Genomic DNA, 49,795 nt, shown 5'->3' on the forward strand with positions numbered 1-49,795 from the left:
CCCGGGGCATCTGCTTGCGCTCCAGGACCTCCAGCTCACGCTGCGACAGCGGCTCCATGGCTGGCTGTACCGCGCCTGCGGGTGCCGGCGCCCCCCGAGGGCTAGGGCGTCGGGCCGGCCGGGCGCCAGCCGCGGCGGGCACCCCGGGGCAGTACCACGGCGAGCAGCAGCGCCGCCAGCGCGACGGTGCCGGCGAGGCCGGCCACCCAGAGGGCCCGCTGCTGGCTCTCCGAGCGCCGCTCCGCCTGGGCCACCTCCGCCGGGTCGACCTGGTGGGGAGGCAGCCCGGCCGCCTCGGGGCGCCGGGCCGGCGCCGCCGTGTCGGTGACCGCCCGGTACGGGTTGAGCATCCCGGCCCCGTAGGCGCTCCGGTCGGAGCCCGGCACCGGATCGGTGGTGGCGATCAGGCGTTGCGCCACCTGCCGCGCGTTCAGCTTGGGCCAGTACTGCCGGATCAGCGCCACGGTGGCGGTCACGAACGGGGTGGCGAAACTGGTGCCGTTGTCCAGCACGTGCCCACGCTCCGGCACCGCGACCACGACGTTGCCACCGGGGGCGACCAGGTCCACGTAGTCGCCGCGCTGGGAGAAGGGGGAGACCAGCCCGTCCTCGCCGACCGAGCCCACCCCGATCACCCCGTCGTACGACGTCGGGTACGGCTTCGGGTTCTTGTCCGCGTACAGGTTGCCGGCGGCGGCGACGATCACGACGTCCTTCTCCAGGGCGTACTCCACCGCCCGCTTGAGTTCCGGGTTGTCCTGGTAGTACACGACCGAGAGGTTGATCACGTCTGCGCCGTTGTCGACCGCCCAGCGGATCGACTGGGCAAATGTCCCGACGGTTACGCTTTCGCCGTTCTCCTTGCCCTCGATGACCTTCTTCTCGCTCACCCGTACCGGAAGGATCTTGACCTGGGGCGCGAGCCCCCGGAAGGGGGTGCCCTCCCGGGGAGTGGCCGCGATGACGCTGGCCACGCCGGTGCCGTGCCGGGCGCAGTCCCGCTTCCCGTCGGAGTCCGAGCCGAGGAAGTCGCGCCCGCGTAGGACTCGGCCGCGCATCTGCGGGTGCGTGTCGTCGACGCCGGAGTCGATCACCGCCACCGTCACGCCAGCTCCGACGGCCAGCGGTGCCAGCCGCTCCGGGGCGTACCGCTGTTGCGCCCACGGCAGCGTGGTGATGGGCTGGGCGGGTGGGGTGTTGTTGTCACAGCCGGGCAGGGTCCGCTGGGCGACCGGCGGGGCGAGCGGCGCCGCCGTGACCGGACCGGCGGCGATCGGCGGGACCGCCAGCACGGTGATGGCGCCAACCAGCGTGAGTCGTATTGTCCGGCCACGCATCGGTCGCCTCCGAATCGGTTCGGTCCGTCATCGGGCCGGATCATCGGTCCGGCTCCGCCCACCGGATGCTATCGGTGGATCGCCGCGGACGGCATCCACCGCCAGCCAACCATTGTGATCCGGTCCCCACCTTGTAGGTTGTACGCGATGCTTGTGGCCTGTTCGGCGAGAGGGAGGTGGCCGTGACCGAATGGGAGCCAGCCACCGAGACCGAGGCCGCGATGCGGGACGCACTGCGGGCGGGCGACCAGGAACTCTATTTCCGTATTCTCGCCCGCACCGATCTTCTGTTGCCGGTCTCCGCCGAGGCGCTCGCCGGTCGTGCGCCGATGGGCTGGGGCACCTGGACCACCGGTGGCCGGACGCACGTACTCGCATTCACGTCCACCGCCGCACTGCGCGCGTGTCTCGCCGAGAACGCCGGATCGACCCGGCAGGCACCCTATCCCGAACTGGCCACCGGATGGCCCAACCCGGAGTGGTGGCTCGCGGTGAACCCCGGGCTGCCGATCGAGGGTTACCTGCCGGCCTGGTTCGTCTCCCAGCTCTCCCGGGGTGACGTACGGCTGCCCGGCCGCAGCGTGGGCGCCCGGGCACGGCTGGAGCAGGTCGAGCGGGCCGCCCGAGCCCGGGCCACGGCCGCCGTACCGCGTCGCCCGCCGGACGGGCCGAGGGCGGAGCCCGAACCGGCCGGGGGGTTCCGGGCGGTCGATCCGGACGGGCTGCCGCTCCGGCCGATCGACCCGGACGGGCTGCCCTCGCGCTCGCCTGGGGCGTTGCGGGAGTCCGCCGACTCTTTCCGGCCCATGGATGCCGATGCCTTCCGGGCGGCGGACGCCGAGCCGTTCCGGGCGGCGGGTGCTGACGCGTTCCGGGCCACGGACGCCGACTCGTTCCGGGCGATGGATGCCGACGCGTTCCGGTCGATGGATGCCGACGCGTTCCGGTCGACGGACCCGGACTCACCGGGGCCGCCGCTGCGGTCGCCGGGGGCGTCGCGGGAGGCGGCCGAGTCGTTCCGGTCGATGGAGCCGGAGTCACCGGCGCACCCGTTCCGGCCGGCCGAGTCGTCCCGGGAGCCGGCCGAGGCGTCCCGGTCGGTCGAGGCCTCCGACGAGCAGGCCCCGATCGTGCCGCCGACCGGCGAACCGACAGCGTTCCTGTCGTCTCCGGAACCCGCCCCGGCCCCGGCCACGGCGAGCGGGACCCCGGCCACGGTGCCGGTGATCGCGCCGACGCCGGCCCGGAGCGGGCTGGGCGGAGACTTCGGCAGCCAGATCTCGGAGGACACCTCGGCGGGCTGGATGACACCAGCGGGTCCGACCCGACCCACCTCGGCGAACACGGCGAACGGCAGTTCGGCAGCCGTGCAGGGGTCGGCTGGTCCGGCGTCGTCGGTGTCCGCGCCGCCGTCCGGCGGTGCGCCGGGCGGCCCGCCACCGGCCTGGCACGGGTACGCGGGCCAGCAGGTCGACCGACCCGCCGAGCCGGTCGAGACCCGGACGCCGGAGGAGTGGCCCGGCACGCCCGTCGCCCCGTGGATGCCCCCGTCGGAGGTCCCGGCCCCGGAGGTCCCGGCCCCGGAGACCTGGACGCCACCGGTCGCGCGCTCCGAGCCGTCACTGTTCACCCCGGTTCCTCGACGTCCGGCCGGTGACTCGCCGTCCGTGGCCGGTGAGCCGTGGTCCGGCGCGACCGCTGAGGGTCCGACGACGGCCTACGAGCTGGCCGGTTCCGGACGGCCCGGCACCGATCCGGTTCCCGCGAGCCGGGCAGCCGCCGATCCGGAACCCACCGAGGCTCGTCCCACCGAACAGATCCTCACCGGTACGGGTCTCACCCAGTCGTTCTCCGGCCGGTCGTTCGCGACGGAGTCCCTGACGATGGGCTCGCTGCCCACCCAGAGCTTCGGCGCCGGCCCGGCACCCACCGAGCAGTTCACCGCCGGCCCGTCCGCCACCGAGCAGTTCGCCGCCGGTCGATCGGTCCGCGAGCAGTTCGCCGCTGCTCCGTCCGTCAGCGACCAGTTCGCCGGTGGTTCCCAGCCGACCGAGCGGTTTGCGAACGATCCGGCGGTCACCGAGCAGTTCGGCCCCGGGTCGGCCCCGACCGAGCCGATTCCGGCCAGTGCCCGGCCGCCGGCCGCCGGTTGGGGTACGACCGGACCGGTCGCCGCCGAGCCGCCGGCCGGTGCCGATCCGGTGCCCGCCCGCCGGCTGCCGTCGGACTTCGTACCGGCCAACGAGGTCGAGCGGAGCCTGCTCGACGCGGCCGGTGACGGCAGCACCGACACGTTCCTCTCCACGCTGCTGCTCGCCAGGGTGCTGCTGCCGGTGGCGTTCAACTCGGCTCCGGGCGCCCGACCCGGTGACGACGGCTTCGAGTGGCGTACCGAGCTGCTGGACGGGGAGCGTTATGTGGTGGTGTTCACCTCCCCGGAGCGGCTCGGCGACCACCTGCCGGAGACCATCGACACCGTCGAGGTCAAGTTCGCCCAGTTGATCCGGCGGTGGCCGGACGACAACTATTCCTTCGCGGTGAACCCGGGCACGCCGGTCGGCGCCAAACTTCCGGGTGGACAGATCGTCGCGCTGGCGAACTGGGCCGCCGAGGTGGGCCTCGGCGACGACACCGGTGAGCCGGCGCCGCAGGCGCCCGCCGAGGAGGAGGCGCCCCGGCCGACGTACGCGCCGGCTCGGGACGACCCGGGGCGGCCGACGATGATGCAGAAGACCATCGCCCCCAGCCAGCTCTCCTACTATCTCGACCGGGGCTACGACCGGGTGTCGGGCTTCGTGCACCGGGCCTCCGAGGTCGCCCACCTGCGTACCCCGGCGAAGCTCTACGCCGCGCTCGGCCTGCACTACCCCGGTTCACCCTTCGACCGGGACGCCGAGGAGATCTACGTGCTCCGCTGGCCGGCGTACCGGCCCAGCCTCTACCGGATACCGTACGGCGGCCAGAACGAGGCCGCCATGCGGGCGATGGAGGGTTGGGTGATCGAGCGGCCGCCGTTCCGGGGCAACGGGTTCGCGCCGGGCGAGAGCAGTGACGTGGTGGCCGAGTTCAAGGTGGACAGTGTACGGCTGCCGCACGGCGCGCAGCTCCACCGGATCGGGCTCGACGGCACCGAGCGGCTGGTGGCGACGCTGGACTGCGACGTACCCCTCTGGCGCCGGGCCGAGGAGGGCTGATGCGCGACGGTTACGTGGCCCAGTGGCGTGGCCGGGAGTACGAGGCCAGCCCGGCCGGTGACGACGTGCGCCTCTACCAGGCGGAACCGGGCGAGGGCTTCGAGGAGGTCCGGCCCGGGCGGTACGTCCGGGTGGTGGCCGCGGCCGAGGTCGGCGAGCTGGTCTACGTCCGGACCAGGTGCTCGTGGCAGGGCCAGCCGTTCATCGTGCTCGCCCAGCACGACAACTGGCTGCGGGTGGAATACACCGGCGGACGCTGGCCGGTCGCCGAGGCGATGGGGCTGGAGGCGTTCGACTTCGGGGTCTACCAGGGCTGGGCACCGGCGGCCGAGGTCACCGACCTGCGGGAGAACCGCGCCTGACCTGCGCTCGCAGGCGGCCGGCCGGCGCCCCGGGGCCGGTACGGCGGTCACGACTTGGCCCAGCGCAGCACCTCGCCCAGCACCAGGTCGGTTGCCTCGACGTGCGGGAAGTGGCCGACGTTGTCGAGCAGCCGCCACTCGTACGGGGCCACCACGTAGCGGCTGGAGCCCTGGGCGGTACGCGGCAGCGACGCCTGATCCAGCGCGCCGTGCAGTTGCAGGGTCGGGGTGACCAGCGGCTTCTGCATCAGCTTGACGAACCGGTAGCCGTGCAGCCGGAGTACTGACCGGAACGCCCAGCGGTAGCCCTCCATCGCGCAGAACGCGGCCTGCGGAATCCGCATCGCCTGCCGGCAGCGCTCCGCATAGTCGGCGAAGCCGGGACTCCGCACCCAGTGCGGTCCGCCCCAGCGTTGCAGGAAGTAGCCGACCAGCGCCGCGTCGTCCCGGGTCAGCACGTGCTCGTACCGGGGAATCTGGAACTTCAGCGTCGGGGTGGCCGCCGCGAACTGGCCGCGCGGGTCGGCGAAGATGCCGGCGCGCAGCCGCAGCGGATGCGGTGCCGCGAGCACCACCAGCCGGCGGACCAGGCTGGGGTGGAAGGAGGCGGCGGTCCAGCCGATCATGCCGCCGGCGCCCGAGCCGACCAGCATCGCCGAGCGCTCGCCGAGTGCCCGGATCAGTCCGGCCACGTCGGCGGCGAGGGTGTAGCCGTCGTACCCCCGGGGCGGCTTGTCGCTGGCGCCGTAACCGCGCAGGTCGACCGCGACCGCCCGGTAGCCGGCGTCGGCGACCGCCGGCAACATCTCGTGCCAGGCCCACCAGAACTCGGGGAAGCCGTGCAGGAACAGCACCAGCGGCCCGCTGCCGGCCTCGACGACGTGGAACCGGCTGCCGTTGGCGCCTACGAAGCGGTGCGTCCACGGCCCGTCCACCAGTACGCAGGACTCGTCGACGACGGACCTGCGGCCGCCGCCGCGCTCGCTCATGCCGCCTCCCCCGGTGTGCCGGCGGGCCCGGCGACTTCCCACGACTGCACGGTGCCCCGAGAGTCGGGACACAGCCGGCTGCGCTCGCTTCGCCGCTCCTTGCTGACCTGGCCGGTTCGCTCCCTCATGTCCACAGCCTAGGGCCAGCGGCGCGGGACGGATCCGGCACAACCTACGGATCAGGGGATCGTCCGGGAATTTCCCGGGCCGCCCGGGCCGGTCTGGGGTGGTCATGACTAGGGGATCAGGAACGCCGGTGACGTCGACCGGGTGATCCGGTTAGCGTGCTGGGATGACTTCCGGCCGTCGGCTCGACCATTCCGACCTGCCGGTCCCGCTGATCCGGGTGCAGGGCACACCGGCCGAGTGCGGTGCCGGGTACGGTGCCGCGGCCCGGGACCTGATCACCGCGAACCTGGAGTTCTACCTGCGCCGGTTCCGCGAGGAGGGCGGCTGGGACGAGGCGGCGGTGACCGTCGCCGGGCGGGCGTTCCGGGAGGCCACCCGGCGGCACCATCCCCGGGTCGCCGAGTTGCTGGACGGGGTGGCCGAGGGGGCCGGGGCCCGGGTCGAGCAGGTCTACGCGCTGAACGCGCGTACCGAGCTGATCTACGGCCGGCACCCGGACGGCGGGTCCGCCGCCCCGCCGGACGCCGATGCCGGCGGCTGTACCGCGGTCGGGGTGCTCGGCACCCACACCGGCAACGGTCACCTGCTGCTCGGGCAGAACTGGGACTGGCACCCCGACCAGCGTGACGTGATGCTGCTGCTGGCCACCCGGGACGAGCGCGGGCTGACCGTGCTGACCCTGACCGAGGCGGGCATGGTCGCCAAGACCGGGCTGAACTCGGCCGGGGTCGGCGTCTGCGTGAACATGCTCGGCTGTGACCGGGACGGGCTGCCCGGCCCCGGGGTCGAGCCGGGCGTGCCGTACCACGTACTCCTGCGGGCGGCGCTGGAGGCGGACAGCCTGGCCGAGGCGCTGAAGGCCGCCGTCCGGGGCACCCGGAACAGCTCGATCAACCTGCTGCTCGGCCAGGCGGCGGAGGCAGGCGGCGAGCTGATCGACCTGGAATTGGTGCCCGGCGATGCCGGCTGGCTGCACCCGGTGGACGGGTACCTCACGCACGCCAACCATCTGGAGACGGGGCTGCCGGTGCACGACGCGATGAAGGACTGGGGCGGTTCGTCGCTGTTCCGGTCGGCCCGGGCCAGGCGGCTGCTGGCGCCGAAGGCGGCGGTCGGCAAGGTCGGCGAGGGCGACCTCGCGGCGCTCTTCCGCGACCACGCGAGCTTTCCGCACGGCATCTGCCGGCACGTCGACGAACGGATGCCGCTGGCCGAGCGCTCCGAGACGGTCTATTCGGTGCTGCTGGACCTGGACGACCGGCGGTTCGGCATCGCGGCCGGGCCCCCGTGCGAGCACCGGTACGGCTGGCTCGACCTGGCCGCAGGCTGACCGCCGTCCCCGTGGACGCGAGCGGGGGGGGGGGGGCCGCCAGCGGGTGCCGCCCCCCCCCGGGGTCCTGGGGTCCGTGTGGGGTTCCCGCGGGCCCCGGGCCCGGGCGGGGGGCGGCCCCCGCCCCCGCCGCCCCCCCCCCCGACCGTGGTACGTCGGATCAGTTGGTGATCTTGATGATCGCCAGGTCGCTGATCAGGCGGTTCTCCAGCAGTAGCTCGATCTTGGTGCCGGTGCCGGCGACCTTGACCGAGTTCATCGGGTTCTGCGCCGTCCAGTACCGGTTCGGGTCCGAGTCGTTGAAGACCGTCACCGGGTTCAGCTTCGGCACCGTGGTCGCCACCCCGTTGAGGTGGAACGTCTGCGCCGGCTTGGCGAACCGGCTGAACGTGGCGTCGTAGCTGCTGCGCCGGTTGGTGACGTTGCCGACCCCGGGCACCGTGATGGGGCCGGGCCGGACGTCGACCGGCAGGTTCAGGCCGGAGCCCGGGTGAGCGATGGTGTCGTTGTCGCCGTACGCGTAGTTCACGTACCAGATCAGCAGACCCTGGTGGTTGGAGAACCGCTCCACGAAGTCCGGCTTGGTGTTCTGCCAGCCGAAGTTGTAGGGACCGGTCTTCAGGGTCTTGTCGTAGCCGTAGTAGGTCCGGTATTCCGCGATGTAGAAGTGCGGAACCGTCTCCGTGACGTTACCGGTGAACCGGGTGAAACCGCGGGCGGTCCACGCCGGGTCGGCCGTCTCGGCGCCGTCGGTCCAGACCGCCGTACCGTTGACGACCAGCGAGATGTTGTCCAGGAACGGACCCGCGAAGTGCACACCGCCGTCGGTCTGGTAGCGGTAGCGGAACTGCACGGTCTGCCCCGCGTACGCCGACAGGTCGTACGTCAGGTCGATCCACTCGCCGTCGGTCGAACCGTCGACGCCGGTCTCGCCTTCCTCGATCAGCTCGTTGGCCAGCGGCGTCCAGGTCGAACCGTTGTTCGTCGACACCTCCGCGTAGAGGTAGTCGTAGTCCTCCTCGATCTCGTACTGGGCCTTCGCCGTGATGGCGGCGGTGCTGGCCCCGGTGAGGTCGAGGGTCCGGGTCATGGTGTTGTTCAGGTCGTCGGCGCTACCGCCCCACCACTCGTAATCACCCGCGAACGGGGTGTTGTAGTCGGTGCTGACCTCCTGGTCAGGCAGGTTGACCACGATTGCCTGGGCGAGGCCGTCGGTCTTGCCGGCCGCACCGAGGGTGGCGAAGGTAGTGCCGCTGTCCCACTCCACGGTGGAGTGGTTCAGCCAGCCCATGAAGAGCTTCGACCACGGGTCGAAGTAGCCCGGGGTGGAACCGATGTCCTGCTTGCCGTGGTTGAGCCACGAGCCGGAGGCCATGGTGCTCCAGAACCCGACGCCGTTGTCGCCGCCCTGGGTGTCGTACAGGTCGGGCAGGCCGAGGTCGTGGCCGTACTCGTGGGCGAAGACGCCCAGACCGCCGTTCTCAGGCTCCGTGGTGTAGTCGCGGATCCAGAGGCCGGTGTCACCGATCTGTACGCCGCCGGCCTTGTTGTTCTCCGGCCCCGCGCTGCCCTGCAGGTTCGGGAAGGCGGCCCAGCGGTGTGACCAGATCGCGTCCGCGCCCTGGGCGCCGCCGCCGGCCTCCTCGCCCTCACCGGCGTGCACCGCCTGGAAGTGGTCGACGTAGCCGTCGGGCTCGTTGAAGTCGCCGTCACCGTCGAAGTCGTACCGGTCCCAGATGTCGAACTGGGCGAGGTAGGACTTGATCTGCTCGGAGGTCTTGCCGGCAGCGACCTGCGACTCGTACCAGGAGGTGGCGGTGTCCCTGACGAAGTTCCAGTAGCCGTCGGACTCCGGGATGTTGTTGCTGCCGTAGCGGGCCTCGTTGAACGGGACCTTCACCCAGTCGCTGACGTCGCCGCCGACCGTGTAGCGGCCACCCGACTGCTTCAGGTAGAAGTCGGCCATCGACTCCTTGCCCTTGGCGTAGAACAGGTCGAGGAACGACTGCCGGTTGAAGTCCGGCTTCCAGATGGTGCTGTTGTCGTCCGTCGCCCCGCCGTCGTAGACCCGGTCCGGTTCCTTGATCTGGTTGTGCAACGGGCCGTCCGTGCCGCCGGTGCGCGAGTCCTTCTGGTTCCCGAACTCCACCAGGATGGTGAAGATCGGGTCGGACTTCGGGGGTTGCTGGTACTCGACGAACCGGTCGGCCTTGATTTGGATGACCTTCGACCCGTTGCGGGTCTGCAGCTTGGCCTTGCCGGACAGCAGCGCGGCGATGGCCTCCTGGCGAACCTGCTGGTGCTGCTCGGCGAGCGGGTCGGGCAGGTTGTCGGCCCGGTGGGCCGCACCCTGGGGTTCCCGGTCCACCGGGGCTGGCGCCGACGGAGCGGCGTACGCCGGCGCGGAGAGCGCGCTGGCGGCCAACAGCGTGGCCGTGGCACCTGCCAGGCCCGCTGTGACTCGTCTCCTCAAAGGTCCTCCTCCTTTGTGGAAGTGTTACAGGACAGGCCGGCTCTTGGCGGGCACTGTCATCAGACGCGACCATCACCATTGCAGATGGACCGAACGCTGTCACGGGTCGGGGACGGCTCATCGGGGTAGTCAGATCTACGTCTAATCAGGGCGAAAGCATTCCAACGGTCACCTATTTTCGGACATAGGAATGTCACGATTCGGCTACGGCAGGAACCCCGACCGTTCGTGCCACGTCCCCAGGCCGGTAATCGGTAATGGCGCCGGCTCGCGTACCCACCCGTACCCCCCGACCGGTCCGACCACCACCGGCGCGCACGACGATGGGCGGACCCGGAGCGGATCCGCCCATCGTGCGAAGGTGTGCTGGTTCGGCCGTGCGGCGATCGTCGCCGCTGCGGCCGAGAGACCGTCAGTCCTCGTCGGACTTGCCGGAACGCATCCCGGACGCGATCAGGTCCATCACCGAGGAGTCCTGCAACGTGGTGACGTCACCCAGCGAGCGGTTCTCGGCCACGTCGCGCAGCAGCCGGCGCATGATCTTGCCGGACCGGGTCTTCGGCAGCTCCGGCACCAGCATGATCTGCCGGGGCTTGGCGATCGGGCCGAGGGTCTTCGAGACGTGCTCCCGCAGCTCGGCGATGAGCGCCTCGCCCGCGGTGCCCTCGGCGTCGACGGAGCCGCGCGGGATGGTGAAGGCGACGATCGCCTGCCCGGTGGTCGGGTCGGTGGCGCCGACCACCGCCGCCTCGGCGACCGACGGGTGCGAGACCAGCGCCGACTCCACCTCGGTGGTGGAGATGTTGTGCCCGGACACCAGCATCACGTCGTCGACCCGGCCGAGCAGCCACAGGTCGCCGTCGTCGTCCTTCTTCGCCCCGTCACCGGCGAAGTAGAGGTCCTCGAAGCGGGACCAGTACGTGTCGAGGAAGCGCTGGTCGTCGCCCCAGATGGTGCGCAGCATCGACGGCCACGGCTCGCGCAGCACCAGGAAGCCGCCGCCACCGTCCGGCACCGACTGCGCCTGGTCGTCCACCACGTCGGCGCTGATCCCCGGCAGCGGGCGCATCGCGCTGCCGGGCTTGGCCGAGGTCACCCCGGGCAGCGGGGAGATCATGATGGCCCCGGTCTCGGTCTGCCACCAGGTGTCGACGACCGGGCACGCGCCGCGGCCGATGTTCTCCCGGTACCAGATCCATGCCTCGGGGTTGATCGGCTCGCCGACGCTGCCGAGCAGGCGCAGCGAGGAGAGGTCGTACCCCTTCGGGATGTCGTCGCCCCACTTCATCATGGTGCGGATCAGGGTGGGGGCGGTGTAGAGGATCGTCACCTTGTGCTTCTGCACCAGCTCCCAGAAGCGGCCCTTGTGCGGGGTGTCCGGGGTGCCCTCGTACATGAGCTGAGTGGCGCCGTTGGCCAGCGGGCCGTACACGATGTAGGAGTGCCCGGTCACCCAGCCGATGTCGGCGGTGCACCAGTAGACGTCGGTCTCCGGCTTCAGGTCGAAGACGGCGTGGTGGGTGTAGGCGACCTGGGTCAGGTAGCCGCCGGAGGTGTGCAGGATGCCCTTCGGCTTCGCCGTCGTGCCGCTGGTGTAGAGGATGAACAGCGGGTGCTCGGCGTCGAACGCCTCGGCGGTGTGCTCGGTCGAGGCGGTCTCCACCGTCTCGTGCCACCACACGTCCTTGTCGCTCCAGGCCACCTCCTGCCCGGTACGCCGGACCACCAGCACCCGCTCGATCGTCGGGCACTTGCCGACCGCCTCGTCGACGGTCGGCTTCAACGCCGACGGCTTGCCCCGGCGGAACCCGCCGTCGGCTGTGATCACGACCTTGGCGCTGGCGTCCTGGATCCGGTTGGTCAGCGCGTCGGCGGAGAAGCCGCCGAAGACCACGCTGTGGGTGGCGCCGATCCGGGCGCAGGCGAGCATCGCGACCGCCGCCTCCGGGATCATCGGCAGGTAGATCGCCACCCGGTCACCGGCGGTGACCCCGAGGTCGGTCAGCGCGTTCGCCGCCTGGCTGGTCATGGCCAGCAGGTCGGCGTAGGTGATCGTGCGGGTGTCGCCGGGCTCGCCCTCCCAGTGGATGGCCACCCGGTCGCCGTGCCCGGCGGCGACGTGCCGGTCCAGGCAGTTGTAGGCGATGTTGAGTCGGCCGCCGACGAACCACTTCGCGAACGGCGGATTCGACCAGTCGAGGGTCTCGTCCCACTCCTTCGACCAGTCCAGCCGGCCCGCCTGGCGTGCCCAGAACGCCAGCCGGTCCCCGGCAGCCTCGTCGTAGGCGTCCGCGGTGACGTTGGCGGCAGCGGCAAGGCCGGCCGGCGGCGGGAACTGCCGGGTCTCCTGCAACAGGTTTGCCAGAGTCTCGCTCATGGTGGATGGCTCCTCAGGCGTCGCGTCAGTGTCGTTCGGTAGGAGGTTAATCGGGCCTGGTAGCTGGGGCGAGGGGTCCGTACCACTCGCGCGATCAGACGCGCCGAATGGCGGCGTTCCGGCGCTCGCCGGTCACCGTACGTTCCGGCACCGGCGGACCGTCCGGCGGATTCGTCCGGAAGACGCCGGAGCTGTCCGGCTGATTCCGTCTGGAAGACGCCGAGGCGTTGGACGGGCGCAGGTTCCGGCGCTCGGCGCCGGCCTGACCGGGCCGGGAACTACGGTGACAGCATGGCCACCGACCCGCTCGCCCCGCTGCTGGACCTCGCCGACGTCGCGCCCGCGGTCGACCGGGCCCGCGAGCGGGTCGACCAGGCGCTGCGGCACCGCGCGTTGCGCCGGCACGGCGGCCAGGTCGCGGCCGAGGTCAGCCTGCGGTCCGCGGTGGCCAGCTCCGCGCTGGAGGGGTACGCGCACGAGCGCGAGACGGTCCGCGCCGGCACCGTGACCGATCCCGTGCTGCAAGGTGCCCTCCGGGTCGCCGGAGCGCTGCCCGGGCTGGCCGACCTGTGGCCGAAGGCGCCCCGCCAGGTGCTCGCCCGGCTGCACACCCTGGCGGCCCGGGGAACGGTGCCGGAGGAGGCGCTCGGCCGGCCGGTACCGGATCACGGCCCCGCCGCCGGAGCGTCCGTGCTGCCGGCCGCGCTCGGCGCTCGGCTGGACGGGCTGGCCGGGTTGGTCGCCGGGGGGACGTCGGTGTCGCCGGTGGTGCTGGCTGCCGTCGTACACGGGGAGCTGTTGGCGCTGCGGCCCTTCGCCGGCCCGTCCGGGGTGGTCGCCCGGGCCGCCGCCCGGCTCACCCTGCTCGCCACCGGGTTCGACCCGCGCGGCCTGATCGCGGTGGACCTGGGCCACTCGGAACGCGAGCCGGAGTACGTCGGCGCGGCCGGCGCCTTCGCCACCGGTACCCCGGACGGGCTCCGCTCCTGGCTCCGGCACTACGCGACGGCGGTGGAGGTCGGCGCGGAGCGGCTGACCGAGATCGGCGACGAGGTACTGGCGGATCCGGCACCCGCCGACTCCACGCCGAACGGGTCGGCGGCGGGCAGTTCGAGCCCCGGTGGGCGGGGACCGGTCGACCCGGGCCCTGCCTGATTGCGAGCTGTCAGGCGGTGGGGGTGCGGGTCCGGCGGTGCCGGCCGTACCAGGCGATGCCGATGGCGACCCCGACGCCGACTCCGATGGCCGCCGCGGCGACCGGCACGGCGGGACGCTCCCGGAGCCGGCGACCGAGCGGCACCGGGTGCCGGAACTCCAGCACCGGCCAGCCGTTCTCCACGGCGAGCTTGCGCAGCGCCCGGTCCGGGTTGACCGCGCTCGGATGGCCGACACACTCCAGCAGCGGACGGTCGCTGACGGAGTCGGAGTAGGCGTACGAGGCGGTGAGGTCGTAGCCGCGCTCCTTGGCCAGCTCGCCGACCGCGTCGACCTTGCTGGGACCGGCCGCGTAGAACTCCACCTCGCCGCTGTACCGCCCGTCCACCACCGTCATCCGGGTGGCGATCACGTCAGCGACCCCGAGCAGCTCACCGATCGGCCGGACCATCTCCTCGCCGGAGGCGGAGACGAGTACGACGTCCCGGCCGGCCGCCTGGTGCTCCTCGATCAGGGCGGCGGCCTCGGCGTACACGTAGGGGTTGATCAGCTCGTGCAGCGTCTCGGCGACGATCTGTCGGACCTGGTCCACCGGCCAGCCTTTGCACAGCGTCGCCAGATAGTCGCGGGTACGCGCCATCGTCTGCTCGTCGGTGCCGCCCAGCCGGAACATGAGCTGGGCGTACGCGGACTTGACCACGTCGCGGCGTGTGATCAGCCCGTCCCGGTAGAACGGCCGACCGAACGCCAACGCGCTCGACTTGGCGATGACGGTCTTGTCCAGATCGAAGAAAGCGGCGCTTCGGCCCACGGCGCGAAAGTCTAGCCGGATGGTCTATGGTCAGCGGGTGCGCGGGGTCACCTTTGGCACCTGCTGACCGGTTACCCCCTGATCGGCCGATCAGCCCCAGGGTGATCACGGTCACAGCCTGAGGGCGGACTTTCGCAGGGAGTGGAAGTTAACGCCACTCGACGTATACGGGTCGACTCAGGCATGCTTGTAGTTGCGACACACTTTCATATCCTCTGTGCTCGGTAGACCTCGGCGGTCGCACCCCCCGTGACCGCCGAGCGGGTTCGGCTCGACCCCCCCGGAGCCGAACCCCAGACGACCCCCGTCTCCCCCCGACGGGGGTCGTCGCTTTATCCGGTGAAGCGCATTCACACTGGTCACGGCCGTCCGGCTATCTCCGGCGCGCGGTCGGGTCGGGCCGACCTGTCCGGGCTCGACGCGGGTCGGGCCACGCCGTCCGTCGCGCGGTCGCCGACCCAGCGGTATCGGCCGGCGCCGGCCCCGTTGCTACTCAAGTGATCCGGCGCCCCTGCTCAAGTGTCGACCGAGCGGCCGAACGGGCAGCTACCCGAAGTCGGCGGCGGTGATCCCGTCGGCGTGCCCGGGTGGCCACTGCACCAACTCGATCCGGTAACCGTCCGGGTCGGTGAGCCACGAGGTCTGCGGGCCGCCCGGGCCGGCGGGCTGTTCCACGGGGCCGGGCCAGAGGCCGGCTCTGATCAGCGCCTCGACGGTGCCGGCGAGGTCGTCGACCTGGACGACGAGGTGGCTGAACCCGGTACCGACGTCCACCGGCCCGTCGGCCGGCCGGTGCACCAACTCCAGCGTGACGACATTCTCGTGCGGGAACTTGAGGACGGTCAGACTTGCACCGTCCCCGACGTCGACGCGACCGACCAAGGTGTATCCGAGCGCGGTGTAGAAGGCGAGCGACGCGGCGAGGTCCGATACGCGGTACGCCGTGTGGAGGGTCTTCACCAGGCCAACCATACGAGGACGCGGCCGATACGGCTCGGTTCCCGCTGCCGGTCCCGGTCGGCCCCCGTCGTAAGGCTTCCGGAGCCTTCATGGGGCCGGGGTGGCCGGGTAAGGCCGGGGCTATTCGTGGTGCAGGGCCCGGGCCAGCGTCGTCGCGGCCTGGGCGGTGACCGCCTGCGCGGCCTGGGTGGTTGCCAGCGCGTCCAGCATCGCCATGTCGTGGATGATGCCCTGGTAACGCACCTGGGTCACCGGTACGCCGGCCCTGCGCAGCTTTGCCGCGTACGCCTCGCCCTCGTCGCGCAGCACGTCGGCCTCGTTGGTGGTGACCAGGGTGGGCGGCATGCCCCGGAGTTGCTCGGGGCTGGCCCGCAGCGGTGACGCCATCGGATCGGCCCGTTCGGCCCGGTCCGGCAGGTACTGGTTCCAGAACCACATCATCAGCTCTCGACTCAGGTAGTAGCCGGTGCCGAACTCCCGATAGGAGGCGGTGTCGAAGTCGGCGTCGGTCACCGGATAGAGCAGCACCTGCCGGGCGAAGCGGGGACCGTCGCGCCGGGTGGCCAGCATCGCCACCACCGTCGCCAGGTTGCCGCCCACCGAGTCACCCGCGATGGCGATCCGGGTCGGGTCGAGGCCGTAGTCGTCGCCCTGGCTGGTCAACCACTGCGCCACCGCGTAGCACTCCTCGATCGCGGTCGGATACCGCGCCTCTGGCGACCGGCTGTACTCCGGAAAGACGATGGCCGAGTTGGACTGCACCGCGAGTTCGCGGATCAGCCGGTCGTGGGTGAGGGAGTCGCCGAAGACCCAGCCCGCGCCGTGGATGTAGAGCACCGCCGGCAGCATGCCGCCGACTCCGCGCGGCCGCATCATCTCCTGGGCGGCGGAGCGGAGGCGGTCGCCCAGCCCGCCGCCCGCGCCACCGAACCGGCCGGCGCCCCGGGGCTTGACGATCCGCACCGGTACCTGCCCGGTGGGGCCGCCGGGCACCATGATGTCCTCGATGTCGACCTCTGGACGGGGGATGTTGCCCGACTGCATCTCGACCAGCTTCGTCCGTCCCTTTTCCGGAGCGAGCTGGAACGGAAACGGCGGATTCGCCGTCATCCGGATTACCTCCTCCGCGGCTGGTTCCAGCACCACCGAGGTCGTGCTCACGGACTGCGCCATGACGGCTTCCTCCCCGATCTTCACCGCTGCGTCGCGCCGGTAGCGACCCGCACGTCGCGGGTACCCCCGCCGGTCCCGAATATGACCGGCCCCGCGGGGTCTGTCCCGCTCGGTGACCGCCCGCCGCGCCCGGCCCGCCGCATCCGGGGCGAAACCCCATCGGGTACGCACACAGCCGCCCGCGCCCGCTGCCGGGACCGCCGCTGACCGCCCCCGGTGCACATACCAGATCCACCGACCCGACGGGCGTTATCCACAGCCGGTCCAGTTATCCACAGCGCAGCTTTCCGGTGCCTGGAACGGAGGTTCGGGACGCCAGGGTGTGGCGGTAACCGGACCGCCCGTTGGAGCCGGATCCCACCGCTGGAGGACGTGATGCCACCGCGTACCCCGGTCCGTCCCGGACCGCGCCTGCCCCTGGTCGTGACCTCGGACAACGAGCTACTCGACGAACTGCTCCGGCTCGCCGCGGCGGGTGGCGGCGAGGTGGAGGTGGCCGCCGATCCGGCGTCGGCCCGGTCCCGGTGGGCCGCCGCGCCGCTGGTGGTGGTCGGCACCGACCAGGCGCAGGCCTGCCTACGGGCGAGGCTGCCCCGCCGGCCCCGGATGGTTCTGGTGGGCCGTGCCGGGGAAGGGGATGGCGGCTGGGAGGTGGCCGAGTTGCTCGGCGCCGAGCACGTCGCCGTGCTGCCGGCGGCCGAGCCCTGGCTGGTCGACCGGTTCGGCGAGTGTGTCACCGGTCAGGGTGCCGTGGGTGGCCCGGCCCGGATCGTCGCGGTGATCGGCGGGCGCGGCGGGGCCGGCGCGAGCGTACTGGCCGGTGGGCTCGCCATCACGGCGGCCCGGTGCGGCCTGCGCACGCTGCTGGTCGACGCCGATCCGCTCGGCGGCGGCCTCGATCTGGTGCTCGGCTGGGAGCAGTTGGAGGGCCTGCGCTGGCCCGCGCTGACCGAAGCGGACGGTCGGGTCGACGCGCCCGCGCTGGTCCGGGCACTGCCGAGTCGGGGCGACCTGGTGATGCTCTCCTGGGATCGCGGCGACCTGCTGGCGTTGCCGGCCGAGGCGATGGCGGCCACCATGGACGCCGGCCGGCGTGGCCGGGACATCGTCGTCGTCGACCTGCCCCGACAGCTCGACGACGCGGCGGTGATCGCACTACAAGCTGCCGACCAGGCGTTCGTACTCGTTCCCGCCGAATTGCGGGCTACCGCAGCGGCGGCCCGGGTGGCCGCGGTCGCCGGGCTGCACTGCGCCAACCTCTCGGTCATCGTGCGCGGCCCGGCCCCGGGCCGGCTCAAGGCTCGGGAGGTCGCCCGGGTACTTGACCTGCCACTGGTCGGCACGCTGCGACCCGAGCCGGGGCTCTGTCGCAACCTGGAACGCGGCGAGGCCCCGGCGGCTGCCGGGCGCGGTCCGCTGGCGGCGCTCTGCCAGCGCATCATCACCGACCTCACGGGTGCGGCCGGCGTTCCGGCCGAGGCGCGATGACCGCCCGGAAGCGGGTCTCCCGGACCGACCCGGCCCAGGGCCGACGCGCCCACACTGACGCGGTCCAGGGTCGGGCCTCCCACACCGGCGCGCGGCAGGACCGGGTTGCCCGCACTGACGTGGCCCGGAGTCGGGGCACCCGCGCCGAGGCGGCCCGGCAATGAGGCACGATCTGGCCGCCCGGGTCCGGCGCCGGTTCGCCGCCGAGGGGACGACCGTGACCCCGGCCGCCGTCGTCGCGGCGGTACGTGCCGAGCCCGGCGCCGCCGTCCTCGGCGACACCACCGTGCTGCGCATGGCCACCCGGGTGCACCACGACCTGGTCGGTGCCGGCCCGCTGACGCCCCTGCTCACCGACGACCGGGTCACCGACGTACTGGTCAACGGCAGCGAGGTCTGGGTCGACCGGGGCACCGGGCTGTCTCCGGTGTCGGTGCCACTCGGCGGCCCCGACGAGGTACGCCGGCTGGCCCAGCGGCTCGCCGCCGCCTGCGGTCGACGGCTGGACGAGGGCAGCCCGTACGTCGACGCGCGGCTGCCGGACGGTACCCGGCTGCATGCCGTACTGCCGCCGGTGGCGACCAGCGGGCCCTACCTGTCGTTGCGTACCTTCCGCCAGCGTCCGTTCACCCTCGACGACCTGGTACGCCACGGCACCCTGCCCCGCGCCGCCGCCACGTTGCTCGCGGCGGTGGTCGCCGCCCGGCTCGCCTACCTGGTCGTCGGCGGGACCGGGTCGGGCAAGACGACGCTGCTGAACACGCTGCTCGGCCTGGTACCGCCGACCGAACGGATCGTGTTGGTCGAGGACGCTGCCGAGCTGCGGCCCGTGCATCCACACGTTGTCGGCCTCCAGGCCCGCACCTCGAATGTGGAAGGCGCCGGCTCGGTCGGGCTGAGCGACCTCGTGCGCCAAGCCCTGCGGATGCGGCCCGACCGGCTGGTGGTCGGTGAGTGCCGAGGCGCGGAGGTGGTCGACCTGCTCTCCGCCCTGAACACCGGGCACGACGGCGGGGCCGGCACCTTGCATGCCAACGCTCCGGCGGACGTGCCGGCCCGGTTGGAGGCACTGGGGCTGCTCGGCGGGCTGCCCCGGCCGGCCCTGCACGCCCAGGTGGCCGCCGCGCTCCAGGTGCTGCTCCAGGTCCGCCGCGCGTCGACGGGGCGGGTGCTGGAGGCGGTCTGCCTGTTGCTGCCGGCGGGGCCGGAGCGCCTGGTCACCGTCGTACCGGCCTGGCGCCGGGACCGGGGTCTCGGGCCGGCTGCTCCGGCGCTGGCCGCGCTGATCGCCGAGCGGGGAGTGCCGGTACCGCCCCTGCTGGACGCCGCGTCCCGGTCCTGGCCACAACCCTCCCCCGGCCGGCGGGAGATCACCCGGGGTACGCCGTGATCGCCTGGTGGCTGGCGGCCGTCTGCCTGGCCGGCGCGGCGATCCTGGTCGGCTGGCCGGTCAGCCGCGCCCGGGCCCGGCGTCGGGCGGTGATCGGCGGGCGCCATGCCATGGAGAGCACCGCCCACCGGCCCGACCCGAGAGGCTGGCCGGCAGAGGTCGGCTCGGCGAAGTCGCGGAAGTCCTGGTCGACCGCGCTGGATCGGCTGTTGGCCTCTGTGCCGCCTCGGCGGGCCGTGGTCGTCGGTGTCGTGCTGGGCAGCGTCGGCGGGACCCTCGCCGGCGGTCCGGTCGCGGGACTCGCCGTCGCTGCCTACACCGGACTGGCGATACACGGTCTGTTGCGCCGCCGGGCCGGCCGGTCGGCCGAGCGGGCACAGCGCCGCCAACTCGACGCACTCTGCGGCCTCGCTGCCGACCTGCGAGCCGGGCTGCCACCGTCGACCGTCATGTTGGCGGCCGACGGATCGGACCGACTGGCCGGTCTTGCCCGGTCGGCGGTGCGCCTCGCCGAGCAGACCGGGGCGCCCTTGGCCGACCTGCTGGAGCGGATCGAGGCCGACGCGCGGGCGATGGGCCGAGGGCTGGCCGCCGCCGAGGCGCAGGCAGCCGGTGCACGTGCCACCGCCTGGTTGCTGGCGGGACTACCGGCCGGCGGCATCGCCCTGGGCTACGGCATCGGCGTCGACCCGCTGGAGATCCTGTTGCACACCCCGATCGGCGCCGCCTGCGCGGTCGGCGCCATCCTCCTGCAACTCACCGGCCTGGTCTGGGCGAGTCGCCTCAGCGGCGCCGGCCGCGCGGACCGGATCGGCAGCGAGGCCGACCGGGACGACCGGGCTGACGGGGTCGACCGGGCTGACCGGGGCGACGGGGTTGGCGGAAGTGCCGGCGGGGCCGACAGATTGCGCGGCGGGTTCGGCGGGTTCGGCGGGGCCGACAGGTCCGGCGGAATCGGCAGGTTCGGTGGTGGGTTCGGCGGGCTCGCTGGTGAGGGCGGTGGGGTCGACAGGTTCGGTGGCCGAGTCGATGAGGCTGGCCGGCTCGCGTCCGTCGCCACCTCGGGGCGCTGACGACGGTGCGGACCCTTGTCCCGGGAGCTCTGACCGGTCTCGCTCTGCTGCTGACGCTGGTCGGGGTGCCCGCTCGCCGGTCGTCCCGACGGCGGCTCTCCGCGCTCGGTCGACTCCGCCAACGGCCGCGGCCACGTAATCCCGCCGGACTGTCCACTCGGGCAGCCGGGCTGACCGGTCGTCGATCGCGCCACGTCACGACCCACGCGCTCGACGACGTCGGTGAGCGCGCCGACGGACGGTCTGGGCGCGGGTCGGGGCAGAGCCGGCGCGGGTGGGACGAGAGCCGGCCGGGCTGGTCGGGCCGGATCGATCTCGTCCGGCTCGCGGCCGGGTTGGCCGGGCTCGCGGCTGGAGTGTTGCTTGGCGGCTGGCTGGGCGTACTGCTCGGGGTGACGACGGCGGTCGGCCTCGACCGGTTGCTCCGCCGGCTCGAGCCAGCGGCTGTCCGGCGGCGTCGGCTGCGCGAGTCAGCCGACCTGCCGCTCGCCGCCGACCTGCTCGCGGCGGCGCTACGGGCCGGCGCACCGGTCGACCGTGCCGTCTGCGCCGTCGCGGAGGCGCTCGCCGGCCCACTCGGTGAGCGCCTCACCGAGGTCGGCCGGACCCTCCGGCTCGGCGGTACGGCGGAGGAGGCGTGGGCGCGCCTCGGGCCGGTGCCGGGCGCGGAGCGGCTGACGTCGGCGGCGGTCCGCTCCTCGACGAGTGGCGCGGCACTGGCCGGAGCCTTGACCCGACTTGCCGACGACCTGCGGGCCGACCGGGTGACCGGCGCCGAGGCGGCGGCCCGGCGGGCCGGTGTGCTGATCGTGTTGCCGCTCGGCCTGTGTTTCCTGCCCGCCTTCATTCTCGCCGGCCTGGTGCCGGTGATCGTCGCCGTACTCGGCGACGTGCTGTGACCGATTCGAGAAGGGAACTCAATGCTGCGCAAGTTGATTGCCCGGCTCCGCGGCGACGCCGGGATGAACACCGCCGAGTACGCCGTCGGCACCCTCGCCGCCGTCGCCTTCGCCGGGATCCTGCTGAAGGTACTCACCTCCGGCCGGGTGCAGGCCGCACTGGCGAGCGTGATCGACCGGGCCCTGTCGTGAGCCGGCGCTGGCTGGGCGACCGCGACCGGGGCTCGTTCACCGCCGAGTTGGCGGCCGGCCTGCCGGCGCTGCTGTTGTTGCTGCTCGCCGGGCTCACCGCCGTGAACGCGGTGACCACCAAGGGACAGTGCGTGGACGCGGCGCGGGAGGCGGCCCTGGCCGCCTCCCGCGGTGCCCCGGGAGTACCTGCCGGTGCCCGGGCGGCACCACCGGGCGCGGAGGTGTCGGTCTCGGTGGACGGCGACCGGGTGGTGGCCACCGTACGGGCACCGGTGCGCGCGCTCGGTGCGCGGTTGCCCCGGTTGACGGTGAGTGCGATCGCGGTGGCGGCCGTCGAGCCCGGTGCACCCGAGCCGCTGTCATGACGACCGACCGCGCCGCGAGCGCGACCCGGGCGCGTTCCGGACTCGACTGGACCCGGCGGAGGCGGGCTCGGTGCCGCCGATCGGTCCAGGGTCCTGATCGGCAACTCCGCTCGGCCAGACGTTCCGCAGCAGGCTGCCGGCCGGGCTCGAACGGCGGCGGATCCGATCGGGGCAGCGCCACCGTGTGGCTGCTCGCCGTAGGCCTGGTACTGGTGGTGTTCAGCCTTGGCGCGGCGGCGATCGGCGCCGCCCGGGTGGCCGGGCACCAGGCTCGGGTCGCGGCAGACCTCGGCGCGCTCGCTGGCGCGGCCTACGCGCTGGACGGCCCGGATCGAGCCTGTGCCCGGGCGGCGGTCATCGCCGCCGCCAACAGCGCCCGGATCACCGGCTGCACGCTCGACGGGTTCGACCTCCAGGTCACCGCCGAGGTGACGGTCGAACCACTGCCCGGGATGACCAGGGTTGCCCGCGCGACAGCCCGAGCCGGACCAGTCCGGGGCGAGGGAGCCAGCCCGGCTGACACGTCGGCGACAATCCGCCCCGGTGCTGCATGCGTTCGGCCGCCTCGTTCGGCTCGGCTACCTCCGGTCGAGGTTCCACCGTCGAGGCAGGTCCCCAACGCAGGCGACGCAGCTGAAGTCGTCGTCCCGCACCACGTTGCGCAATCCGCAGTCCGGGCAGCGGCGAAAGACCAGGCCGGCGGTGAAGCCGTCCGGGTGCGGCAGTTCGGCCCGGTCGAGCGCGGAGGCCACCGCCGGCCAGGAGTCGAGGTCGGGGCAGTAGCCGGTCGACTGGTTGCTGAGATAACTGACGACCCAATGACCAGACGGAGCATTCCGCCCGCCGGCCCGCTCGTGCGTGAAGGCGACCTCCCCGGCACCGAGTACGTCCTGCCCACCGGCGCAGGCGACGTGCTCACTGCGCCTCGGCGCCAGCCGGAGTACACCGGTCAGGTCCACCACGTAGCTGACCGGTTCGGCCAACCCCGGTACGGCCACCGACGCCACCCAGCGTGCGAAGTCCGCCGGGCAGCTGATATCGGTACTAGCGGCGCCGGGGTGGCCATCCGCCGACGGTAGCCGATCGCGAGGGGCGCGGCTTCGCCCGAATGTGATCGGTGGACATCTATTGACTTAGTTTGGAACCAAAACTAAATTTTCGGTGAGCGATGTCGCGCGCGCCATCTCCAGGCCGCAGTCGAGCCCTCGACTGCTCCGGCTATCCCGGCGTCCGTCCCGTCAGCGCCGGGCCGACAAGGAGGTCATCGTGCTGCGCACCGCACGTCTGACGATCGGCGCGTTCGCGCTCGCCGTCGTGCTGACCGTCACCGCCGCACCCGCGCCCGTCCAGGCTGCCGTCTGGAGTTCCAGCGACCGCTGGGGCACCTGGTCCAGTGGCGGCTACACGCTCTACAACAACATCTGGGGCTCGGGATACGGCCCGCAGACCATCTGGGCCAACTCGCCGAGCAACTGGGGAGTCTGGGCCGACCACCCGAACACCGGTGGGATCAAGGCGTACCCGAACGCGACCCGGTACATCGGTCGCCGGGTCAGCGCCCTGGGCAACGTCACCAGCAGCTTCAACGTGACGGTGCCGACCAGCGGCAGCGGCATCGCCTACACCACGGCGTACGACATCTGGACCACCGACCACGGGCACGAGATCATGCTCTGGATGAACAAGTACGGGCCGGTCGGCCCGCTCGGCAGTTTCCAGGTCAGGGCATCTGTCGGTGGGCACTCCTGGGACATCTACCGCGGTTCGAACGGATCCAACCAGGTCTACTCGTTCATCCGGACCAGCAACACCAACTCCGGCACCGTCGACATCCGGGGCATCGCCACCTGGATCCGCGACCGTGGCTGGTTCGGTGACGTCACGATCGGGGACGTCCAGCTCGGCTACGAGATCACCTCGTCCGCCGGCGGCCGGGACTTCGTTACCAACAGCTTCTCCGTCTCCGGCTGAAGCCAAGTCCGGCAGGCCAAGTCCGGAGGCCAAGTCCGGCTGAGGCCAAGTCCGGCTGAGGGCAAGTCGGGCTGAGGGCAACTCGGGCTGCGCGGAAGGGACCCCTTCGCGGAAGATCCGCGGGACGGGGTCCCTTCTGTGTGTCCCTCGGCGGACGGTGCCGCGCCTCGGCGGACTGCCGGTGGCTGACCGGGTGACCCGCTGCCAACGCCGTCAGCGGATGCTGCCCTCGGTGGCCCGGCGTACCACCCAGCTGTTCAGCACCTGGTGGATGCTGTGCAGCATCTGGTGGATCTGGTCCAGGCGTTCCGCCTGGGCCAGTGCCGCGTACGCCTGCGAGAGAGCGATCTGCTGGTCGACGGTCAGATGTGCCTGGTCGATGGTGTACAGCAGTTCGACGGTCTCGGCGATGGTGTCGGCCACGACGTCCTCCTCAGGCGGATCCGTGGAAGCGCTCCCAGCGTAACTTAACCGGATCCGCATAGATCCATGCATGCGAATACCGACTATCCGCGATCGGCCTGGTGATCAAGCGCGATCAGGTGTCAGCGGGCTCGGCCGGAGCCATCTTGGCCAGGTTGGTCAGCACCACGTCGAGGACCCGGACCGCCTCCGGCTTGGCCAGCGGGTTGTTGCCGTTTCCGCACTTCGGGGACTGCACGCAGGACGGGCAGCCGGCCTCGCAGCCGCACTCGGCGATCGCGTCCCGGGTCGCGGAGAGCCACGCCGACGCCGCCCGGTACGCCCGCTCGGCGAAGCCCGCGCCGCCCGGATGCCCGTCGTAGACGAAGACGGTCGGCGCCTCGGTGTCCGGATGGTTGGCCGTGGAGAGCCCACCGATGTCCCAGCGGTCGCAGGTGGCGACCAGTGGCAGCAGCCCGATCGCTGCGTGCTCGGCCGCGTGCAGTGCGCCGGGTACCTCGGCCGCCTCCACTCCGGCTGCCGCCAGCGACTCCGGCGAGACAGTGAACCAGACCGCGACCGTACGCAGCTCCCGGGCGGGCAGGTCCAGCGGCAGGGTGGCCAGCACCTCGCCGGAGGCGAGCCGGCGGCGCTGGTACGACACCACCTGGCTGGTCACGTCGACCTCGCCGAGGAACATCCCGACCGGGCCGCAGTCGAGGTAGGAGCGGACCGAGACGACGGAGAGCGAGGTGACGTCCCGGGGATGGGTGGACCAGTCCGGCTCCTCGGCGTGCACCAGCGCGCACCCGTCGTCGAGATTGAGGTCGTCCACCACGTACGACACGCCCTGGTGCAGGTAGACGGCGCCGGGGTGGACCTGGAAGTGCGACGACGCCGGGTCGACCGTGCCGAGCAGCCGGCCGGTCGACGACTCGACCACGTCCACCGGGGCGCCGCCGGTGCCGCGCAGGTCCACCTCGGGCCGCCCGGTGTGCCGCCAGTACCACCCGGTCGGGCGCCGCCGGAGCGCGCCGCCGGCCACCAGCGCGTCGACCGCCTCCTTCGCCCCCTCGCCGAAGAGTTCCAGGTCGGCCGGGGTCAGCGGGGACTCCGCCGCCGCGCAGCAGAGCTGTGGCCCCAGCACGTACGGGTTGGCCGGGTCGAGCACGGTCGCCTCGACCGGCCGGCCGAACAACGCCTCCGGATGGTGCACCAGATAGGTGTCCAGCGGGTCGTCCCGGGCCACCAGCACCGCCAGCGCCTCCCCGCCGGAGCGCCCAGCCCGGCCAGCCTGCTGCCAGAGCGAGGCCCGGGTGCCGGGGTAGCCGCAGATCAGCACCGCGTCCAGGCCGACCAGGTCGACGCCGAGTTCCAGCGCGCTGGTCGAGGCGAGCCCGAGTAACTCACCGCCGAGCAGCGCCTGCTCCAGCGAGCGGCGCTCCTCGCGCAGGTAGCCGGACCGGTAGGCGGCGACCCGGGCGCCCAGGCCGGGCACGGCCTCGTCAAGCGAGCGCCGGGCGGTGGTGGCGATCACCTCGGCCCCGCGCCGGGACCGGACGAAGGCCAGCGTCCGGACTCCGGCCGCGACCGTGTCGCCGAGCAGGTCGGCGGTCTCCCGCAACGCGGAGCGGCGTACCGGGGCGGCGTCGAGCCCGGCGCCCGCTGTCACCTCGTCGGCGAGGTGGGCCGGGTCCGGGCCGCCGGTCGGGGGCGGCAGCAGCGGCGGCTCCCAGAGCGCGAAGGTCAACCCGCCGCGCGGCGCGGTGTCCTCGGTGATTGCGGTGACCGGCAGCCCGGTCAGCCGCTCGGCCGCCGCGGCCGGGTCGCCCGAGGTCGCCGACGCCAGCACGAAGACCGGCCCGTCCGGTGCCGGCCCGGGACCGCCGGCCGCGCCCCGCTGCCCCGGCACCGACCTGGGGGTACCCGGATAGCGCGCCGCCTGCCGCCGCAGCCGGCGCAGTACGTGTGCCACGTGCGATCCGAAGACGCCCCGGTAGGTGTGACACTCGTCGACCACCACGAACGCCAGCCGGCGCAGGAAGGCGGACCACCTGGCGTGCCCGGGCAGGATGCCGTGGTGCAGCATGTCCGGGTTGGTCAGCACGAACCGGGAGTGCGCTCGGATCCAGTCCCGCTCGGCGCGCGGGGTGTCGCCGTCGTAACACGCCGGCCGTACCCCGTCGAGGCCCAGCGCGGCGACGGCCCGGAGCTGGTCGGCGGCGAGCGCCTTGGTCGGGGCGAGGTAGAGGACGGTGGCCCGGGGGTCGGCGAGCAGCGTGGCCAGCGCCGGGAGCTGGTACGCGAGCGACTTTCCCGACGCGGTGCCGGTGGCGACCACCACGTGCCGGCCGGCGTACGCGTGCCCGGCCGCCTCGGCCTGGTGCCGCCACGGCGCGACCACGCCCTGCCCGGCGAGGGCCGCGCGCAGCTCCGCCGGCACCCACTCCGGCCAGTCGACCACCGTGCCCGGCCGGGCCGGCACCCGCTCGACATGTGTCACCGGGGTCCCGGTCGTGCCGCCGTGCGCCCGGGCGCGCAGCAGGTCCAGCAGCTCACCCGCGCCGGGGCGACCGGCCGGGCGGGAGTCCCCGACCCCGGTACCGGCCGATACTGTTGCGGGAAACGTCACGCCCTGCACTCTCGCACTCTCGTACGTGCGTCGGAAGGCCGGGTCGCGGTCGGGCCGCCGTCGCTGCACGGTCCGCTGGTCGATGGTTAGATGCCCAGGAGCGTTCCAGGCCGGTCAGAGGAGGACTGATGGATCTGTCGCTGACGACCCGCGCCATCGGTGAGTACACGGTGTTGGAGGTTGGCGGCGAGGTCGACGTCTACACCGCTCCGCGGCTGCGCGAACGTCTGGTCGAGCTGATCGACGGCGGGTCCCGGGCGATCGTGGTGGACCTGGGTCGGGTGGACTTCCTCGACTCGACCGGCCTCGGCGTGCTGGTGGGGGCGCTCAAGCGGCTGCGTCCCGTCGGCGGGACCTTCGGGCTGATCTGCGACAAGGAGCCGCTGCTCAAGATCTTCCGGATCACCGCCCTCGACCAGGTGTTCCCGATCTACCCCACGCTGGACGCCGCCACGTCGGCCGACTCCTCCGGTGCCGATGCCTGATGTCGACGGCCGACGCGTGATGTCGAAGGTCAAACTCTCCTTCACCCCGGCCCCGGTCCACGTCCGCACCGCCCGGTTGGTCGGGGTCGCGGTGGCCCGGCGGGCCGGCGTGCCCGAGGAACTGCTCGACGAGGTACGACTGGCGATCGGTGAGGCCTGCGCCCGGGCGGTCGCCCTGCACCGCCAGTACGGGCTGAGCGATCTCGTGCTGGTCGAGATGTCGGACGGTCCGGCGTACACCGTCCGGGTGATCGACCGGGCGCCGATCGAGGCCGGGTTGGGGTTGGCCGCGCTGCCCCCCGACGAGCTGGCCGACGAGTCGCTGACCGACGAGGCGCTGACGGTGGGTGTCGGGTTTGCCCTGCTCGCGGGCTTTGTCGAGGACCTCCAGGTGCGTCCGGTCGACGAGGGCGTCGGTACCGAGGTCCGGATGGCCTGGCCGCTCGGGCGGTAGCCCGGCTGCTCGCCGGCACCCGCATTATCAGAACCGCGCGGCTAACACAGCGACGAAGATCATCGCGACCGGGCGGGTCCTCTGTGTGACCTCCAACACGACGGCCCGCTAGAGTACCCGGGGTTATCAGCAAGTGTGCTGGTCCCGCTCCTGTGGGTGGGGGAGCTTCGCCGATCGCGGGGGCCGTGGGTCGGCGGAACGCTTGCGAATTTGTCGCTCCACGCGTGGAGACGTCTGGCCGGTTCGTCCGCCGGCCCGGCGCGAGTGTTCGGTACAGGAGGACATAGATGTCCGTATATAGGGCCGCCGATGGTGGCGGGCTGTCCCTCGGCGGCGAGAACCTGTCGTACGTCGTCGTCGCGGCGGTTATCGCCCTGGTGGCGCTCGGCTTCGCGGGTGCGCTGACCAAGGCCGTGCTCTCGACCGGCAGAGGCACCGAGAAGATGCAGGAGATCGCGGGGGCCGTGCAGGAGGGGGCCTCGGCCTACCTGCTCCGGCAGTTCCGCACCCTCGCCATCTTCGTCGTGGCCGCCGTGATCCTGCTCTTCCTGCTGCCGGTGCACGAGACCGAGGGCAGCGAGACGCTGGTGAAGATCGGCCGATCGGGCTTCTTCGTGGTCGGTGCCCTGTTCAGTGCGTTCATCGGTGGCGCCGGCATGGCCCTGGCCACCCGCGCCAACCTGCGGGTCGCGGCCGCCGCCCGGGAACACCAGGGCGGCCGGGAAGCGGCGATGCAGATCGCGTTCCGCACCGGCGGCGTGGTCGGCTTCCTCACCGTCGGCCTCGGCCTGGTCGGTGCGGCGGCGGTCGTCCTGATCTACAAGGGTGACGCGCCGACCGTGCTGGAGGGCTTCGGTTTCGGTGCCGCGCTGCTCGCCATGTTCATGCGGGTCGGCGGCGGAATCTTCACCAAGGCGGCCGACGTCGGCGCCGACCTGGTCGGCAAGGTCGAGCAGGGCATCCCGGAGGACGACCCGCGCAACGCGGCGACCATCGCCGACAACGTGGGCGACAACGTCGGTGACTGCGCCGGCATGGCGGCCGACCTGTTCGAGTCGTACGCGGTGACCCTGGTCGCCGCGCTGATCCTCGGCCGGGCCGCCTTCGGCGAGCACGGGCTGGTCTTCCCGCTGATCGTCTCCACCATCGGCGTGCTGATCGCCATCCTCGGGGTGTTCATCACCCGGCTGCGGGCCGGCGACCGGTCCGGGCTCACCGCGATCAACCGGGCGTTCTACGCCTCCGCGGTGGTCTCGGCGATCCTGGTCGCGGTGATGTCCTTCGTCTACCTGCCGGCCACCTGGGCCGAGATGCTCGGCAACGAGTGGCGCAGCGCGCTCGGCCTCGCCGAGGGGGCGGCGGACCCGATCGACCCGCGGATCCTCGCCATCGGCGCCGTGGTGATCGGCATCGTGCTGGCCGCCGCCATCCAGGCGCTGACCGGCTACTTCACCGAGACCAACCGGCGACCGGTGCAGGACATCGGCAAGTCGTCGCTGACCGGTCCGGCCACCGTGGTGCTGGCCGGGATCAGCGTCGGCCTGGAGTCGGCGGTCTACTCCGCACTGCTCATCGCGGCCGGGGTCTTCGGCGCGTTCCTGCTGGGTGGCGGCTCGCTCACGCTCTCGCTCTTCGCGGTGGCGCTGGCCGGTACCGGTCTGCTCACCACGGTCGGCGTGATCGTCGCGATGGACACCTTCGGGCCGATCTCCGACAACGCGCAGGGCATCGCCGAGATGTCCGGCGACATCGACGAGCAGGGCGCGCGTACGCTCACCGAGCTGGACGCAGTCGGCAACACCACCAAGGCGATCACCAAGGGGATCGCGATCGCCACGGCGGTGCTCGCGGCCACCGCGCTGTTCGGGTCGTACACCGACACGCTGGGCACGGCACTGCGGGACGCGGGTTCCGACCTGTCGATCGACGGGCTGTTCAACGTGGCCAACCCGCGCAACCTGGTCGGCCTGATCATCGGTGCCGCGGTGGTGTTCCTCTTCTCCGGTCTGGCCATCAACGCGGTCTCCCGCTCGGCGGGTGCCGTGGTGATGGAGGTACGCCGGCAGTTCCGCGAGCTGCCCGGGATCATGGATTACAGCCAGCGGCCGGAGTACGGCAAGGTGGTCGACATCTGCACCCGGGACGCGCAGCGCGAGCTGATAACCCCGGGGCTGCTGGCCATCCTGGCGCCGATCGCGGTCGGTTTCGGGCTCGGCCCGGGTGCGCTGGCCGCGTACCTGGCCGGTGCCATCGGAGCCGGCACCCTGATGGCGGTCTTCCTGGCCAACTCGGGCGGTGCCTGGGACAACGCCAAGAAGCTCGTCGAGGACGGCGCGTACGGCGGCAAGGGTTCGGAGTCGCACGCGGCCACGGTGATCGGTGACACGGTCGGTGATCCGTTCAAGGACACCGCCGGGCCGGCGATCAACCCGCTGATCAAGGTGATGAACCTGGTCTCGCTGCTGATCGCCCCGGCAGTGGTGGCCTGGAGCGTCGGCGAGGACAAGAACACCGGGCTGCGGATCGGGGTCGCGGTCGTCGCGGCGCTGATCATCGTCGCGGCGGTGGTGTTCAGCAAGCGCAAGCCGGTGGCCATGTCGGACTCCGACACCGGCGCCGGCAGCGGCAGCTCCGACCAGCAGCCGCAGACCGCCAACGTCTGAGGCGGGACAGTCCGGATCCGGGCCCGTCGCGTACGCGTGACGGGCCCGGATCCGTTCCCCACACCGGCGACGGCGGGCCCTCCCACCGGCCGGCTCGGGGTGGACTGGTGTCCGGCACCGCTGGCCGGCTGGAGGCGGCCCGATGTGCGGCACCGCTGGCGGGTCGGGGTGGTTCGACGGGTGGTCCGGGGCGGCTCGGCCGATTACCCCCCTCGCGAAGCCCGCTCCAACCCGTACGCTGCAACGCATGCGTACCCCCCGCACGGCATCCGCCGGAAGGTTCACGGCGGCCCTGTGCACGATCGCCCTGCTCCTCGGGGGCTGCGCCGGGGGACCCACCCCGCAGGTCTGGGCCGCCGCGGTCTGTGCGGCGCTGGCACCGTGGCGGGCCGAGATCGGGACGCTGACCCGGAGCACCCAGCAGCAGATGACCGCGCAGACCAGTCCGGCGCAGGCCAAGGAGAATCTGGTCCGGCTGCTCAGAGGTGCCGAACAGGCCAGCGAGACCGCCCGGCAGAAGGTGGAGGCGGCCGGCGTACCGGACACCGAGAAAGGTGAGGCGGTCTCCAAGGGCTTCGTCGCCTCGCTGACCGCCGTCCGGGACGCCTACGGCCGGGCCGGCGCGGCGATCGAAGCACTCGGCACCGGGCAGGCCGGCGAGTTCTACGACGGCGTCAAGGCCGCGGTCGACACCCTCAACAAGGAGTACGAATCCAGTTCGCTCGACACCAGCGAGCTGGATTCGGTGGAGTTGAAGCGGGCCTTCGACGAGGTTCCGGAGTGTCGCTGACGCCCCCCGTCCCGCCCGTACCGGCCGAGTCGCCCGACCCGGCCGGCATGGCCTCCGAGCCACCCGACCCGCCCGACCCGCCCTCGGAGCCGACCGGCCCGATCCCGGCCCCGCCCCCGTCCCAGCCGCCCGGCGTGGCAGGGGGCGAGCAGCCCGGGGCCGTGGATGAGCAGTCCCAGCCCCAGCCGCCCGGCGCAGCAGGGGCCGAGCAGCCCGAGGCTGTGGATGAGCAGTCCCAGGCAACGGCCGAACGGCCCGAGGCTGTGGATGAGCGGTCCGGGGCAACGGGCGAGCAGCCTGAGCTGGTCGGGGTGGTGCGGGAGCGGCCCGGTCCGGGTGCCGAGCCGGCCGGGGCAACAGGGGAGCAGCCTGCGCGGCCGGATGGGACGAGGAGTCCGGCCGCCCCGCCGGTACGGCAGCTCTCGCTCTTCGGGGTGGAGGCCGCCGACCCGTCCGTCGGTGACCTCGCCGGGCTGCTGGCCGGGCCGGGCGAGCTGGTCCGGATGGGTGGCACCGCCCGGATCACCACGATGGTGGACGCCGCCTGGCGGGTGCACGTACTCGTCGCCGAGCTGGCCCGCCGGGGGTTGACCGCGAGCTGGCTGGGGCGGGTGGCGGAGCAGCACGGGGTGCAGACCTCCTACAGCACCCTGCTCGCCCCGCTGGCGGCGGGTTGGCTGCGCGGCACGGTGAAGCGGCCGCCCGGCAACTTCTTCCTGACCGGTCCCCGGCTGCGGCTCTGGGCGGCGGCGGCCGGCGCTCCCGAGCCGCTCGGTTTCGTGCTCCGGCTCGGTGCCGCCGACGAGGCGTGCTGGGAGCCGGTCGGTGCGGCGCTGGCCGCGATCGGCCTGCCGGCGGTGCTGCTCGACGCGGGGGCCGGCGGTCCGGCGTACCGGATCACCGGGCGACGCCGGCTGGCCCGGCTGGCCGAGTTGGTGGGTGACCGCCCACCGACCGCGCCGCCGAGCCAGTGGCCGGGTGGTCTGTCGTCGTGAGTACCCTCGATGGAGTGCCCGCCGGAGGCCCCGGAGGGATCGACCGGTGTCGTATCCCGGACAGCCGGAAGTCAGATTTGTTCGGTTAATCCGGTTAGCGGCCCACTGAGTGGGGCATGATCCGTCCGGTTGGTCCCGCACGGATCGCCCGTGGGTGTACGGTGTCGCCGTCCGGCATGACCGCCCGTCCCGTGTTGTTGCACCCGGTGTTACCGCAGCGTAGCGGTGCTCTTCTCGGGCCGCGCAACTCTGCGGTCGGGGAGCGCGTTACGTTGGACGTCTGGCCACCGGGCGGCCGATCCGGCCCCGGCGGCGAGCGCGGACAGGGCGGTCCGCAGGGGGAAAGATCGTGAGTGAGGTCAGGAGAGACGTGCCGAGCAACGCCAGGAGTACCCGTCTGGTCATCGTCGAGTCACCGGCGAAGGCCAAGACGATCTCGGGCTATCTCGGCCCGGGATACGTCGTCGAGGCCAGCCTGGGTCACGTCCGTGACCTGCCGCGCAACGCCGACGACGTGCCCGCCAAATACAAGGGCGAGTCGTGGGCCCGGCTCGGGGTCGACGTCGACAACGGGTTCGCCGCCCTCTACGTCGTGTCGCCGGACCGCAGGCAGCAGATCAGCAAGCTGACCCGACTGGCCAAGGAGGTGGACGAGGTCTTCCTCGCCACCGACGAGGACCGCGAGGGCGAGGCCATCGCCTGGCACCTGGTCGAAACGCTCAAGCCCAAGGTGCCGGTCAAGCGGATGGTCTTCCACGAGATCACCCGGCAGGCCATCCAGGCCGCGGTGGCGAACCCGCGCGAGATCGACCGCGACCTGGTCGACGCCCAGGAGGCCCGGCGGATCCTGGACCGGCTCTACGGCTACGAGGTCTCCCCGGTGCTGTGGCGCAAGGTCCGTTCCGGGCTGTCCGCCGGCCGGGTCCAGTCGGTGGCCACCCGGATCGTGGTCGAGCGCGAGCGGCAGCGGATGGCGTTCCGCACGGCAGAATACTGGGACATCCTGGCCACCCTCGCCGTGCGGGGCACCGCCGAGGGCCCGCGCAACTTCTCCGCCACCCTGGTCGCGCTCAACGGCGACCGGATCGCCAGCGGCAAGGACTTCGAACCGACCACCGGCCAGGTGAAGCCGGGTGCCGGGGTGATGCACCTCGACGAGGCGGGCGCCCGTGGACTGGCCGCCCGCCTCGACGGGCGGCCTTTCACTGTGACCCGGGTGGACGAGAAGCCCTACCGGCGCCGCCCGTACGCGCCGTTCATCACCTCGACGCTCCAGCAGGAGGCGGCCCGGAAGCTGCGTTTCTCCTCGCAGCAGACGATGCGTACCGCCCAGCGGCTGTACGAGAACGGCTACATCACCTATATGCGTACCGACTCGGTGAACCTGTCGGAGACGGCCATTTCGGCCGCCCGCCGGCAGATCGCCGAGCTGTACGGCGAGCGGAACGTGCCGCCGGAGCCCCGCCGCTACACCGGCAAGGTGAAGAACGCCCAGGAGGCGCACGAGGCGATCCGTCCCGCCGGGGACAACTTCCGCACCCCCGGTGAGCTGGCGAACGAGCTCTCCGCCGAGGAGTTCCGGCTCTACGAGCTGATCTGGCGGCGGACCATCGCGTCCCAGATGACCGACGCGGTCGGCTCCAGCGTCTCGGTGCGGATCCGGGCGGTCTCCGGCGCGGGCGAGGAGGCCGACTTCGGCGCGACCGGCAAGACCATCACCGAGCCGGGCTTCCTGCGGGCGTACGTGGAGTCGTCCGACGACGAGAACGCCGAGGCCGAGGACGCCGAGCGGCGGCTGCCGAACCTGGTCAAGGACCAGCCGCTGACCGCCGAGGAACTGGCCGCTACCGGGCACCACACCCAGCCGCCGTCCCGCTACACCGAAGCGTCGCTGGTCAAGTCGCTGGAGGAGCTGGGCATCGGCCGGCCGTCCACGTACGCCTCGATCATGGCGACGATCCAGGACCGGGGGTACGTCTTCAAGCGCGGCCAGGCGCTGATCCCGTCCTTCCTGGCGTTCGCCGTGGTCGGCCTGCTGGAGCGGCACTACCCGCGACTCGTCGACTACAACTTCACCGCCGCGATGGAGAACGAGCTGGACGAGATCGCCGGTGGCGACCACGCGGCGGTGGACTTCCTGACCTCGTTCTACTTCGGCAGCGAGATGGGTGGCGACCAGTCGGTGGCCCGGTCCGGCGGGCTGAAGAAGATGGTCACCGAGAACCTGAGCGAGATCGACGCGCGCAGTGTGAACTCGATCCCGCTGTTCCGGGACGACGAGGGGCGCGACGTCGTGGTCCGGGTCGGCCGGTACGGCCCGTACCTGCAACGGAGCCTGCCCGGCGCGGAGCCGGCAGCCCGGGACACCGGCGACGGCGGCCCGCCCGAGGACACCTCCCCGGCCGGCGACCGGGCGCCGATCCCGGAGGGTGTGGCCCCGGACGAGCTGACCCCGGAGAAGGTGCACGAGCTGTTCCTCGGCGGTGGCGGCGAGCGCAAGCTCGGCGAGCACCCGGAGACCGGCGAGCCGATCGTGCTCAAGTCCGGCCGGTTCGGCCCGTACGTGGCCAGTGGCGAGCGCAAGTCGTCGCTGCTCCGCTCGCAGTCGCCGGAGTCGCTGACGATGACCGAGGCGCTGCAACTGCTCACCCTGCCCCGGGTGGTCGGGGTGGCTGCGGACGGCGCCGAGGTGCTGGCCGCGAACGGCCGCTACGGCCCGTACGTGAAGCGCGGGGACGAATTCCGGTCGCTGGAGTCGGAGGAGCAGCTCTTCACGGTCACCCTGGACCAGGCGCTGGCACTGCTGGCGGCGCCGAAGACCCGGCAGCGCCGGGCGGCGGCCCCGCCACTGCGGGAGATGGGCGCGGATCCGCTGACCGAGAAGCCGCTGGTGATCAAGGACGGCCGGTTCGGGCCGTACGTCACCGACGGCGAGACCAACGCGTCGTTGCGGCGCGGCCAGACTCCGGAGGCGCTGACCCTGGAGGAGGCGTCGGAGATGCTGGCCGAGAAGCGGGCCAAGGGTCCGGCGCCGCGCAAGCGGGCGGCCAAGAAGGCGACCGCCAAGAAGGCGGCGGCGAAGGCGACCGACGGCGAGACGGCCGCGAAGAAGACCGCGGCCAAGAAGACCGCCGCGAAGAAGACCACCGCCGCGAAGGCGGCGGCGAAGAAGGCTCCCGCGAAGAAGGCCGCCCCGCGGAAGGCCACCACCGCCGCCGACCCGACCGACTGACCCCCGCACTCGCCCGGCGGGGGTGGGTCGGCGAGATCTTGGCGAGTTGGGGGTTCCCGCGAGCCACAACTCGCCGAGATCTTGGCTCGGACTGAAGCCGGCCGGCGGCGGTCAGGTCGTCGGCGGGTCGGGCCGGGGACGGCGGAAGCCGTACGTCTGGTGTTCGCGGCGGAAGCCGAGCGAGGCGTAGAGCCGCTGGGCCGGCAGGTTGTCCGCGTTGTAGTTGACGGTCACCGTCGCCATCCCGGCCGCCCGCATCCGGTGCATCGCGGTCAGCATCACCGCCCGGGCCAGCCCGCGCCGGTTGAAGTCCCGGTGCGTGCCGACCGGCTCGAAGTGGCCGACCCGGTTGCGCCCGTCGAGCCAGTAGACGGTGAAGGCGGCGATCCGCCCGTCCGGTGCCTCGGCGACGATCTCCCGCTCGGCGGAGTAGCCGGGCCGGGTCATCACCGCCGACCGGTACAGCTCGGCGGTCCAGTCCGCGTCGAACGCCGAGTTGCGGGCCAGGGCGAGCTGCCCGGCGTCGGCCGGCCGGGCGGTACGCAGTACGAAGCCCTCCGGTGCGACCGGCGCGTCGACCGGGCCGGTGAGTTGCCGGACGGTGACGTCGTCCCAGGTGCGGAACCGGGCGAACCCGAGTTCGGTGAGCAGCCGGATCCGGATGCTGTCGCAGTCGAAGACGTCGGTCAGCACGTACGGCTGGTCGGCGGTCATCGCCCGGGTGGTGGTCCGGTACGCCGTGCGAAGCATCTCGACCTCGGCGGCGGTGCCGCGCAGCGCGGGCGCGGTGAAGACGTCGAACGCGGCGCCGAAGCGCAGGTTGACCGCGAGCCCGACGATCTCGTCGGCGGACTCCCAGAGCTGGACCAGCTCACCCGGCGGTCGGCCCCGGAGGTTCTCGTAGATCCGGTGCGGCACCTCGCCGACGTGGTCGTATCCGCACCGGCCGGCCTCGGCGATCCAGGCCGCGAAGGTCCGCGACAGGCGCGGCAGGTCGGCGTCCGAGTAGGGTCGCATCCGCGGCATGTGGCTCGTCACCGGGCCTGTATAAGGCATCGCCCGGCCCGGGGCCGAACGATTTCCGGCCGGGTCAGGCCCCGAGCACCTGCTCGGTGTAGGAGTTCGCGAAGAGCCGGTCCGGGTCGAGCCGGTCCCGCACGGCCAGGAAGTCGGCGAACCGAGGGTACGCCGGGCGCAGCGACCCGGCGTCCCGGTAGTGCAGCTTGCCCCAGTGCGGCCGGCCGCCCAGTTCGGTGGCGATCCGTTCGAAGGCCCGGAAGTACGGCTCGGCGGGCATCCCGGCGTACTGGTGGATCGCCACGTACGCCGACTCGCGCCCGTGGCCGTGCGAGAGCCAGATGTCGTCCGGGGCGGTGAACCGGACCTCGACCGGGAAGAGCACCCGGAACGGCAGCTCGTCGATCACCCGGCGCAGCCCGGCCAGTGCCTCCGGCAGGGCGGGCCGGGGCAGGGCGTACTCCATCTCCTCGAACCGGACCCGGCGCGGGGTGCAGAAGACCCGGTCGGAGCGGGCGGTGTAGCTGCGCGCGGTGAGCGCCCGGGCGGAGACGGCGGAGATCGTCGGTACCAGGGCCGGGGCGGCCCGGCCGAGCCGGCAGGCTCCGGCGAAGACGGAGTTGGCCAGGAAGTCGTCGTCCAGCCAGCTCCGGAACCGGGGCAGCGGCCGGTCGTCGGCGGGTACCCGGTTGTTGACCTTCACCTGTACCCGGTCGGTGTACGGGAACCAGTAGAACTCGAAGTGGTCGTTTCCGGCGACCAGTTCGGGCAGCTCGGCGAGGACCTCGGGCAGCGGTGCCGGGCGCTCGTCGGCGCGGAGCACGAAGGCGTCCACGCAGTTCAGCGTCACCTCGGTGATCACCCCGAGGGCGCCGAGCCCGACCCGGGCCGCCGCGAAGACGTCGGCGTTCCGGTCGGCGGAGCACTCCAGCAACTCACCGGTCCCGGTGACCAGGGTGAGTCCGGCGACGAAGGTGGAGAGGCAGCCGTAGCCGGCGCCGGTGCCGTGGGTACCGGTGGAGATCGCCCCGGCCAGCGTCTGCGCGTCGATGTCGCCGAGATTGGCCAGCGCCAAATCGTGTCCGGCGAGCACCTCGTTGAGCGCGTGCAGGGTGATCCCAGCCGGTACGGTGATCAGCCGACGCCCGGAATCGATCCGGACCGGTCCGGTCAGCGCGGTGAGATCGACCCGCTGGTCGTCGGCCCGGGCAATCGCGGTGAACGAGTGGCCACTACCGACCGGCTTGATCCGCCGGCCGGTGGTCCGGGCGGCCCGGATCGTGGCGACGACCTCGTCCACGGTCGACGGTCGCAGCGCGTCGCCGGTGACGCGCTGGTTGCCGGCCCAGTTGGACCACGAGGAGGTGACTCCGGGTGGTGCGGTACGCCCGCTCATCTGACCTCCCCTGGCTCTGACCAGGTCGCCGATGGACAAACATGAATTAGACTCACGTCAACGTGTACCAGGGCGAGTAAATCAGGATCGTCACGGCGAGTAAATACCGATATCCGTTCGGCTCGTTAGTCCGGATAGCGTTTCGAAACCGTGACGCCTAGTAACCTTCACCCCGTCGAAAGGGAGTGGCGACGAGTGTCCACGTCAACCGCCACATCCGGTCCACTGCGCCGCGTACCGGTGCAGGGCCGTAGCGTCGCCCGGGTCCAGCGCATGCTCGACGCCTGTGCCGAGATAGTCGACGAGGTCGGCTACGAGGGGCTGACCACGACCCTGCTCGCCGAGCGCGCCGGAGTGGCCATCGGGTCGGTGTACCAGTTCTTCCCAGACAAGCGAGCGATCGTGCAGGCACTGACCCTGCGCAACATGGAGGCGTACCTGGAGCGGCTCAGCGACCGGTTCTCCCGGGGCGACCTGACCCACTGGTGGGACGGGGTCGACGCCGCGATCGACGAGTACATCACGATGCACCGGAGGGTGCCCGGCTTCCGTACCCTGCACTTCGGTGACGTCGTCGACGTGCACCTGCTGGACGAGGACCGGGACAACAACGGCGTCATCGCCGAGCAGTTGGCCCGGGTGCTGGTCGAGCAGTTCGGCACCAGCGACGCGCCCCGGCTGCGCTTCGCGCTGGAGATCGCGGTCGAGGCGGCCGACGCGTTGATCAAACTGGCCTTCCGGCGCGATCCGGAGGGCGACGAGAAGGTGCTGACCGAGGCGACCGCGCTGATCCGGGAGTACCTGCACCGGCACGTCGACGCCGCTCCCTCGGCCGGCTAGCCGGCCACCGGTCCAACCAGTACCGCGGCCGGCCGGTGCGCGCTCAGAGAAAGGCCCGGCCCTCGCCGCGATAGGTCGGCACCGTGCCCACGACCCGGTCCGACTCCACCAGGTGCAGCTCGCCGACGTGTTCCGCCAGCTCGCCGGCCTTGGCGTGCCGGAACCAGACCCGGTCGCCGACCCGCAGCGACTCGGCGGCGGCACCGGTCACCGGGGTCTGCACCTCCCCGGCGCCCTCGGTGCCGGTCAGCCGCAGACCCGGCGGCAGCCACGGAGTGGGCAGCCGGGTCCGGTCGGCCGGCCCGGACGCCACCCAACCACCGCCGAGCAGGGTCACCACCCTGGCGGCGGGACGGCGGACCACCGGCAGCGCGAAGAACGCCGCCGGTCGGGGCCGCCAGCTCCGGTAGGCGTCGAACAGCGTCGGCCCGTACAGGCCCGACCCGGCGGTGATCTCGGTTACCGCCGGGTCCGCCGCGGTCAGTGCGACGCTGCCGGTGCCGCCACCGTTGACGAACTCCAGGTCGGCGTGGTCGCGTACCGCCGCGACCGCCGCCGCGCGCCGGTGCACCAGTTCCCGGTACGACCGCCGTTGCAGCAGCCGGATGGTGGCACCACGGACAGCCTGCCGGGGCGGTGCGTCGCCGAGCCCGGCGATCTGTGCCTCGTACGCCATCAAACCGACCAGCCGGAAGCCCGGCCGCTGTGCGACGGCGCCGGCCAGCGTGCTGGCCTCGCCGGCCGAGTGCACCGGTGAGCGGCGGATGCCGACGTGCAGCCGGCCACCGAAGGCGTTGGCCATCGGCCGCCAGGACGCGTCCAGATCGAGGCAGGTCCGGATCTCTGCGCGGGAGCCGGCAGTGGCGACCGCGTCGACCAGGTCGAGTTGGGCGGGGTTGTCCACCATCAGGCAGATCTTGGCGGCCAGCTCCGGGTCGGCGGCGAGCTGGGCCAGCGCCTGCCGATCGGTGCTCGGGTAGCCGACCAGCGCGTCGTCGGTCACGCCGCTGCGGACCAGCCAGATCGCCTCGGCCAGCGTGTACGCCATCACGCCGCCCCAGCCGGGTCCGGCCAGGGCCCGGCCGAGCAGGGCCCGACAGCGCAGCGACTTGCTGGCGACCCGGAGCGGCTTGCCGCCGGCCTGGTCGGTCAGGGCGCTGGCGTTGGCGTCGAACGCGTCGAGGTCGACCACGGCGAAGGGTGGTTCGAGGTGCGCGGTCGCCCGGTCCAGACGACGACGCAGCAGGTCGCGTTCGGTGGCCATTCGAGCACGCTAACCCCCGGGGCGATAATGCGAAACTCTCTCGTGTCTTTCGGGCGTGGCGTGGCCCGCCCGTAGGGGCGCGACGCGGACCGCCCGGAGATCCGCGGGCGACCCCTAGGCCCCGGTTCCGGGGAATGTCGGGGTCGGGGCGGATCCGTACCGCGATTAGAGTGTGCTCGGGGGAGCCCAGCCATGGGCCGGGGCGCGGAGGGGTACGACCATCGACGACAACGACAGGAGCGCGGAGCGCACAGCGCAGTCGCCGCCCGGTACTCCCACGCCACCTACCGCCGCCGGTCCGGTCGACCGGACCGGCTACCAGGCGCTCCGCTCGGTCATGCGGATCCGTCCGTTCCGCCGGCTCTGGCTGGTGCTCGGCGCCGCCTCGTTCGGTGACTGGCTCGGCCTGCTGGCCACCTCGCTCTTCGCCGCCTCCCAGGTCACCGGCGACACCGCCAAGGGCCTCGCCTTCGGCGGCGTGATCGCGGTCCGGCTGCTCCCGGCGCTGGTTCTCGGCCCGATCGCCGGGGTGCTGGCCGACCGGTTCGACCGGCGCCTCACCATGGTCATCTGCGATCTGCTGCGGTTCGTGCTGTTTGCCTCGATCCCGCTCGCCGCCCTGCTCGACGTCGGCGGTGGTCTGGTGGTCGGCTGGGCGGCGGTCGCCACCTTCCTGATCGAGGCGATAACCCTGATCTGGATCCCGGCCAAGGAGGCCGCGGTCCCGAACCTGATCCCGCGGACCCGGCTGGAGGTGGCCAACCAGCTCACGCTGATCACTACCTACGGGGTCACCCCGGTGCTGGCCGCCATCGTCGCCGCGGTGCTGGACCGCAGCGTGCGAGCCGCCGCCGGTGGACCGCCGCCGGACTGGGCCGAACCGGCCCAGTTGGCCCTCTACGTCAACTCGTTGAGCCGGCTGGCCACCGCGCTGGTGGTCTTCTTCGGAATTCGGGAGATCAGCGGCCGGGGCGATCGTCGGAGTGTCCAGCAGGTCGAGCAGAGCGCGTTGCGCCAGTTCGTCGACGGCTGGCGGTTCATCGGCAAGACTCCGCTGGTCCGGGGTCTGGTGCTCGGCATCTTCGGCGCGTTCGCCGGTGGCGGTGTGGTGATCGGCACCGCGAACTTCTTCACCAAGTCGCTGGCCGCCGGTGAGGCAGCATTCTCCCTGCTCTTCGGCGCGATCTTCCTCGGCCTGTCGCTCGGCATCGGGCTCGGACCGATGATCGTCCGGGAGATGTCCCGGCGGCGCTGGTTCGGCATGAGCATCGTGCTGGCCAGCGCCTCGGTGCTGGTACTCGCCGGCTCCATCCACCTCTCCATGGCGATCCTCGGCGCGGTACTGGTCGGCGCGGGCGCCGGAATGGCCTTCCTGGCCGGTACCACCCTGCTCGGCGGGGAGATCGCCGACGAGGTACGCGGCCGGGTCTTCGCCGTGGTGCAGACCGGGACCAGGCTGGTGCTGATCCTGGCCATCTCGGTGAGCAGCCTGCTGGTCGGCGTCGGCGGCTCCTGGCAACTGCGCATCGCCGACCTGGGCATCTCGGTCTCCTCGACCCGACTGCTGCTGCTGGTCGCCGGGGTGGCCGGCATCCTCACCGGGATCAAGGCGTTCCGCCAGATGGACGACAAGCCGGGCGTACCGGTGCTGTCCGACCTCTGGGGCTCGATCCGGGGGCGTCCGCTCTTCCCGGCCGAGCCGTTCGCCTCGACCGGAGCCTTCGTGGTCTTCGAGGGCGGCGAGGGCGCCGGCAAGTCGACCCAGGTGGCCAGGCTGGCCGAGGCGCTGCGCCGGCGGCACCGCGAGGTGGTGGTGACCCGGGAGCCGGGCGCGACCGGGGTCGGGGAGCAGATCCGCGGCCTCGTGCTCGGCGGGACCAGCGGCCCGGACGCGCTCGCCCCCCGGGCGGAGGCACTGCTCTACGCCGCCGACCGGGCCCACCACGTCGCCACGGTGGTCCGCCCGGCGCTGGCCCGCGGCGCGGTGGTGATCAGCGACCGGTACGTCGACTCGTCCCTCGCCTACCAGGGCGCCGGCCGGACCCTGCCGGTCGAGGAGGTCTCCTGGCTTTCCTCCTGGGCCACCGGCGGCCTCAAGCCCGACCTGGTGGTACTGCTCGACATCGAACCCCGGACCGGTCTGATCCGGGTGGACGCCCGGGGCGGCGACCCGGACCGGCTGGAGGGCGAGTCGATCGACTTCCACGACCGGGTCCGGTACGCCTTCCTCGACCTGGCCGCCGCCGACCCCAAGCGCTACCTGGTGCTCGACGCCTCCCGGCCGGTCGACGAGCTGGCGGCGGCGGTGGCCGAGCGGGTCACCGGGATGCTCGCCGACCCGGATGCGACCGGCCATCCGGAACCGGCGAGCCCGCCGGACACCTCGGCCCGGCCGGAGTTATCCGAAGCCGAGCTGCGGACGCCGGCGGAATCGCGGGCCGAGGCGGAGTCCAGGACCGGGGCGGATCTCTCGGCCGCCACCGAGACGGTTGCGGAACCGGAGCGGGCGGCCGGGGCCACCCGGGGGCGCGGCGACGGGGACGCCGGGACCGACGGCGACGGGGCCACCCGGGCGAGCGAGGACGCCGCCACCGGCCGGCCGACCGACCAGGAGGGTGCGGCCACCGCTCCGGTCCGGTTGGTGGGCCGGCCCGGACAGCCGGTCGACGACGCCGGGCCGGGCCGGACCGGACCGCACCGCACCGGCGGCGCGACGGGCGGCTTCGAACTCGAACGGCGACCCTGATGCCCGAGGTCTTCGCCGACCTGGTGGGCCAGCCCGAGGCGGTCGACCTGCTCCGCCGGGCCGCCGCCGCCGCGGAGACGATCCGGGCCGCCGCGGTCGCGGAGAGCGTCGCCCCCGACGGTACGGGCCCGGCCGTCGGGGACGACCCGGCCGGCGGTACCCCGGACGTGGCCGGTGCCGGCAGCGCGATGACGCACGCCTGGATCTTCACCGGGCCACCCGGCTCCGGGCGGTCGGTCGCGGCCCGGGCGTTCGCGGCGGCTCTCCAGTGCCTCCGGGGCACCGGCTGCGGCGAGTGCGCCGGCTGCCACACGGCGCTCGCCGGAACCCATGCCGACGTACGGTTCGTGGTGCCGGAGGGGCTCTCCATCGGGGTCGGCGAGATGCGGGCCCTGGTGCTGCGGGCGGCCAGCACGCCGAGCGGGGGACGCTGGCAGGTGCTCGTCATCGAGGATGCGGACCGGCTCACCGAGGCGGCCGGCAACGCGCTGCTCAAGGCGATCGAGGAGCCGCCGCCGCGTACCGTCTTCCTGCTCTGCACTCCGTCCACGCACCCGGACGACATCTCGGTGACCATCCGCTCCCGGTGCCGGGTGGTGGCGCTGCGCCAGCCGCCGGCCGAGGCGGTGGCGGCCGTACTCCGGGACCGGGACGGCATCGCGCCAGACGTGGCGGCGTGGGCGGCAGCGGCTGCCCAGGGGCACGTCGGCCGGGCCCGCCGGCTGGCCCGGGACCCGGAAGCCCGCAAGCGGCGGGAGGCCGTGCTGGCCCTGCCGCGCAAACTGACCGGCGTCGGCGCCTGCTTCGACGCAGCCTCCGCGCTGATCGAGGCGGCCGAGGCCGAGGCGGCGTCGGCGGTGGTCGAGGCCGACGCGGCCGAGCGGGCTGCGCTGGAGACCGCGCTCGGCGCCGGGGGCACCGGGCGGGGCGCGTCCGGCGCGATCCGGGGCGCCGCCGGGCAGCTCAAGGACCTCGAACGCCGGCAGAAGTCCCGGGCCACCCGCGCCCAGCGGGACGCGCTGGACCGGGCCCTGGTCGACCTGGCCGGCTTCTACCGGGACGTGCTGACCCTCTCGCTGCGTGCTCCGGTCGAGCCGGTGCACACCGACGTCGCCGGGATGGCCGGCTCGGCCGCCGGGAAGTGGACCGCCGAGGGCACCCTGCGCCGGCTGGAGGCGGTGCTCGGCTGCCGTACGGCGATCGAGACCAACGTCAAGCCGCGGATCGCCGTCGAGGCGATGATGCTCGCCCTCTGGCGCGGCTGAGCGGCCCGTCCCGACCGGCGGCCGATTCGCCTACTGCCCGGGAGTTCCGTCCTGATCAGGGAGATCTTGGGGCGAAGGGTTCCCTTCGGGCGGGTCGCCCGGTACGGTTCGGTGCCGTAACGCAGCGAAGGCGGCACATTCGGTGAGCCGATGTGCACGGCTTCGCCCGGCGAGACCGACGACGACTTGACCCGCCCGGCCCGTGCGGGGTGGCGGCCCGGCGGGCATCGGGAAGCGGGCGATCGGAAAAGCGGGCATCGGAAAAGCGGGCATCGGGAAGCGGGAGGACCTGCCGGTGGCGCGGGAGATCGACCAGTCGTGGGTCGAGGAGGCGATCGAGCGCTATCGGCGCATCGAGGCGCTGCGGGCCGAGTTCGACGAGGCGATCCGGCGGGTGCAGGTCACCGTCCGCTCCCCGGACGGGCTGGTCGAGCTGATCGTCACCGCCGACGGGTCGGTCAACGACGTGCGGTTCCTGGGCGCATCGCAGGTGCGTACCGGACCGGAGGTGGCCCGGTCGCTCCGGGCCGCCATCACGGCCGCCGACGACGCCGCCCGGTGGGCCCGGGAGAAGCTCTACACCGAGACGTTCGGCGATTACCGCCGACTGACGGAGGCCTGAGTGGACGGCCTCCGGGACCTCGCCGGCCGGCTCGACGGCGCGGCTGGCCGCCTTGCCGAACTCGCCCGGCGGCTGCCGTACGCCGGGCCGTCCGGCAATGCCTTCGGTGCTGACGGCCCGGGGCGGCTCGGCGAGATCGGTGGACTGCTGCACCGGCAGTGGTCGGTCGCGCTCGACAACCGGGCCCGGGAACTGCTGGCCACGGCCGAACGGCTGACCGACACCGGCAGCGCACTGCGGATCGCCGAGACGGCGTACGCCGACAGCGACGCGGCGGCCTCCCGCCGTCGGCCGGAGGAGGCGTGATGGACGTCCTCGACCAGCTCGCCGAGCCCGCCGTCACGCTGTCCGGGCGGGTCGACGATCTCCTCGCCGCCGCCGGTGCGCCGGACGGGCACCGGATCTGGCCGCTGCTGCGCCGGCTCCGGGTGCTGCCCGGCGACGCCGTGCGGGCGGTGCTCGGGCTGCGGCGAGGGGAGCTGGCCGCCGCCGGTGAGGTGAGCGGCGAACTGCGCCGGACCTACCGCGAGGCCGGGGCGGTAGTGGCCGACGGCGGCTCGTGGCAGGGCCCGGCCGCCGAGGCGTACGCGGCACACCGCACCGGGCTGGCGGGTCACCTGACCGACCTGGCGGGGCGGGCGGACGCCACGGCGGCGTACGCCGAGGCGGTGGCCGGGTGGATCGCCGACACCCGGTACGCGCTGGCCCGCACCCTCGCCGACGTGCTCGGTTCGGCGGAGGCGGTGGCCGTGCTGACGGTCCGTGGCGACGGGTTCGGGGCGGCGCCGTCCGGCGTGACGCCCGGAGGGCTGCCGGTCGAGTCGGCCGCCGCCGAGATCGGCGCCCGGATCCTGGCCACGGTCTCCGAGGCGTACGACCGGGCGGAGGCGCTGCCCCAGCGCTGGGCGGCGGAGCTGGACCTCCTCGACCACCGCCCCCCGGACGTCCCCGTCGTACGCCCCGACGGCGGCCGGATCGTGCTGTGATCTCCGGGTGCGGCCGTGCGGCCCGAGCCGGCCGCTGACCGCCGGGTTCGCATGAGGTTCGGCGGACGCCAGGATCCGTCGTAGGGTGAGCGCATGGGCATGCTGTGCGCGGTCAGTTTCAACCGTTACGGCCGCCTCTACTACCTCGACCCGGGTGAGCTGCGGCCGGCGGTCGGCGACCGGGTGCTGGTCCCCACCGACGAGGGGACCGAGGTGGCGGAATGCGTCTGGGCCGCGCAGTGGGTGTCGGACGACACCAGCGGCTTTCCCCGGCTGGCCGGCCTGGCCGGCGAGGAGGACCTGCGCCGCGACGAGATGCTGCGCAAGCGGAAGGCCGAGGCGAAGGTCGCCGCGAAGCGGCTGATCCGGGAACACGGGCTGCCGATGAAGGTGGTCGCCGTCGACCACGTCATCGAGTCGACACCGAGCGGGGGGTCGAACGGGTCCCGGACCACCATCTACTTCACCGCGCCGCACCGGGTCGACTTCCGGTCGCTGGTCCGCGACCTGGGCGCCACCCTGCACTGCCGGGTCGAGCTGCGCCAGCTCTCCGCCCGGGACTCCGCCCGGGTGCAGGGCGGCATCGGTTCCTGCGGGCGTGACCTCTGCTGCGCCACCTTCCTGACCGACTTCGAGCCGGTGACCATCCGGATGGCCAAGGACCAGGAGTTGCCGCTCAACCCGCTGCGCATCTCCGGTGCCTGTGGGCGGCTGATGTGCTGTCTGAAGTACGAACATCCGCTCTACCAGCAGTTCCAGGCGTCTGCGCCGGCGATCGGGTCCCGGGTCTCCACTCCGGAAGGCTCCGGTCGGGTGGTCGCGCACAGCGTGCCGCGCGACTCGGTGGTGGTCCGGATGGATGCCGACGGATCCCGCTGCTCGTGCAGCCGCGCCTCGGTCTGCGGCCCGCGCAAGGCCCACGACGAGCACTACGCCGGCTGACCTTCCGCCGGCCGGCCGGGTCAGCGGAGCGTGAACGGCGGTTCGGCGAGCCGGAACGGCAGTGGCTGGCCCGGTGTGAGCCAGGCAGCGTCCGGGGCGCCGTCCGGGTCGGCCTGCCAGCGCCGGCAGATCCTGTCCACCGCGACCGGATAGCCGGTGAGCGTGCCGTCGGCGGCGATGTGCAGCCGGAGGAAGCTCTTGGCGTCCTCGATGCCCTGACCGGCGAAGAGTTCGTTGAGGTTGACTCCGAAGGAGCCGGCCACCAGCAGATACAGCGCGGTGAGCTGGCTGGCCACCAGGCCGGCGATCGGCCCGTAGACCACCGCCGCCGCGACCACCGGCAGCGGCCACGGCCAGGCGTGGAAGAAGAGCTGGAGCCAGAGCCAGGTGCCGGCGGCGGCCAGCCCGATGTGGGCGAACCCGTGACAGAGCCCGAGGATCCAGTGCCGGGCGTGCCGTTTGCCGCTGGCACTCGGCGGCTTGGCGAAGAAGACCGCGCCGACCAGCGTGATGATCAGCATGATGGCGAGCGGGATGCTGAACAGCCGCTGGGCCGTCGCCTCGGAGCGTGGCGCCACCACCCCGGCCATGGCCAGCATCAGCAGCGTGTGCAGCCCGCCGAGCAGGGTGGTGAAGCCCGGGTTGCGCAGCGGAAGCCGGCCGAAGATGCCCCAGCCGTACCGCCGGGACCGGGCCGCGTCCGGATAGCGGCCGGCCAGCTCGTACGACTGGCTGGTGCTGGCCCGCCGGACCAGGGTGTCCTTCGGCGGCACCTCGATCCGGGCCGGCAACTTGTGGGTGGGATAGAGGTAGGCGCCGCCGCCACCGCAGGTGACCAGGTCGCGGTCCGGTCCGGTGTACCGGGCGTAGTGGTGCAGGTCGCCGGAGAGCAGCAGCCGCACCTGGGCGCCGGTCGGCGCGACCACGGTACGGATGAAGTAGTCGATGGTGTCGTACTCGTGGGGCTTGTCGACGGCCTTGACCCAGCTCGGTTCCGGCACCGCGATGATCACCTTCGACTCGGCGCTGAGCTTCTTCGCCGCCTCCTCGAAGTAGCGCAGTTGCGGGTCGTCGAGGTAGACCCCGGACTGCCCGTCCAGCCCGAACAGCCACCAGTCGGCCGGTAGTTCGACCGCGAAGTACGACCGGCTCTGCGGGGTACGCCAGCCGCCGACGTTGTCGTCCCGGGAGCGGACGAAGAGCCGCAGGAACGCGGTGAGGCCGTCGTACCAGTCGTGGTTGCCGGGGACGGCGTAGAGCACCGGGGACGGGCCGTCGGCCGGCGGCTGCGGCATCGCCGCCTGGTAGGGGCCCTTGCACCGGTTCTCGTACGCCTCGCCGCTGGCCGTCGGATAGACCTGGTCGCCGCCCATCACCAGCATCTGGCCGCGCGGCAGCCGGTGCCCGTCCACCTCCAGCTCCGGGCGGGTGAGCAGGTAGGCGACCGAGTAGGTGGCGTTGAACCCGTCGCCGAGGTCGGCCACGAAGTCCAGCCACAGGTCGCCGTCCGGGCCGACCTGCCGGGTCACCGTGCCGGGCAGCGAGTTCTGCAACTCCCGCTTGTCCAGGTACGCACCGAAGAGCAGGGCCAGCAGGGTACGCAGCCCGGTGCTGATCAGCAGCAGCGGCGCCAGCCAGGGCACCGGGCGCTGCGGGGTGAAGCCGAGTTCGCGCGGATCGAGGCTGCCGGGTCGGAGTGGGGCTGCCGGCTGCGCCGGGATCGGCGGCGCCTGGTGATCGGTCATCGATGGCAGCCTAGTCGGGGCGCCCGTTACCGCACTGTCTTCCTGCCGACCGTTCCGGGCGGTTCAGCGGCGGCTTCGGGTGGTGCAGCGGCGAATTCTGGCCGGGATCCGGCGGAGCGCCGGGAACGGTTGGGACGGGTTGGGGCGGTGTCCTGATCGTCAGCCGAGGCACACCGCCGGGAAACCCCCGAGCCGGGTCGGCGCCCGGTGTCGTACACTTGCCGGCGTTGCCGCCTTAGCTCAGTCGGTCAGAGCGACGCACTCGTAATGCGTAGGTCGACGGTTCGATTCCGTCAGGCGGCTCAGCGAGGGGCCCTGACCAGCAGAAATGATGGTCAGGGCCTCATGTTTGTCTATATGGTGCTGAATCAGCCCCCGAACCCCCAAAACGCCTGCCGACGATCAGGTTCGACATGGCGGCGGGTGCGGCGCCGCTGCCGTTCGTGCAGGGCTACGCGGCTCGGTGTGGCTGCGACCTCGGCGTTCAGGGTCGGTAGCCGCCTGACTTGCGCCGAGCTGTTCCAGTAAGTGAGAACTGTCCGGGCGAGGCGGGCTTGACGATGCAGGCCACTGGCGACGAACGTTCTGCGGGGACAGCCAGGTGCCCCGCCGGGAGGCGAAGATCGCGTCGTGCGGGTTGTCGGCGGATATGATCCGCGAGCGCACGCCCATACCGGCAGCAGCAGTACCGTCAACCTCTACGTCCACCTGATCAAACGCGGTGTGGTCGTCCCGCTGGCACCACGGCCGATCCCGGCACCCCGCACTGCGGCGACCCCGCTGCTGATCCGCCCGGACCGGCTTCCGCCCGAACAGACGGACGAAACTGCACGACGTCCAAGCGGCATGTCCGCACCTGGCTGCCACCCGCCACGTGCGCACCTTCGCCACGTGCTGACCAATCTCACCGACCACCAGCACCTACCGGACTGGATCAACGACGTCCGCGGACAACCTTCCCCACCTACGCCACTTCGCCGACGAGCTTCACCACGACTACCAAGCCGTCCTCGCCGGCCTGTCCACCTGTGGAACTCCGGACAGGCCGAAGGCCCACACCAGAGCCAAACTCGTCCATCTCGCTGGCCTGATCCGCCATCATCGCCACCGACAGCGGAGGCGTCCGTCAGGCGGCCACCACGCCGGGTGGCTCCGCCGCGACCGCAGGGGCGGGCCTCGTCCCGGACGGATATTCCGATCTTGGAGGAAGGTGCTGCGGCTGTTCGATGGGGGCGGTGAAGATGCCGAGCAGCCCGGTCACCTCCAAGACGCGGCGAACGAAGGGTTGCGGATCGGTGACTCGCAGCTCGCATCCGGCCTCGCCAGCGGCGTTGCGCACGCCGACGAGCGCGCCGATGCCGGCGCAGTCCAGGAACGCAACCCCGGCGAGGTCCACGACGAGGACTGCGGGAGTCTGATCCCGCAACAGGGTGAGCAGCTTGTCGCGGAGTACCGGTGCGGTTGCCAGGTCGATCTCTCCGGCCACGCCGAGCCGGGCCGTCGCTGGCTGCGGATGACTTGTGTCGATGGGTAGGGGCGCGAGCGCGGTCACAGGCGAAAGATTGGGAGCCATCGTGCTCCTCCAGCTCAACTGCAGACATGAATCGCTTGACGGGCGGGCGAGGGCTGGACCCTAGGCCGGGAAGCAACG

The 49,795-nt window shown here is 72.5% G+C and carries 38 protein-coding genes, 1 tRNA gene and 3 pseudogenes; 26 read left to right on the forward strand and 16 right to left on the reverse strand.

The features are described from left to right. Positions 1-101: 101 nt before the first annotated feature. Complete coding sequence (gene mycP, locus R6Y94_RS35890) at positions 102-1,337, reverse strand: type VII secretion-associated serine protease mycosin (RefSeq protein ID WP_318398874.1); 1,236 nt, start codon at positions 1,335-1,337, stop codon at positions 102-104. A gap of 182 nt (positions 1,338-1,519) precedes the next feature. Here mycP and R6Y94_RS35895 point away from each other — a divergent pair, with 182 nt between their 5' ends. Continuing rightward, complete coding sequence (locus R6Y94_RS35895; protein ID WP_318398873.1) at positions 1,520-4,531, forward strand: SseB family protein; 3,012 nt, start codon at positions 1,520-1,522, stop codon at positions 4,529-4,531. Further along, positions 4,528-4,893 (forward strand): hypothetical protein, encoded by a 366-nt coding sequence (locus R6Y94_RS35900; protein WP_101368460.1) that lies wholly within the window; start codon positions 4,528-4,530, stop codon positions 4,891-4,893. The genes R6Y94_RS35895 and R6Y94_RS35900 overlap by 4 nt, the downstream gene beginning before the upstream one ends. A gap of 47 nt (positions 4,894-4,940) precedes the next feature. Here R6Y94_RS35900 and R6Y94_RS35905 read toward each other — a convergent pair whose 3' ends face one another. Continuing rightward, the gene (locus tag R6Y94_RS35905; RefSeq protein WP_318398872.1) at positions 4,941-5,882 is read right to left on the reverse strand and encodes an alpha/beta hydrolase; all 942 of its coding nucleotides are present in this window, start codon (positions 5,880-5,882) and stop codon (positions 4,941-4,943) included. A gap of 292 nt (positions 5,883-6,174) precedes the next feature. Between R6Y94_RS35905 and R6Y94_RS35910 the strand changes: the two genes are divergently transcribed. Beyond that, the gene (locus tag R6Y94_RS35910) at positions 6,175-7,341 is read left to right on the forward strand and encodes a C45 family peptidase (protein ID WP_318398871.1); all 1,167 of its coding nucleotides are present in this window, start codon (positions 6,175-6,177) and stop codon (positions 7,339-7,341) included. 160 nt (positions 7,342-7,501) lie between these two features. Here the strand turns inward: R6Y94_RS35910 and R6Y94_RS35915 are convergent, their stop codons facing one another. Beyond that, complete coding sequence (locus R6Y94_RS35915; RefSeq protein ID WP_318398870.1) at positions 7,502-9,814, reverse strand: immune inhibitor A domain-containing protein; 2,313 nt, start codon at positions 9,812-9,814, stop codon at positions 7,502-7,504. Positions 9,815-10,226: 412 nt separating this feature from the next. After that, positions 10,227-12,191, reverse strand: a complete 1,965-nt coding sequence (gene acs, locus R6Y94_RS35920) for an acetate--CoA ligase (protein WP_318398869.1) — start codon at positions 12,189-12,191, stop codon at positions 10,227-10,229. Positions 12,192-12,482: 291 nt separating this feature from the next. On the opposite strand from acs, the pseudogene R6Y94_RS35925 reads away from it, so the two are divergent. Further along, positions 12,483-13,253, forward strand: a pseudogene (locus tag R6Y94_RS35925) (hypothetical protein); the annotation flags it as partial. A gap of 103 nt (positions 13,254-13,356) precedes the next feature. Here R6Y94_RS35925 and R6Y94_RS35930 read toward each other — a convergent pair. The 3 genes from R6Y94_RS35930 to R6Y94_RS35940 form a co-directional block, all read right to left on the reverse strand. Beyond that, a complete protein-coding gene (locus R6Y94_RS35930; RefSeq protein WP_318398868.1) occupies positions 13,357-14,157 on the reverse strand; it encodes an HAD-IB family hydrolase in 801 nt (266 codons plus the stop codon). A gap of 546 nt (positions 14,158-14,703) precedes the next feature. Then, positions 14,704-15,117, reverse strand: a complete 414-nt coding sequence (locus R6Y94_RS35935) for a VOC family protein (RefSeq protein ID WP_318398867.1) — start codon at positions 15,115-15,117, stop codon at positions 14,704-14,706. Between the two features lie 120 nt (positions 15,118-15,237). Then, positions 15,238-16,290 (reverse strand): alpha/beta hydrolase, encoded by a 1,053-nt coding sequence (locus R6Y94_RS35940; protein WP_318398866.1) that lies wholly within the window; start codon positions 16,288-16,290, stop codon positions 15,238-15,240. A 423-nt stretch (positions 16,291-16,713) separates the two neighbouring features. On the opposite strand from R6Y94_RS35940, the gene ssd reads away from it, so the two are divergent. The 7 genes and pseudogenes from ssd to R6Y94_RS45445 form a co-directional block, all read left to right on the forward strand. Continuing rightward, positions 16,714-17,778 (forward strand): septum site-determining protein Ssd, encoded by a 1,065-nt coding sequence (gene ssd, locus R6Y94_RS35945; RefSeq protein WP_318398908.1) that lies wholly within the window; start codon positions 16,714-16,716, stop codon positions 17,776-17,778. A 160-nt stretch (positions 17,779-17,938) separates the two neighbouring features. Continuing rightward, on the forward strand, positions 17,939-19,168 hold the full coding sequence (locus R6Y94_RS35950) for a TadA family conjugal transfer-associated ATPase (protein WP_318398865.1): 1,230 nt from the start codon (positions 17,939-17,941) through the stop codon (positions 19,166-19,168). Beyond that, complete coding sequence (locus R6Y94_RS35955) at positions 19,165-20,241, forward strand: hypothetical protein (RefSeq protein WP_318398864.1); 1,077 nt, start codon at positions 19,165-19,167, stop codon at positions 20,239-20,241. Before R6Y94_RS35950 ends, R6Y94_RS35955 begins: the two co-directional genes overlap by 4 nt. Before the next feature lie 308 nt (positions 20,242-20,549). Next, a complete protein-coding gene (locus R6Y94_RS35960; protein ID WP_318398907.1) occupies positions 20,550-21,140 on the forward strand; it encodes a type II secretion system F family protein in 591 nt (196 codons plus the stop codon). Positions 21,141-21,161: 21 nt separating this feature from the next. Next, positions 21,162-21,332, forward strand: a complete 171-nt coding sequence (locus R6Y94_RS35965) for a DUF4244 domain-containing protein (protein WP_101368449.1) — start codon at positions 21,162-21,164, stop codon at positions 21,330-21,332. Further along, on the forward strand, positions 21,329-21,697 hold the full coding sequence (locus R6Y94_RS35970; protein ID WP_318398863.1) for a TadE family type IV pilus minor pilin: 369 nt from the start codon (positions 21,329-21,331) through the stop codon (positions 21,695-21,697). Before R6Y94_RS35965 ends, R6Y94_RS35970 begins: the two co-directional genes overlap by 4 nt. Next, positions 21,694-22,197: pseudogene (locus tag R6Y94_RS45445) on the forward strand (Rv3654c family TadE-like protein); the annotation flags it as partial. The gene R6Y94_RS35970 and the pseudogene R6Y94_RS45445, both read left to right, overlap by 4 nt. A gap of 78 nt (positions 22,198-22,275) precedes the next feature. Here the strand turns inward: R6Y94_RS45445 and R6Y94_RS35980 are convergent. Next, positions 22,276-22,695, reverse strand: a complete 420-nt coding sequence (locus tag R6Y94_RS35980; protein ID WP_318398910.1) for a hypothetical protein — start codon at positions 22,693-22,695, stop codon at positions 22,276-22,278. Positions 22,696-22,858: 163 nt separating this feature from the next. Between R6Y94_RS35980 and R6Y94_RS35985 the strand changes: the two genes are divergently transcribed. Further along, positions 22,859-23,668, forward strand: coding sequence for a GH12 family glycosyl hydrolase domain-containing protein (locus tag R6Y94_RS35985; RefSeq protein ID WP_318398862.1), 810 nt, complete (start codon positions 22,859-22,861; stop codon positions 23,666-23,668). Positions 23,669-23,881: 213 nt separating this feature from the next. On the opposite strand, the gene R6Y94_RS35990 is transcribed toward R6Y94_RS35985, so the two are convergent. Next, entirely contained in the window at positions 23,882-24,091 is a 210-nt protein-coding gene (locus R6Y94_RS35990) for a hypothetical protein (RefSeq protein ID WP_107262234.1), read from the reverse strand. Positions 24,092-24,206: 115 nt separating this feature from the next. Then, positions 24,207-26,771 carry a DEAD/DEAH box helicase gene (locus R6Y94_RS35995; RefSeq protein ID WP_412102902.1) on the reverse strand — a complete coding sequence of 855 codons (2,565 nt, stop codon included), beginning with the start codon at positions 26,769-26,771 and terminating at the stop codon, positions 24,207-24,209. Between the two features lie 59 nt (positions 26,772-26,830). Between R6Y94_RS35995 and R6Y94_RS36000 the strand changes: the two genes are divergently transcribed. The 6 genes from R6Y94_RS36000 to topA all read left to right on the forward strand — a co-directional run bounded on the left by R6Y94_RS36000 (position 26,831) and on the right by topA (position 35,321). Then, positions 26,831-27,187: an STAS domain-containing protein gene (locus tag R6Y94_RS36000; protein ID WP_318398861.1), complete on the forward strand. Its 357-nt coding sequence runs from the start codon at positions 26,831-26,833 to the stop codon at positions 27,185-27,187. Positions 27,188-27,203: 16 nt separating this feature from the next. Then, entirely contained in the window at positions 27,204-27,641 is a 438-nt protein-coding gene (locus R6Y94_RS36005; RefSeq protein WP_318398905.1) for an ATP-binding protein, read from the forward strand. 287 nt (positions 27,642-27,928) lie between these two features. After that, positions 27,929-30,304, forward strand: a complete 2,376-nt coding sequence (locus tag R6Y94_RS36010) for a sodium-translocating pyrophosphatase (RefSeq protein ID WP_318398860.1) — start codon at positions 27,929-27,931, stop codon at positions 30,302-30,304. Between the two features lie 247 nt (positions 30,305-30,551). After that, positions 30,552-31,094 carry a hypothetical protein gene (locus R6Y94_RS36015; RefSeq protein ID WP_318398859.1) on the forward strand — a complete coding sequence of 181 codons (543 nt, stop codon included), beginning with the start codon at positions 30,552-30,554 and terminating at the stop codon, positions 31,092-31,094. A 302-nt stretch (positions 31,095-31,396) separates the two neighbouring features. Next, positions 31,397-32,089, forward strand: coding sequence for a hypothetical protein (locus tag R6Y94_RS36020; protein ID WP_412102910.1), 693 nt, complete (start codon positions 31,397-31,399; stop codon positions 32,087-32,089). A 370-nt stretch (positions 32,090-32,459) separates the two neighbouring features. Then, a complete protein-coding gene (gene topA / locus R6Y94_RS36025; protein ID WP_318398903.1) occupies positions 32,460-35,321 on the forward strand; it encodes a type I DNA topoisomerase in 2,862 nt (953 codons plus the stop codon). Between the two features lie 111 nt (positions 35,322-35,432). On the opposite strand, the gene R6Y94_RS36030 is transcribed toward topA, so the two are convergent. After that, entirely contained in the window at positions 35,433-36,338 is a 906-nt protein-coding gene (locus tag R6Y94_RS36030; protein ID WP_318398858.1) for a GNAT family N-acetyltransferase, read from the reverse strand. A 73-nt stretch (positions 36,339-36,411) separates the two neighbouring features. Further along, a complete protein-coding gene (locus R6Y94_RS36035) occupies positions 36,412-37,734 on the reverse strand; it encodes a D-arabinono-1,4-lactone oxidase (protein WP_318398857.1) in 1,323 nt (440 codons plus the stop codon). Positions 37,735-37,929: 195 nt separating this feature from the next. Between R6Y94_RS36035 and R6Y94_RS36040 the strand changes: the two genes are divergently transcribed. Then, the gene (locus R6Y94_RS36040; protein WP_318398856.1) at positions 37,930-38,574 is read left to right on the forward strand and encodes a TetR family transcriptional regulator; all 645 of its coding nucleotides are present in this window, start codon (positions 37,930-37,932) and stop codon (positions 38,572-38,574) included. A gap of 43 nt (positions 38,575-38,617) precedes the next feature. Here the strand turns inward: R6Y94_RS36040 and R6Y94_RS36045 are convergent, their stop codons facing one another. Beyond that, positions 38,618-39,838: an amino acid deaminase/aldolase gene (locus R6Y94_RS36045; protein ID WP_318398855.1), complete on the reverse strand. Its 1,221-nt coding sequence runs from the start codon at positions 39,836-39,838 to the stop codon at positions 38,618-38,620. A 337-nt stretch (positions 39,839-40,175) separates the two neighbouring features. Here R6Y94_RS36045 and tmk point away from each other — a divergent pair, with 337 nt between their 5' ends. The 6 genes from tmk to R6Y94_RS36075 all read left to right on the forward strand — a co-directional run bounded on the left by tmk (position 40,176) and on the right by R6Y94_RS36075 (position 46,399). Continuing rightward, positions 40,176-42,584, forward strand: a complete 2,409-nt coding sequence (gene tmk, locus R6Y94_RS36050; RefSeq protein WP_412102909.1) for a dTMP kinase — start codon at positions 40,176-40,178, stop codon at positions 42,582-42,584. Then, complete coding sequence (locus R6Y94_RS36055; protein ID WP_318398854.1) at positions 42,584-43,849, forward strand: DNA polymerase III subunit delta'; 1,266 nt, start codon at positions 42,584-42,586, stop codon at positions 43,847-43,849. The genes tmk and R6Y94_RS36055 overlap by 1 nt, the downstream gene beginning before the upstream one ends. A 295-nt stretch (positions 43,850-44,144) precedes the next feature. Then, positions 44,145-44,471 carry a YbaB/EbfC family DNA-binding protein gene (locus tag R6Y94_RS36060; protein WP_318398853.1) on the forward strand — a complete coding sequence of 109 codons (327 nt, stop codon included), beginning with the start codon at positions 44,145-44,147 and terminating at the stop codon, positions 44,469-44,471. Further along, positions 44,472-44,777, forward strand: a complete 306-nt coding sequence (locus R6Y94_RS36065) for a hypothetical protein (RefSeq protein WP_318398852.1) — start codon at positions 44,472-44,474, stop codon at positions 44,775-44,777. Further along, positions 44,777-45,457: a hypothetical protein gene (locus R6Y94_RS36070; RefSeq protein ID WP_318398851.1), complete on the forward strand. Its 681-nt coding sequence runs from the start codon at positions 44,777-44,779 to the stop codon at positions 45,455-45,457. The genes R6Y94_RS36065 and R6Y94_RS36070 overlap by 1 nt, the downstream gene beginning before the upstream one ends. A gap of 93 nt (positions 45,458-45,550) precedes the next feature. Next, positions 45,551-46,399 (forward strand): regulatory iron-sulfur-containing complex subunit RicT, encoded by an 849-nt coding sequence (locus R6Y94_RS36075; protein ID WP_318398850.1) that lies wholly within the window; start codon positions 45,551-45,553, stop codon positions 46,397-46,399. 20 nt (positions 46,400-46,419) lie between these two features. On the opposite strand, the gene R6Y94_RS36080 is transcribed toward R6Y94_RS36075, so the two are convergent. After that, complete coding sequence (locus tag R6Y94_RS36080) at positions 46,420-48,144, reverse strand: metallophosphoesterase (protein WP_318398849.1); 1,725 nt, start codon at positions 48,142-48,144, stop codon at positions 46,420-46,422. Positions 48,145-48,373: 229 nt separating this feature from the next. On the opposite strand from R6Y94_RS36080, the gene R6Y94_RS36085 reads away from it, so the two are divergent. Beyond that, a tRNA-Thr gene (locus R6Y94_RS36085) sits at positions 48,374-48,447 on the forward strand. Positions 48,448-48,546: 99 nt separating this feature from the next. Here R6Y94_RS36085 and R6Y94_RS36090 read toward each other — a convergent pair. After that, a pseudogene (locus R6Y94_RS36090) lies at positions 48,547-48,795 on the reverse strand (hypothetical protein); the annotation flags it as partial. A gap of 475 nt (positions 48,796-49,270) precedes the next feature. Continuing rightward, positions 49,271-49,696 carry an STAS domain-containing protein gene (locus tag R6Y94_RS36095; protein WP_318400961.1) on the reverse strand — a complete coding sequence of 142 codons (426 nt, stop codon included), beginning with the start codon at positions 49,694-49,696 and terminating at the stop codon, positions 49,271-49,273. Between the last annotated feature and the right edge of the window lie 99 nt (positions 49,697-49,795).

This window comes from Plantactinospora sp. KLBMP9567 (genome assembly GCF_033446045.1).
GTDB lineage: Bacteria > Actinomycetota > Actinomycetes > Mycobacteriales > Micromonosporaceae > Plantactinospora.

Coding starts and splice junctions, on each gene's coding strand:
- R6Y94_RS35940 (WP_318398866.1), bottom strand. CDS start 16,290: ATGGCGCAGTCCGTGAGCACGACCTCGGTGGTGCTGGAACCAGCCGCG.
- R6Y94_RS36055 (WP_318398854.1), top strand. CDS start 42,584: ATGCCCGAGGTCTTCGCCGACCTGGTGGGCCAGCCCGAGGCGGTCGAC.
- R6Y94_RS36030 (WP_318398858.1), bottom strand. CDS start 36,338: ATGCGACCCTACTCGGACGCCGACCTGCCGCGCCTGTCGCGGACCTTC.
- R6Y94_RS36075 (WP_318398850.1), top strand. CDS start 45,551: ATGGGCATGCTGTGCGCGGTCAGTTTCAACCGTTACGGCCGCCTCTAC.
- R6Y94_RS36045 (WP_318398855.1), bottom strand. CDS start 39,838: ATGGCCACCGAACGCGACCTGCTGCGTCGTCGTCTGGACCGGGCGACC.
- R6Y94_RS35905 (WP_318398872.1), bottom strand. CDS start 5,882: ATGAGCGAGCGCGGCGGCGGCCGCAGGTCCGTCGTCGACGAGTCCTGC.
- R6Y94_RS36000 (WP_318398861.1), top strand. CDS start 26,831: ATGGATCTGTCGCTGACGACCCGCGCCATCGGTGAGTACACGGTGTTG.
- R6Y94_RS35910 (WP_318398871.1), top strand. CDS start 6,175: ATGACTTCCGGCCGTCGGCTCGACCATTCCGACCTGCCGGTCCCGCTG.
- acs (WP_318398869.1), bottom strand. CDS start 12,191: ATGAGCGAGACTCTGGCAAACCTGTTGCAGGAGACCCGGCAGTTCCCG.
- R6Y94_RS35950 (WP_318398865.1), top strand. CDS start 17,939: ATGAGGCACGATCTGGCCGCCCGGGTCCGGCGCCGGTTCGCCGCCGAG.
- R6Y94_RS36015 (WP_318398859.1), top strand. CDS start 30,552: ATGCGTACCCCCCGCACGGCATCCGCCGGAAGGTTCACGGCGGCCCTG.
- R6Y94_RS36010 (WP_318398860.1), top strand. CDS start 27,929: ATGTCCGTATATAGGGCCGCCGATGGTGGCGGGCTGTCCCTCGGCGGC.
- tmk (WP_412102909.1), top strand. CDS start 40,176: ATGCGGATCCGTCCGTTCCGCCGGCTCTGGCTGGTGCTCGGCGCCGCC.
- R6Y94_RS36080 (WP_318398849.1), bottom strand. CDS start 48,144: ATGACCGATCACCAGGCGCCGCCGATCCCGGCGCAGCCGGCAGCCCCA.
- mycP (WP_318398874.1), bottom strand. CDS start 1,337: ATGCGTGGCCGGACAATACGACTCACGCTGGTTGGCGCCATCACCGTG.
- R6Y94_RS36070 (WP_318398851.1), top strand. CDS start 44,777: ATGGACGTCCTCGACCAGCTCGCCGAGCCCGCCGTCACGCTGTCCGGG.
- R6Y94_RS35965 (WP_101368449.1), top strand. CDS start 21,162: ATGCTGCGCAAGTTGATTGCCCGGCTCCGCGGCGACGCCGGGATGAAC.
- R6Y94_RS36035 (WP_318398857.1), bottom strand. CDS start 37,734: ATGAGCGGGCGTACCGCACCACCCGGAGTCACCTCCTCGTGGTCCAAC.